Source organism: Serratia marcescens, assembly GCF_029846115.1.
Classification (GTDB): Bacteria; Pseudomonadota; Gammaproteobacteria; order Enterobacterales; family Enterobacteriaceae; genus Serratia; species Serratia marcescens_L.
In genome coordinates this window covers 1838296-1895602 of record NZ_JARVZZ010000001.1, presented here as the reverse complement: position 1 = coordinate 1895602, position 57307 = coordinate 1838296, and the positions used below count along the sequence as shown (strand labels likewise).

The window sequence follows — 57307 nt, the reverse complement described above, 5'->3', positions numbered from 1 at the left end:
GGCGAGTCAACGCTATGGTTGCGTGGCGACAATAAAGAACTACTTGCCAGCGCGACATTTTCTGCCGTATCCGAGAGGGCCGAATGGCATTTCGTCATTGGTGGCCTGCAAGGTCCTGGACGACATGTCCCTCACGAGACCATCAAAGAAGCTACGCGCGCTCTGTCGGGTATTTTCCCCAAACGTGTTTTGATAGAGTTTATTAGCCGCCTCGCGGAACTCACCGCGGTACGCGCTATTTATGGCGTCAGCGATAATGGACACGTTTTTCGCTCACTGCGGTATCGAATGAGTAAAGGCCGACATTTACATGCAAGTTACGACGATTTCTGGTCGTTAATAGGTGGGGTAAAACAGAATTCGTGGCGCTGGCAGTTGCCCTTGACGTTTGAAAGAAAATCCTTGGAACATATCCCCAGTAAAAAACGGGCGGAGTATCGCCGACGTTTTCAGATCATAGACGATATAGCAGAGCAAGTTCGCACGCTTAATACGACTAACCTCTGCGCGAAAATCGCATAATAAAACTATCATGATCATTATTGGGACAGTTTTTTGAGTCAAATACCCCGTACATTGCCCCCCAATCGCAGGGAAAACCAGTTGCCATCCTTCTGTCGGCCAGCGCTACAGCACATCGACGCGTCGTCACACGATAAGACGCTTTGCCCGCAGTGCGACATGCTGGTGGCGCTGCCGCCGCTGGCCTATGGCAGCAAAGCGGTATGCCCGCGCTGCAAAACCACGCTCAGCGCCCGCTGGGACGAGCCGCGCAAGCGGCCGATCGGTTACGCGCTCAGCGCCTTGTTCATGCTGGTGCTGGCCAACATTTTCCCGTTTATCAACATGCGCGTCGCCGGCCTCGGCAACGAAATCAGGCTGATCCAAATCCCGGAAGTCATGGTGGCGGAAGACTATGCCAGCATGGCCACCTTGTTTATGGTGTTCGTGCAGCTGATCCCGGCGTTTTGCATGGTGGCGATCATTCTGCTGTGCGCCAAAGTGCGTTTGCCGCTGGGACTGAAAGAGTGGATGGCCCGGGTGCTGTTTCAGTTCAAGACCTGGTGCATGGTGGAGATTTTCCTCGCCGGGGTGTTGGTCAGCTTCGTCAAGCTGATGGCCTATGGCGATATCGGCATCGGCAGCAGCTTCGTGCCTTACTGTCTGTTCTGCCTGCTGCAGGTGCGCGCTTTCCAGTGCGTGGATAGGCGCTGGCTGTGGCAGGACATCGAACCGGCGCCGCGTCTTGATCGCCCGCTGACGGTGGGGCGCACCGGCATGCGGCAGGGCGTGCGCTCCTGCGCCTGCTGCACGGCGATCCTGCCGGCCAATCAGGTGCGCTGTCCGCGCTGCCACACCAACGGCTACGTGCGTCGCCGCCACAGCCTGCAATGGACGCTGGCGCTGCTGGTGACCTCCATCATGCTGTATATCCCGGCCAACCTGATGCCCATCATGGTGACCGAGGCGCTGGGCAACAAGATGAACTCCACCATCATGGCGGGGGTGATCCTGCTGTGGGGGGACGGCTCTTATCCGGTGGCGATGGTGATTTTCATCGCCAGTATCATGGTGCCATCGCTGAAAATGCTGGCGATCGGCTGGCTGTGCTGGGATGCCAACGGCAGGAAGAAGCCGCGTGCCGACAGCGAGCGCATGCACCTGATTTATGAAGTGGTCGAATTCGTTGGCCGATGGTCAATGATCGACGTGTTTGTGATCGCCGTATTGTCGGCGCTGGTGCGAATGGGGCAGTTGATGAGCATTTACCCCGCGACGGGCGCCGTGCTGTTCGCGCTGGTGGTGATCCTCACCATGTTCGCCGCCATGACATTTGATCCCCGGCTGACCTGGGATCGCGCAAGTGAAACAATCAACAAGGAGCCGCAAGGTGACGGAAAATAATCATAGCGTCGCGGACGTCGAGAAGATCAAACGCTGGTCGCCGGTGTGGATCATTCCCATCGTAACCGCACTGATCGGCGCCTGGATCCTGTTTTACCACTTCAGCCATCAGGGGCCGGTAGTGACGCTGGTGACCTCGACGGCGGAAGGGCTGGAAGCGGGTAAAACCAAAATCAAAAGCCGCAGCGTGGACGTCGGCGTGGTGGAAACCGTCACGCTGAGCGATGATTTGAGCAAGGTGATGGTACAGGCGCGCCTCAATTCCGGCATGGAAAAATTGCTGCGCCAGGATTCCGCCTTCTGGGTAGTGAAGCCGCAGATCGGCCGTGAAGGCGTCTCCGGGCTGGGGACGCTGCTCTCCGGCGCCTATATCGAACTGCAGCCGGGCAACAAGGGCAAAGACGGCAAAGACAACTATCAGCTGCTCGACGCGCCGCCGCTGGCCTCTCCGGACGCCAAAGGGCTGCGTATCGTACTGGACAGCGAGAAATCGGGCCAGCTCAACGCCGGCGATCCGGTGCTGTTCCGCGGTTATCGCGTTGGGTCGGTAGAGACCAGCTATTTCGATCCTAAAGCGCGCGCCATGCGCTATCAGCTGTTCATTACCGCGCCTTACGATCAGTTGGTCACCACCAACGTGCGCTTCTGGAAAGACAGCGGCGTGGCGTTTGACATGTCGGCACAGGGCATGCGGGTGGAGATGGGGTCGCTGACTACCCTGTTCAGCGGCGGCGTCAGCTTCGACGTGCCGGACGGCTGGGATCGCGGCGAACTGGCGAAAGAGAAGGCGGAGTACCAGCTGTTCGACAACCAGCGCAGCACGCAGGATTCGCTGTATACCGTGCATAAGGACTACCTGCTGTTCTTCTCCGATTCGGTACGCGGCCTGCAGCCGGGCGCGCCGGTCGAATTCCGCGGCATCCGCCTGGGCACGGTGGCGCAGGTGCCGTTCTATAAAGAAGGCATGGCGCAGCGCCTGGATAACGATTACCGCATTCCGGTGCTGATCCGCATTGAGCCGGATCGGCTTCATAAACAGCTGGGGGACAATGTCGATATTGAAGGGCATCTGAAAGACGCGGAATCTCGTGGTTTACGCGCCTCGATGAAGTCCGCCAACCTGCTGACCGGTTCGCTGTATATCGATCTCGACTTCTATCCGCAGGAGAAACCGTGGAAAGGGCCGCGCGAGCTGTTCGGTTATCCGCTGATGCCGACCACCAGCGGCGGTCTGGCACAGATCCAGCAGAAACTGATGCAGACGCTGGACAAGATCAACGCGATGCCGATCAATCCGATGATCAACGAGGCGACCAAGACGCTGGCGGAAAGTCAGAAAACCATGAAGTCGACGCAGCAGACCATGAAGTCGTTGAACGACATCATCGCCAGCAAAGAGATGCAGGCGCTGCCGCAGGACATGCAGAAAACGCTGCTGGAGCTGAACCGCAGCATGAAAGGGTTCCAGCCTGGTTCACCGGCTTACAACAAGATGGTGGGCGATATGCAGCGCCTCGACCAGGTGTTGCGTGAGCTGCAACCGGTGCTGCGCACCCTGAATGAGAAGAGCAACGCGCTGGTGTTTGAAGCCGCCGGCAGCACTGACCCTCAGCCGAAGAAGGCCACGAAATGATGAAATGGATCCCGGTAGCCCTGGCGCTGTTGCTCAGCGCCTGCAGCAGTTCGCCACAGAAGACCTACTATCAGTTGCCGGCGCTGGGTGCGCCGGCTGCGGTCAGCAGCGGCGGCGCCTCCACGCGCCAGCTGTGGCTGGAGCACGTGAGCGTGGCGGATTATCTGGCGCAGAGCGGCGTGGTGTATCAGACCAACGACGTGCAGTATGTGATAGCGCAGAACAACCTGTGGGCCAGCCCGCTCGACCAGCAGCTGCAGCAAACGCTGGTCACCAACCTGAGCAGCGCGCTGCCGGGTTGGGTGGTCTCTTCGCAGCCGATGAGCAGCGATCAGGATGTGCTGAACGTCACCATCAGCGGTTTCCATGGCCGCTTTGACGGCAAGGCGATCGTTCGCGGCGAGTGGGTGCTGAACCGCCAGGGACGCTTGATCAAACGGCCTTTCAGCCTGGAATTAAAGCAGGGTGAAGACGGCTATGATGCCCTGGTGCGCACGCTGGCGCAGGGCTGGCAGCAGGAAGCCCAGGCTATCGCCAAGGTGTTGTCCCCCTGAAATGGCAATCAACAGCCATAATGCACCGGTGACGGCTTATGGTGATGGGATCAGATTCGGGATTAAGCCTGTTGACGACGCACCAGAATAAAAGAAAAAGTAAAAAAAAAGTTCCCATCTTACTTGGGAACTTTTTGATAAAAAATAACAGCATGACGACAGTCATTACCGCCTGCGCTCACAGCGTTGTCCATGCAAAAAAAAGCTTTATGGCAGCCAAGAGCATCCGAGCATTATCAGAACTGATATAGATATAAGATTTTAGATATTATTCTCATCTGATATGCGCAACCCCATGCATATCAGCCTCTGAAGCGTTAGCGTTTATTGCATTGTGACGAGTTCAACGACGCCATTTATAACAAACTGAACCCCCATACAGACCAGCAGGAATCCCATCACCCTGGAAATAGCATCGATTCCCGATGTTCCTACAAGCTTCATAACACCCAGTGACGCCCGCAGAGACACCCATAAAATCAGAGAAATGGCTATCGCAATCAGGGGGGGCGCGGTATAGGCGACCCACAAATCCAGATGCGATGTTTCAGCGCTGAATGTCGACGCGGCACTGATCAACATAGCAATGGTACCTGGGCCTGCCGTACTGGGCATTGCCAAGGGGATAAATGCTATATTTTTGGTTTTCCCCTTCTCGCCGCTTTGAGGCTTGTTCACATCCTGCGGAAACAGCATGTTAAACCCAATAAAGGCAACGATCATTCCACCTGCAATTCGTAATCCCGGAATGGATATGCCAAAGGTATTAATAACAGCCTTACCGGCATACCATGCAACCATCATAATCACAAAGACATAGAAAGCCGCCATAGCTGACTGCTTCTTTTTTTCTTGTTCAGACATGTCGCCTGAAAGCCCAAGAAAAAGAGCGACAGTGGTCAATGGGTTTACCAGCGGCAGTAATAAAACCAACCCTAGCCCAATAAGTTTAAATAACTCAAACATCTTTCCACCTCCTTTTAAAGCGTCCCCCCGGAGCTATCTCCGGGGGTAAGTTCTATCGAGACTTCTCCCATTGCAGAACAGCGCTGATGGCAGCCGGCAATACCGTCAGGGTAAATAGGGTGGCAACGAATAGCCCACCAATAATGGCATAGGCCATAGGCCCCCAAAATACCTGATGCGCGATAGGTATCATCCCTAATATTGCTGCACAAGCCGTCAAGAGTATCGGTCTGGAACGATGCAGTGACGCCTCGACGATCGCCTCAGTATTATCTGCACCTTGCGCCCTGTTTATTTCCACTTCTTCAATAAGGATCACGGCATTGCGGATAATCATCCCCGCCAACGCAATCACGCCAAGAATCGCGACAAACCCCATTGGCGTTCCGGTGGGTAACATAGCGGCGACAACGCCAATCAAACCGAAGGGGGCAATCAACAGCGCCAGCATCATGCGTGAGAAACTACGCAACTGCACCATCAGCAAGATCAGCATCACCAATAAGGTCACTGGCAGAACCGCGAATACGGAACGGTTGCCTTTCATGGCTTCAATGACGCTTCCCCCCTCGGTAATGTGATATCCCGGAGGCAGACTTTTGCGTAATTCATCGACAACAGGCGCCAAACTCTTGGATACGCCGGACGCATTCAGCCCTGGCGCAATATCCGTTTGCACCGTAATGAAAGGCTCTCGTTGCCGCCGCCACTGAATAGGTTCGGCCAACGTATAGCCTATCGTTGCGATCTGCTTTAATGGCACAACGCGCCCATCTGCCGTCGTTAATTGCAAATCCGCGACGGTTTCAATGTCTCTCCGCGTATTTTCCGAAGCCCGCAATACCACGTTAACCTGGCGGTTTCTGTCCCTGATCGTCGTTACAGCGGACCCCGAATACATTTCAGCAAGAGCGCTGGCGACATCCTGAGAGCTTAATCCCAAGGCCCTCGCTTCCGTCTGATTAAGCGTTATATAGAGTTCTCGTTGCGGTTCTCCCGCAGTAAGGTTGACCTCTCTTGTCTGCGGGTTGTCACCCAATTTCCCCGCCAACTCCATGGATATCTCACGGATTTTGGTCAGATCCGGGCCGGAAACGCGATATTTCAACGGCCAACCTACCGGGGGCCCCAGCTCCAACGGCGAAGCACGCGTAACAAGATGGCCGAAATCTTTTTGCAGAATTTTTTCAAGCCTGGACTTCACGGCATCGCGCTCTTCAAGTCCCTTGGTGACCACAACCAATTGAGCGATATTTTCGTTATCAAGCAACAGGTCCATCGGCAAATAAAACCGCACGGCACCCGAGCCAACGTACGTCGTAAAATGATCAATATCGGGATCCTTCTTGAGGATTTCCTCCAAGCGAATGGCTTCCCTCGCCGTATCTTCCTGCACGGCATTTCTCGGCAGAGTCAGACTGACGAGCAACTCCGGCCTGTCAGAAGCGGGAAAGAACTCCTCTTCCATGTGCGAGGATCCGATAAAAGCAATAGCCAGCAACAGAACCGCCACGATGCCGGTCATCCCTCGGCGCTTAAGGATATATCGCAATGTACTTTCGTACTTTTGCATGACTTTACCTTTACCGTGGGCGTGTTCCTTCATCACCTTAGGTAAAAGCCACACGCCTATCAGCGGTGAAAAAAGTACGGCAACAATCCAGGAGTTGATGAGTGAAATCAGCACCACCATGAACAGAGAATAACAGTACTCCCCCGCACTCGACGTTGCGAAACCAACCGGGATAAAACCGGCGATCATGACCAATGTACCGGTCAGCATCGGGAAAGCCGTCGTCGTCCAGGCTTTTGTCGCCGCCTTTTTGACAGGGTCTCCTTTCTCCAGACGCGACATCATGATCTCTACTGTGATCATGGCATCATCGACCAGCAACCCCAGCGCAATAATTAATGCACCAAGGGAGATGCGCTGTATGCCTATGCCGGCAATTTCCATGCCGATAAACGTCATGGCCAGCACCAGCGGAATGGATGCTGCAACCACTAACCCGGCACGAGTGCCTAATGACAAGAAAGACACAGCCAGCACAATGACGACCGCCTCAAGGAGCACTTTCATAAAGCTCCCCACCGCGTCATGCACCACCGTCGACTGATCGGCCACTTTCAGCACGTTGATACCCGCAGGCAAGCGGCTGGAGATATCATCCATCTTTTCGTTAAGCGCTTTGCCGAAATCCAGCATATTGCCTGTCGGGGCCATGGAGATGGCCAGGCCAATCGCCGACTCCCCGTTAACTCTGAAGGCCGGCGTCGGCGGATCGACCGCCTCGCGAGAGATAGTCGCAATATCCGTCAGAGGAACGAATTTATCCTGAATATGCAGTGTCAGCTGTTTGAGGCTTTCTTCCGATGCGAAAGCGCCGCTGACTCTCAACATGACTTTATCTTTGTCGGTTCTGATTTCTCCCGCCGGAGTCACGGCGTTTTGCGCGCTGATGGCGTTCTTGATTTGGTCGAGCGTCAGCCCCATACCCGCAATTTTCTGCGGTGAGAATGATAAGATGACCTGCTCTTCTTTTACGCCCAGCAGGTTCACTTTCCCAACATCCGGCAGCGTTAAGACGTCCGTGCGAACCTTGTCAACCAGATCGCGCAGTTCGCGCTCGCTGAATCCTTCACGCGTAAAGCCATAGATGGTGCCGTAGGTATCATCAAATTCATCGTTGACGGCAGGTGAACTGACGCCGGCAGGAAGCTGAGGGGAAACGTCCTTTATTTTTTTCCTGACCGTATACCACAGTTCCTTCACTTTCTCCGGCGGCGTATTATCACGCAGATAGATAAAAATAACCGACTCGCCGGGCCGGCTGTAACTCTCCAAATAATCAAGATAAGGAACTTCCTGAAGTTTCTTCTCCAACGGGTCGGTCACGAAATTGACGGTATCCTCCACAGAGGCCCCAGGCCAACTCGCGGAAACCACCGCCGTTTTAATGGTAAACGCCGGATCCTCGTTGCGCGGCAAGTTGTAATAGCTCATCACCCCGGCAATGGTGATAACCAACATAAAAAAGGCAACCAGTTGCTGATTGGCAAGCGCCCAGGCAGACAGGTTAAACTTCTCGGGTTCAGAGGCATTCATCAGAATTTATCCTCCAAACTCACTTTCTCCCCAGGCCGTAACTTGCTCACGCCGGCGATCACCACCTTGTCGCCAGGTTTGAGGCCATCAGCAATAAACACGTCCTCGGAGCTATAGCGAATAACGTTAACTTTGCGCAACGCCAAGGTTGATGTATCCGATTGAACGATTAAAACGGCAGGATCCGCGCCATCACGGGTCGTCGCAGACGCCGGCAGAACAAACGCTGCCTGCCCCGGGATCACGATACTTCCCTGCACCGTCGCGCCCAAAGCCATTTTCTCTGGAGGGTTCGACAGCGAGACTCTGACTCGCCAGGTCCGCGTCTGCTTATCCGCCTGTGGATTCACATCTCGGATCACGCCCTCAGTCACGACGGAAGGATCGGAAAGCAGCGCAATCTTGACTTTATCATCGGACAAATTGCTGTACAAAATTGCTTCTGGAACGTCAAATACGGCATCCACTCCCTGATTGAGTGAGAGCGTGATAACCCCTTGCCCTGCGCTGACAGTTTGTCCAGGATTCAGATTTACCGAAGTCACTACGCCATCTGAAGGCGCAACCAGACGGGTGAAACCCAATTGCTCCTGAGCGATTTTCAAATTCGATTGAGCAGAGACGCGTTTTGCCGCTGCGACTTCAAGATTGACCTTCGCTTCATCAACCTGAGCCTGCGCGATAGCACCGGTTTTGATCAATGATTGCAGCCTCCTGAAATTGAGAGCAGCCAGGCGCTCTGAAGAAACGGCACCGGCCAGTTCGGCCTGTGCACTGCGCACCTGATTCTCGTTATTCCTGGGCTCCAAAGTCGCGATCGTTTGCCCCGCCTTTAGCTTGTCCCCCACATCGACTGGCCGGCTGAGGAGCCGGCCGTCAATGCGAAACGAGAGCTGAGATTCCTCGTGGGGGCGAATTTCTCCGGTATGCTTTATCAAAACTCCGCCAACCGGATTATCGACGACAAGCGTTCGTACGGAACGTGTAGGCACCTCCTGTGTCTTTGCTTTATCATCACATCCCGCCAAAAAAACGCACAGGGGAATAATAAACAGTTTCCAATATTGAAATAGAAACACGCTCTTGACCGTACTTATTAACCTGAACAAACCTACTGACATAAGACATTCTCCTGATAGTCTGTCGAAGAATTAAACCTTTTTTATGTGCAGATTTAGTCCATGTTTTTTCAAGGAATCATCAAGACTCTATTTTCATTGGAAGAATTAGTTGAAATAGCATCCCACCGTCAGGATGATTCTGAGCACTGAGACTGCCGCCGTGCTCGCGGCTTATCGCTATGGCGATAGAAAGACCGAGTCCACTTCCCCCCAGATTTCTCGACCGCGAGCTCTCCTCCCGGGAAAAACGTTCGAACATCAAGGGTAAAAATGCTTCACTGACACCCGGCCCATAATCGCGAAAACCGACGACAACTCCATCATTAGAATGATTAACGGTGACGGTCAGTTTCTTTCCGGAATGTGCGTAGCGCATTGCATTTTTTATGATAATCGTAAAAACTTGTCCAATTCGGAACGGATCGACATAGACGAAGACAGGAGTCGTATATTCAAATTCAATCGTGAAACTTTCCTGAAAAGCTTCCGCCTTTTGCCATTGCAAACGTTCCTGAATCAAATCGCACAGATTCACATTGTATTTTTCTAATGATAACGCCCCGGCTTGCGACAACGACAGCATTTGAAGATCATCAATAAGGCGATTTAGGCTGGTCAATGGCTGCATGACCAGATTTAACTGATGCTTATCCGGCTCAAACACGCCATCCATAATGCCCTGAAGGCGTGCGATTGAAGCCGTTAACGGTGAACGTAATTCATGCGCCATGGCAATATGAGAAGCACGTAACTCCCCTTCATAATAAGTCAGCTTTTTAGTCATCTCATTGAAATCGTGAGTTAGAGTAAGAAGTTCTTCCGGCGCTTTCTCTTCTAGTTTTGCTTGCACAGAGAAATCTCCCTCCGCGACTTTTTTCGCGGCAGTGACCAGGTAGGAAAATTGCTTCGCCAACGGCCGCGACATATAAAGCCCCAGTAAGACCATGAGAGGAATGGCGACAACAACCAAAATAGCCAGCATAATCCAATCCCCCGACGTGATCGACGGATTAGCAAAATCAATGCCATACCAATAGTGAAAAAGGCTATAAAATCTGTATAAATCTTCATTGGGATTATCAAGCAACCGCAGGAACTCTTTTCGGACATCTGCCGGCATTTCATGATATAAAACCCAAGCGCTATAAATGGCATAGCGCAACCACATACAGAGTGCAATAATAACAATCACCCCGACAGATTGGGAAATTACCCTCACACAAATCCACTTCCAAAGCGAAACTCTTTTGTTTTTTTTATTCATTTATTCCAATACCTGTAGCCCATCGCTCTAACGGTCAGCAGTACATCATCCACCCCTACCGAGTTGAGTTTTTTGCGCAAGTTATAAATATGCGTATCGACAACCCGCTCAAATGCATCACTGTCCGGCAAACACATATTTAACAATGTTTGGCGGGAAAACGCTCTTTTTGGCGCACGCATTAGCACAGATAACAGTAAAAATTCAGTCGGCGTGAGATCCACTGCAATTTTAATGTTTTCGGCAGGGCAGACGTGAACCAGCATCGCCTCTTCATCAAGTTGTACCGGGCCACAAATAATAAGCTCAGATTTTATATTTAAAGCAGTCGCTCTTCTCAGCACAGCATGAACCCGAGCAACGACCTCTCCCGGGTTATAGGGTTTCACGATGTAATCATCAACACCGTGCCTCAACGAGGAGATCTTATCCTGAATCTCCCCGATTGCCGTCACCATGATGACCGGCACATCGCTTTTTCTACGCACACGTGCCAATATTTCATTTCCATTTATTCCTGGCAGCATGACGTCTAATAAAACCAAGTCAGGTTGCCAAGAAAAAACCATCTCGAGCCCTTTAACGCCATCGCCTACTTTGGCAACAGCAAAGCACTCTCTTTTTAGATAAGCTTCCAGGACTTCTGCAGCATGCATATCGTCCTCAATGATTAAAATTCTTTTTTCTTCCATATATTAACCTGCTCTTCAGTCACGCTAACCAAGTAAAAACAATATAATAAAGCTTAGCACTTTTTTATTTAAAGAATAAACAAAAAACGAAGATAGTACATATCAGGCGATTAAAAATAAAGTCATCGCCACTTCATTCAAAATCAGCCCGGCAAAGAATACGATGCAATAACATTAAAATTCAAATAGTTATCAATGGGAAGGCATTAACCACAAAATAAAAGAACAGAAATTGATAACATCTTGACAAAGTTAAGCAATAATCGAGATTTCAATAGCGCCAACAGGTGAAGATATAGGGAGAAGATGCAATGGAAATGAGCAAAGTTGAACAGTCAAGAATATTTATTAATAGCGTTATCAATCTGTTAGAAATGTATCTTAGGCAACCGGTAAACATCATCAACCTGATTGATAAAACTGGATATTCCAGATGGTATGTCCAACGTAAGTTCTGCGCTTTGGCCGGCATATCGATGAAATCTTATATCAGATCTAGGAAAATGACAGAGGCGGCGAAAATGATTTTATCTACAGACAGGAAGATCATAGATATTGCACTTGAATATGGTTATCTGGAACAGCAGGCTTTCTGTCGCATCTTTAAAAGCCACTATGGCGTTTCCCCTACGATGTTTCGCAAAATGAATACGCCGCGTGAAGATATTTGGATATCGGCGAAAACGATACTTGTAAAATTCACAAACGATGAGAAATAAAATCGAGGACGCAACGAAGTTACAGCACGTTGTCAGCGATGAATAAAATTAGAACATGATTAATCAACCCATGTTTATGATAAAAGACCGAAAAACACATTATTTTTATTTAGGATACCTTTTTTCCGAACAATCAGTTCAGTAGACTGGCTATATCTAGAGCCAATGAATAACTTTCCTTAATGATACAATCAACTACATTTTTCTGTCGCCAGCCAAACGCGATCTTATTCTCTTAGTCCCAACCCGGTGGTTTTCTCAAATATATCGTGGTGTGACTGTATTTTAGGATTCTTTTGCTTTCTCGAATGTCTGGAATATGGAGATGGTGCCGATAATAGGAGTCGAACCTACGACCTTCGCATTACGAATGCGCTGCTCTACCAACTGAGCTATATCGGCATTGAGCCGGGCCTGCGGGGCAAGCCGGAAGTGCGTTGAACAAGGTAGACCTGTGCACGAAATGAGTCAATAGCCGCCGGGGCGTTTGGTTGTTTTGCAAGCAGCCACACTGCCCCACGTTGACCCTTCCAAAAAAATCAGGGCACAGCACGCTGCGCCCTGACGTCTTTACTACCGCAATGCGGCCTTAGCTGCGCACCAGATCGTCGCCGTAGCCGATCCACTTGTAGGTGGTCAGCGCGTCCAGGCCCATCGGGCCGCGGGCGTGCAGTTTCTGGGTGCTTACCGCCACTTCCGCGCCCAGGCCGAACTGGCCGCCGTCGGTGAAGCGGGTGCTGGCGTTGACGTACACCGCCGAGGAGTCCACCGCGCGCACGAAGTGCTCGGCGCTGCTCAGCGAACGGGTGAGGATCGCGTCGGAGTGATTGGTGCCGTGGGTGCGGATGTGGTCGATGGCCTGATCGATATCGTCCACCAGCAACACGTTCAGATCCAGCGACAGCCATTCGTCGTCGTAATCTTCCGCGTTCACCGGCACCACCGTCGCCGGGCCGCCCTGCAGCAGCAGCAGCGCGTTTTCCGCCGCGTGCAACGTCACGCCCACCGCCGCCATTTTGGCGCTCAGCGCCGGCAGGAACTCGGCGGCGATGCTGCGGTTCACCAGCAGCGTCTCCAGCGAGTTACAGGCGCTCGGGCGCTGGATTTTGGCGTTTTCAATCACCGTCAGCGCCTTGTCGAAGTCGACGTCGGCATCCACGTAGGTGTGGCACACGCCGATGCCGCCGGTGATCACCGGGATGGTCGATTGCTCGCGGCACAGCTTGTGCAGGCCGGCGCCGCCGCGCGGGATCAGCATGTCGACATAGCGATCCAGGCGCAGCAGTTCGTTCACCAGCGCGCGATCCGGGCTGTCGATCGCCTGCACCGCCGCCGCCGGCAGGCCGCACTGTTCCAGCGCCTGCTGGATCACTTTCACCGTCGCCTGGTTGGTATTATGCGTCTCTTTACCGCCGCGCAGGATCACCGCGTTGCCGGTTTTCAGGCACAGGCTGGCGACGTCGATGGTGACGTTCGGCCGCGCCTCGTAAATCACGCCAATCACGCCGAGCGGCACCCGGCGGCGCTCCAGCTTCAGCCCGCTGTCCAGCAGGTTGCCGTCCAGCACGTGGCCGACCGGATCGTTCAGGCGGCATACCTGGCGCACGTCGTTGGCGATCGCCGCCAGCCGCGCCGGGGTCAACAGCAGGCGATCGAGCAGCGCTTCGCTCATGCCGGTGGCGCGCGCCTGCGCCATGTCTTGTTCGTTCGCCAGCAGGATCGCTTCGCTGTTGGCTTCCAGCCTGTCGGCCATCACCGACAGCACCTGATTCTTCTTCGCCGTGCTCAGCACCGCCAGCTGCCAGGAGGCCTGCTTGGCGGCCTTCCCCATCTGCTCCAGCATGCTCACTCCTTAACTGACAATCATATCGTCGCGGTGCACTGCCACCGGACCGTATTCATAACCGAGGATCTCGCTGATTTCCTGCGAGTGGTGCCCGGCGATCATGCGCATCGCGTCGCTGTTGTAGCGGCTGACGCCGTGCGCCAGATCGCGCCCCGCCAGGTTGCGGATGCGGATCACTTCGCCGCGCGAGAAGTCGCCCTTCACTTCGCGGATGCCCTTCGGCAACAGCGAGCTGCCGCGCGCCATCATCGCTTCTACCGCGCCGTCGTCGACGGTGATCTCGCCGGCCGGCGGTGCGCCGAAGATCCAGCGCTTGCGATTTTCCAGCGGAGTTTCCAGCGCGTGGAAACGGGTGCCCACCGGTTTGCCTTCGATCACGTCCGCCACCACGCCCGGCTTGCTGCCCGCGGCGATCACCACGTCGATGCCGGCGCGGCAGGCCACGTCGGCCGCCTGCAGCTTGGTGCCCATGCCGCCGGTGCCCAGGCCGGAGACGCTGTCGCCGGCGATGGCGCGCAGCGCGTCGTCGATGCCGTGCACTTCACGGATCAGTTCGGCCTGCGGGTTGTTGCGCGGATCGGCGGTGTAGAGGCCCTGCTGATCGGTCAGCAGCAGCAGTTTGTCGGCCCCGGCCAGAATGGCCGCCAGCGCCGACAGGTTATCGTTGTCGCCCACCTTGATTTCGGCGGTGGCGACGGCGTCGTTCTCATTGATTACCGGCACGATGCGGTTGTCCAGCAGCGCCGTCATGGTGTCGCGCGCATTGAGGAAGCGCTCGCGGTCTTCCAGATCGGCGCGCGTCAGCAGCATCTGCCCGACGTGGATGCCGTAAATGGAGAACAGCTGTTCCCACAGCTGGATCAGCCGGCTCTGCCCTACCGCCGCCAGCAGCTGCTTGGAAGCGATGGTGGCGGGCAGCTCGGGGTAGCCCAGGTGTTCGCGCCCGGCGGCGATGGCGCCGGAGGTGACGATGACGATGCGGTGGCCCGCGGCGTGTTGCTGCGCGCACTGGCGCACCAATTCGACGATGTGGGCGCGGTTCAGACGCAGCGATCCGCCGGTCAACACGCTGGTGCCCAATTTCACAACCAATGTCTGGCTGCCGTTCATAGTATTTCTGCCGTGTAATATACCCGTCATCTTTCAAGCCGCAGCGTTGTTGGCTGCACGCACTCCCCCCAGTCACTTACCTCAGTAAGCTCCTGGGAATTCCTGCGCTTGCCGCCTAGCCGCAACTCGAAAGCTATAGGGTATGATGAGAATAAGGGTGCAAAGGTCTTTGTAACAGGAGAGACGCGTTATGCCAACAGGCACAACGCGAAATCAGCACAATACGTGGTCAAACGGGGTCAGGCGGAGAGTTTGATCAGTTTTTCTTTGAAATCGTCAGCGGGTTCCAGCCCCAGTTCCATGGTCGCCAGCAGCTCACCCAGGCGGCGATGGAAGTCGCGCAGGGTGTCTTCCAGCTTGGCGTTCACTTCATCATCCTTAATGTTTTGCGCCGTCCAGTCGCCTTCCTTGTCGAACAGGCCGAATTGGTACGAATAGGTGAAGCGCGCCTCTTCCGCCTGCAGCTCCATCCACCAGCCCCAGAACTCACGCTTCTCCGGAGCGGGCTTTACATTGACGCAGACGGCCAAACAATCAAAGAAAAAACGGTCGTTTTCACATTGCCCTTCACGCAGGTACGGCCCCAAGCTGGCAAAACGTTTCATTAGTCGGCTTTTAGGGTGACCACTCGGTAACGTCATTCTCTAACCTCCTCAATGTAGACCACTCTTTTTAACAAACTGTTAAAATTTAGCAACTAATTAACGCATTTTATCCTTCAGCCAGCCGGACATCTGCAGCAACGCCCGGTGGAAGCTGTCATAAACCGGGGTGCGCGGGATGGCGACCAGCTTGCCGCTCACCGAGGAGGTGACGATCAGCTGCGACTCCTCTTTCGGGCTGAGCGTATCGCGCTCCCAGTAGCCGGAGATCATCGGCGTCGGGCAACGGCGCCCCAGCAGCCCCTGCATTTTCAGCGAGTAGCTGTTCAGCTCCACCTTCAGCACGTTGTCCGAGGCGTTAGCCATGCCCATGCGGCTGGCCAGCACGTCCATATACATGTCCGGCACGTTCAGCTGGGTGCTGCTGTCGCACAGCAGGCGATGCACCACCGGCCCCAGGCAGGCTACGCCGCGCAGCCGCTGCGGCTCCAGGTAGGCCAGCCGCACTGCCACGTTGGCGCCGAAACGGAAGCCGAAGGCGCTCACCCGCTGATGATCTACCCACGGCACCGAGGCCAGCTGGATCAGCACCTGCTGGTGCAGGTAGCTGGAGTCCTGCGTCAGCTTCCATTTGCAGGAGGAACCGATCGACGGCATATCGAGCGTCAGCATGGCGATGCCGTGCGGCGCCAGGTAGTCACGGAACAGGCGGTGGTAGTCGGTCTGCAGCGTGTCGAGGCTGCCGCACATCAGCACCGTCGGGAACGGCGCCTCGCCCTTCTCCGGCATGTGCAGGAAGCCGGTGACGCTGGCGCCGCCTTCGATGCGAAACTCCAGCTCTTTCAGCTGATACGGCAGCAGCATCGCCGCCTCTTCGTAAGCGCGGTTGGCGAGCATCTCCGCCTGTTCGGCCAGCTCGTCGCCCTTCAGGTGCGGGTAACCGGCGATGCTGTACAGGCTCGCGGCCTTCAGCCAGTATTCGCCGCCGAGCAGCGGATCCTGCTGTTCCGTCGCCCGCTGCTGCCACTGCATACCCTGATGGATCCACTCGTAGATCCAGTTGCCGTTGCGGTAGCCCACCACGGTATCCAGCCGCTGCGGATTGCTGCGCTCGGCGTCGGAGGCGGCGATGCGCGCCAGCACTTCGTGGATTTCGATCGGGCTGACGCCGCGCCAGGCCCACAGCAGCGGATTCAGCATGCGGTACCAGTTGCCGGTAGTGTCGCCTTCCAATGCGGAATGCATGGCGGCGCTCACTTTGTTGCGCGCGCGCAGCACCAGCGTCGAGGTTTCAGGGTGTTTGAATTTGGGCTTGAAAAGAATTTCAGAAAGGTTGGCCTGTGCCATGGTAACAACAGCCTCCGTAAATCTGGCGATAGGCCGCAAAAGGCCTACTTAACTGGAGGTAGTGTACCTAACTCTGGCGGGATAAACCAAGATAACGCAAACGCCCGGCATAACCGGGCGTTGACTTGGAGCTGGCTGGGCTTAACGGCCGCCGATCGGCGGAACAAAGCTGACGCCCATGTCCCACGGCTGTTCGATCCAGGTATCCTGCGGGATGTCGACCACGTAGTCGTCCACCAGCGGACGGCCCGCCGGTTTGGCGAAGATGGTGACGAAATGCGCTTTCGGGTACATATCTCGGATCGCTTTCGCGGTGCCGCCGGTATCCACCAGATCGTCCACGACGATGAAGCCTTCACCGTCGCCTTCGGCGCGCTTGAGCACTTTCATTTCGCGCTGGTTGTCATGGTCGTAGCTGGAAATGCAGACGGTATCCACATGACGGATGCCCAATTCGCGCGCCAGCAGAGCCGCCGGCACCAGGCCGCCGCGGCTTACGGCAATGATGCCCGTCCATTTGTCGGCAGGCAGCAGGCGGTGCGCCAGCTTGCGTGCGTGCATCTGCAGCATATCCCAGGTAACAACGTATTTTTCGCTCATAGAATCGTGTCCCAGCCGGCTGGTGAAGCGGCTTACTTTATAGTTCAGGGGAAAAAAGGTTGCGCGAGATTATAGAGACTGACCGCGTTGAATTCCAGTTGTACCGAGGAAAACCTCGCGATTTCCGCCATGCGGCTTTTCGGTGATTGATGCTGAAAAAGCGAACATTCCCGCAGCGAAGCCGTGTGCTCAAGCGCTTAAACCGCACAATACGGTGCGCGCACCGCCGGAAATAAAGTGATATTCTCTGGTGATCGTGCCACGACGCACAGATACCCGCTCACCTCAACCGCGCGGCACGCCCGTCCTGTCGGAGCCTGCCGTCACAGGAGACTTATAGTGTCTGAATTGTCTCAGCTTTCGCCACAGCCGCTGTGGGATATTTTCGCCAAGATCTGTTCTATCCCGCATCCTTCTTATCATGAAGAAGCGCTGGCGCAGCACATCCTCACCTGGGCCAAAGAAAAGAACCTGCACGCCGAGCGCGATCAGGTCGGCAATATCCTGCTGCGCAAGCCGGCCACCAAAGGCATGGAAAACCGCAAGCCGGTCGCGCTGCAGGCGCACCTGGACATGGTGCCGCAAAAGAATAACGACACCGTACACGACTTCGCCAAGGATCCGATCCAGCCTTATATCGCCGGCGAGTGGGTGAAAGCGCGCGGCACCACGCTGGGCGCCGACAACGGCATCGGCATGGCCTCCGCCCTGGCGGTGCTGGCCGACGACAGCGTTGAGCACGGCCCGCTGGAAGTGCTGCTGACCATGACCGAAGAAGCAGGCATGGACGGCGCCTTCGGGCTGCAGCCGAACTGGCTGCAGGCGGACATCCTGATCAATACCGACTCCGAAGAAGAAGGCGAAATCTACATGGGTTGCGCCGGTGGTATCGACTTCATCACTACCCTGCCGCTGCAGCGCGAAGCGGTGCCGGCCGGTTACCAAACCCTGAAGCTGACCCTCAAGGGCCTGAAAGGCGGCCACTCCGGCGCCGAGATCCACGTCGGGCTGGGCAATGCCAACAAGCTGCTGGCACGCTTCCTGTTCGCCCATGCGGCGGCGCTGAACCTGCGCGTGCTGGATCTGAACGGCGGCACCCTGCGCAACGCCATCCCGCGTGAAGCCTCCGCGGTGGTTGCGGTGCCGACAGACAAGGCCGACGCGCTGAAAGCGCTGAGCCAGGAGTTTCTGACCGTGCTGCAGAACGAACTTTCCGCCAAAGAGAAGAACATCACCGTGCTGCTGGAGCCGACCACCAGCGCTTCGCAGGCGCTGAGCGCCGACAGCCAGCAGCGCTTCCTGGCGCTGCTGAACGGCACGCCGAACGGCGTGATCCGCATGAGCGACGCGGTGAAAGGCGTGGTGGAAACCTCGCTGAACGTCGGCGTGGTCACCACCAGCGAAAACGAAGCGGAAATCATCTGCCTGATCCGCTCCCTGATCGACAGCGGCAAAGACTACGTGGTCGAGATGCTGACCGCGCTGGGCCAGCTGGCCGGCGCCAAAGTGGCGCCGAAGGGCGGCTACCCGGGCTGGCAGCCGGATGCCGACTCGCCGGTGATGCACCTGGTGCGCGAGCTGTATCAGGATCTGTTCGACAAGACGCCGAACATCATGGTGATCCACGCTGGTCTGGAATGCGGTCTGTTCAAAAAGCCGTATCCAAACATGGACATGGTATCGATCGGGCCCACCATCACCGGCCCGCACTCGCCGGATGAGCAGGTGCATATCGAAAGCGTCGGTCTGTACTGGAAGCTGCTGACCTCGCTGCTGAAAGCGATCCCTGAGCGCGCGTAAGCTGCGCGCTTAACGCAAAAAGCCGGCGAGTCGCCGGCTTTTTTATTCCCAAGGCAGCGCCAACTGCCGCTCCAACTGCGGATCGAGCAGCGTCACATGCAGCCCCACCAGCCGCACGCCACGCCCTTCGCGCCGCTCGCGCCACGCCTGCCGCGCCACCTCCAGCAAATCCTGCCGATTCAACACCGGGAACACGTGCTCCTGGGTGGTTTGCTGAAAATCCTGAAACTTCAGCTTCACGCCCTGCCGGGCGATGTGCAGATCCGGTTTGACCTTGCGCAGCCGCATCTCCAGCTCGGGATAGAGTTTGTCGATAATCAGCGTTTCGCAGTCTTCCCAGTCGTGAATATCTTCCGCCAGCGTGCGCTCCACCCCCACCGATTTGCGCAGCCGCTCAGGAGAGATTTCGCGCCTATCGATGCCCTGACACCGCTCCCACAGCACCCGGCCGAACTTGCCGAAGCGCTTGAGCAACTGCGCCAAATCGTATTGCTGCACGTCGGCGCAGGTGATAAGCCCCACGTCCTCCAGCCGCTTGGCGGTCACCTTGCCGACGCCGGGGATCTTGCTGAGCGGCAGCTGTTGCAAAAACGCCGGCACCTGCGGCGGCGTGATCACGTACTGCCCGTTCGGCTTGTTCATCTCGGAGGCGATTTTGGCAAGAAACTTGATTGGCGCGATACCGGCCGACGCGGTGAGGTTCAGCTCGTCGGCGATAGCCTGGCGGATTTCCTGGGCGATCAGCGTCGCCGAACCGTTGCATTGCGGGCTGTCGGTCACGTCAAGATAGGCCTCGTCGAGCGACAGCGGCTCGATCAACGGGGTATAGCGAGCGAAGATTTCGCGGATGTGCAGCGAGGCCTCTTTGTAGGCCGCCATGCGCCCCGGCAGCAGGGTGAGATGCGGGCACAGCTTGAGCGCCATCGCCGTGGACATGGCGCTGTGCACGCCGTAGCGCCGCGCCGGGTAGTTGGCGGTGCTGATCACCCCACGCCGATCGGCGCTGCCGCCAATCGCCAGCGGGATATCGCGCAGGCTGGGATCGTCGCGCATTTCCACCGCCGCGAAGAAGCAGTCCATATCGACATGAATGATTTTACGCATCGCACCCTCCAGTAACACTGTATAAGTATACAGTCAGATACCGAAAGCTCAAGGCCGCAGGGTTTGATGAAAGCGCCGTTTCCGCCAGATATTTCCGCGTTGTTAAAAAAGCTTAATTTTTCAATAGTATGATTTCCGTATCCCGTGCGGCTCACCACAACGATAATGACAAGGTACCCTACATGATCAGATTTTCTCATTGGCTGCTGGCTTCCGCGCTATCCCTTAGCGCACTGGCGGCCAGCGCCGCCACCGGTCACGCGCCGGCGATCGTCGCCCACCGCGGCGGCACCGCCGATGCGCCGGAGAACACCCGCATCGCCATCGAAACCGCGCTGAAAAACGGCGCCGACGCCATCTGGATCACCCTGCAAGCATCCAAAGACGGCGTCATCGTGCTGTATCGCCCTTCGGATCTGAAAACATTGACCAACCGGCAGGGCCCGGTTTCTGCCTATACCGCCGCGCAGCTGGCCGAGACCGACGCCGGCTGGGCCTTCGCCAGGGGGGATGCGCATCCGTTCCGCGGCCAGGGTATCGGCATTCCCCGGCTCGACGACGTGCTTAAAGCTTTTCCTCACGTCACCTTTTATCTGGACATCAAATCCCCGGACGCCGATCCGGCGCAGTTTGGCCAGGCGCTGCTGGCGACGCTGGAAAGCACCGACAGCCTGAACCGCACCCGCGTCTACTCCACCGACGCCAAATACCTGCAGGCGCTGCCGCCGGCTATCCCACGCTTCGAAAGCCGCGACGAGACCCGCACGCTGCTGGCTAACGTCACCATGGCGCACCAGTGCGACGTCAAACCGGACAACCGGCAGCCGCGCTGGTACGGGCTGGAGTTGAAGCGCGAGGTGGAAGTGGTGGAGAAATATACCCTCGGCGAAGGGCGTTCGAAGGCATTTCTCACCTGGGATAAAGAGTCGATGGACTGCTTCCGCTCGCAGGGCCCGGCGCACATCATCCTGTTCGGCGTCAACTCGCCGCAAGAGTACCAGCAGGCGCTGGCGCTGGGCGCCGACGGCGTGATGGTCAACTCACCGGCCGAGGCGAAAAGCTTCCGCAAGGCGAAATAACAATAGAACACCGGAGAAAATCTGAGGAAATGGGGATACTCACGCTCCCCAATGAAGGGAATTTCTCCGGAATTTCACGATCAATCAATATTAATATTTTATTTTTTATCAATTAAATATATTAAAAATAAAACGTATAGCCACATAATATTCGGCGCATAAATATCCTCTTCTCATAATGCGATAAACGTCTATTTTTCGAACAAAACATCACCATTAGTGACGACAATACTCTAGGATCTGGCCATCTTTGGAAACACGCCAACAATCAGTCTTTCTTAGACTTTTCTAAATAGCACCTCCACTCATCTAAATAGCTCTACGGGTATCAACATATGTTATGGCATCGGAGGGCTAGAGAATAATGGAATGATTTAAAAGGAATTATATGTCGATAACTTTTAACAAACTTTGGGAAAAACATCCTCAAATCAATGGGGATGAGTATCCATGCCGCACTGCCCATGGTGATAAAGCCTTTGATGATCAGTGTGCTATACGCATCGGTGCAGCTTTGGTTCATTGTGGGTATAATGTCAGTAAATTGTCAGGCGTGAACTTTTGTTGATTACACAAGAAAAGTGAGGGCCATATTTTGCGTGCTGAAGAACTGGCAAATGCATTAGCACGAACACCGATACCGGGGCTAGGATGCATGGTAAAAGTCACACCCAACCAGTTTGAGCGGGTGCTGAAAGGCAAAACCGGCATTATCTTTTTTAAAGATTACTGGCAGCGAGGGAATGAAAACTTTCGCAATCGCTCGGGAGATCATATAGATCTGTGGAATGGTTCTCGTTTAACCACACTATCGAGCTATTTTCGTATTCAATGGGGGCTTTCTTGGGATGGACGTTTTAGCGATTTCTTTAAATCAAAAGAAGTCTGGTTCTGGCAGGTGATATGAAACGGATAGCAGCAATTATTGCCGGTGCGATAATAGGTATCGGCCTCATGCTCCTGGCTTTTCCCTTTCTCTCAGACTGGATTATTGGCCACGTTGAGGGCGAGGATCAGATGTCGGCTAACTTCGAGTTGCTGGCGATTGGCCTAGTGTTGTGCTGTTTCGTGGGAGGTTCACTCGGCAACCTAGCCTATTCCAAATAGCAAATAACCCCTCATAAATGAATGCGGTAACATATTTTTGAACACTGATGCCTTACATCGATACGAAAAGCTTCCGCAAGGCGAAATAAATAACCGACTAACGGCATAAGGCGGTTCGACAAACTCGCCTTATGCCTGTCTGACTTTCAACGCCCATTAGTGGACAGGAACCACCTGGATGGTGCCATTTTCATTGCGTACACTAAACCCTGCCCCAAATAGCCGGGCGGCAGGCTCAAGACCTTTACTTCGTTTATCCCGCGACAACAGCGTCACCGATACCCCGTAAGACTTCCCGTCTTCGAATTTATAGTTATCGTCGGGAATACACGTAGCCGCAGTGACCACAGGCATCTCGTTATCCGCGAAGTTCTTGCCGAAGATAGCGTTGGCGTTGCCGATTTCTTCGATAATGACACCGGCCAACCGCTCGTCCCCTTCCGGTTGAACCCGCACGCAAACGTGGTTCTCAACCACAGTGACGTTGGCCGCGTAGTTCTTTGGCCTCGGATCGTTCATGTGCATGCAGCCGGCAAGCAGCAAAGTCAGCGTTCCAGCCAAAAAAATGCGGTTCATCCTGTTACCTCTGCTTAAGAAACTGAGAAAGCGCATATTCGTATTTTCTGGCGATCGTTTTATCCGTTACGCCCTGAAAATTCGCGCCATTGTTAATCGCGCACAGCCCAACTTTCATACGCCTTTCGGCTAAGGCCCAAATAAAAAACCCGGCCAAGGCCGGGTTTTCGCTACAGCTACAGAATGCGGTGTTTGTCCAACTGCTCGCGCCGCTGTGCCGCTTTGGCTTCGCGCTTTTTGCGCGCATCGCACGGCTCTGGGCAGTCGCAGACTTTCTCCATCCCCAATGCGGTGATGCCGCCGCAGCTGCCCTGCAGGCTTTTGCGTTTGAACACGTAACCCAGCGACATCCCGCCGACGATCAGCAGGAACAACACGAAGGTGGCGGCGAATACCGTCAGCATAGCAACCTCACGAACGCTTTTTCAGGTAGGGTTTGAACGCGTCCGAATAGCGCTCCTCAAACCCGTCGGCGGTTTTCACGATCATGAACACCGGGATGCCAAGCAGATTGGCCAGCGCCAGGCCGCGCTCCGGCCCCATCACGTTCAGGCCGGTGGACAGGCCGTCGGCGGTCATACAGGTCGGGCTCAGCACGGTGATCGACACCAAACGGTGGTTGATCGGCCGGCCGGTGATCGGATCGATGGTGTGCGAATAGCGCACCCCGTCCTGCTCGAAGTAGTTGCGATAGTCACCCGAGGTGGCGATCGACATCTGCCCCGGTTGGATCACCAGCTGCGCCTGCTGCTGCGCGCCGGCGGTCGGGCGCTCGATGGCGATGCGCCACGGCTTTTGCTCGCCGTTATGCCCGCGCGTGCGCACCTCACCGCCGATATCCACCATGTAGTTTTGCACGTGTTGCGATTGCAGATACTCCGCCACCACGTCCACGCCGTATCCTTTGGCGATCGACGACAGGTCGACATACAGCTCGGGGATGCTTTTCACCAGCGCGCTGCCCTGCACCGCCAGTTTATCGGCACCGGTCCAGGCGCGACGGTGCGCCAGCTCCGCCTCGCTCGGCACTTTATCCGGCCGCCCTTCCGGGCCGAAGCCCCACAGGTTGACCAGCGGCCCGACGGTCACGTCCAGCGCGCCATCGGTCACGCGGTTGATGCGCAGCGCTTCGCGCACCACCTCGGCGGTCGCCGGCGAAACAGGGAACGGCCGGTCAATGTCGCGGCTGGCGTTGAAGCGGCTCAGCTCGGAATCCGGCCGGTAGGTGGACATCTGGTCGTTCACCTGCTCCAGCCGTTTGTCGATCTCCGCCTGCATCTCGCGCGCCGACGGCGTATCGTCGCCGGTCACGTAACGGATCGAATACGAGGTGCCCATGGTTTTACCCGTCAGGTCCACCTGCTCCGGCCCGCAGCCGGTCAGCAGCAGGGTGGCGCTCAGCGCCACGCCCGTCAGCCAGTTCTTCATCGCCAATGCGCGCATTTAGCCACCAAAGTCATCCAGCATGATGTTTTCGTCTTCGACGCCCAGATCTTTCAGCATCTTGATCACCGCAGCGTTCATCATCGGCGGCCCGCACATGTAAAACTCGCAGTCCTCCGGCGCCGGGTGATTCCTCAGGTAGTTCTCCAGCAGAACATTATGGATAAAGCCGGTGTAGCCGGTCCAGTTATCTTCCGGCTGCGGATCCGACAGCGCCACGTGCCAGGTGAAGTTGTCGTTCTCCGCCTGCAGCTGGTTGAAGTCGTCTTCATAGAACATCTCGCGCAGCGAACGCGCGCCGTACCAGAAGGTGATCTTGCGCTTCGAGTTCAGGCGCTTGAGCTGATCGAAGATGTGCGAACGCATCGGCGCCATGCCCGCGCCGCCGCCGATGAAGATCATTTCGGCGTCGGTCTCCTTGGCGAAGAACTCGCCGAACGGCCCGGAGATCGTCACCTTGTCACCCGCCTTCAGCGACCAGATATAGGAAGACATGATGCCCGGCGGCACGTCCGGGTTGTTCGGCGGCGGCGTGGCGATACGCACGTTGAGCATGATGATGCCCTTCTCTTCCGGGTAGTTGGCCATCGAGTAGGCGCGCACCGTGGTGTCGTTCACCGTCGAGCGGTAGCGGAACAGGTTGAACTTGTCCCAGTCGCCGCGATACTCCTGCGGCACGTCGAAGTCGGCGTAGCTGATGTCGTGCGCCGGGGCTTCGATCTGGATGAAGCCGCCCGCGCGGAACGGCACGTCTTCGCCATCGGGGATCTTCAGCTTCAGCTCTTTGATAAAGGTGGCTTTGTTATCGTTGGAGATAACCTCGCACTCCCATTTCTTCACGCCGAAGATCTCTTCCGGCAGCTCGATCTTCAGGTTCTGCTTCACGTTCACCTGGCACGCCAGGCGGCAACCCTCTTTCGCTTCGCGCTTGTTGATGTGCGAGAGCTCGGTCGGCAGGATATCGCCGCCGCCCTCTTTGATCACCACCCGGCACTGGCCGCAGGAACCGCCGCCGCCGCAGGCCGAGGAGACGAAAATCCCCTGGCTGGAGAGCACGTTAAGCAGCTTGTCGCCCGCCGGCGCATGGAAGCTCTTATCCAGATCGCCGTTGATCTCCACCGCGATGTCGCCGGTGTTCACCAGCTTCGATTTGGCGAACAGGATCAGCAATACCAACACCATCACGATGGTGGTGAACATTGCTACGCCTAAAATAATTTCCATAAATTCTTCCCGCCTTTACAACTGAACACCGGAGAAGGACATGAAGCCCAGCGCCATCAGTCCGGTGGTGATAAAGGTAATGCCCAGGCCGCGCAGTCCCGCCGGCACGTTGGCATACTTGAGTTTTTCGCGGATCCCCGCCATGGCGACGATCGCCAGCATCCAGCCGGTGCCGGAACCAAAGCCGTACACCACCGATTCAGCAAAGTTGTAGTCGCGCTGCACCATGAAGGACACGCCGCCGAAGATGGCGCAGTTCACGGTGATGAGCGGCAGGAAGATGCCGAGCGCGTTATACAGCGACGGGAAGAAGCGATCGAGGATCATCTCCAAAATCTGCACCAGCGCCGCGATCACGCCGATGAAGGTGATGAAGTTGAGGAAGCTCAGATCGACGCCTTCCACCAGCGCACCGTCACGCAGGATCAGGTTGTAGACCAGGTTGTTCACCGGCACCGAAATGCCGAGCACGATGGTCACCGCAATGCCCAGGCCAAAGGCGGTCGAGACCTTCTTCGAGACCGCCAGGAAGGTACACATCCCGAGGAAGAACGCCAGCGCCATGTTCTCGACGAACACCGCGCGCACAAACAGGCTGATATAGTGTTCCATCGGCCTTTACTCCTTTTCGATCTGCGCCGGCTTCAAGGTGCGCAGCACCCAGATCAGCAGGCCGATGATGAAGAACGCGCTCGGCGCCAGCAGGAACAGGCCGTTCGGCTGATACCAGCCGCCGTTCTGCACCGTTTCCAGCACCGGGACGCCGAACAGCTTGCCGGAGCCAATCAGCTCGCGCAGGAAACCGACCAGCACCAGGATCACCCCGTAGCCCAGCCCGTTGCCGATGCCGTCCATAAAGCTCTCGATCGGCGGCGACTTCATGGCGTAAGCCTCGGCGCGCCCCATCACGATACAGTTGGTGATGATAAGGCCGACGAACACCGACAGCTGCTTGGAGATCTCGAACGCATAGGCGCGCAACAGCTGATCGACCACGATCACCAGCGAGGCGATGATCGCCATCTGCACGATGATGCGCACGCTGTTGGGAATATGGTGACGGATCAGCGAGATGAAGAAGCTGGAGAACGCCGTGACCAGCGTCACCGCAATGGTCATCACCACCGCCGTCTCCAGCTTGGTGGTCACCGCCAACGCAGAACAGACGCCCAACACCTGCAGGGCGATCGGGTTATTGTCGAACAGCGGCCCCAGTAGGACCCGCTTTATCTCTTTGGAATCAGCCATTTTTCAGCGCTCCTTCACGAACTTTTTTCAGGAACGGGCCGAAGCCGTGCTCGCCCAACCAGAAATCAAACGTATGCTGCACGCCGTTGGAGGTCAGCGTGGCGCCGGACAGGCCGTCCACCCCGTGCACATCCCCCTGACGCGCGCCGCCTTTCACCACGCGGATCGCCGGCTGGCCGTTATCGTCAAACAGCTGTTTGCCGACCCACTGCTGGCGCCAGGACGGGTTCTCGACCTCACCGCCCAGCCCCGGGGTTTCCCCCTGGTCGTAGTAGGTGATGCCCTTGACCGTGTTGCCATCGTTATCCAACGCCACGAAGGCGTACATCATCGACCACAGGCCGGTGCCGTATACCGGCAGCACAATCTTGTTCACCTGGCCGCTTTCATCGCGCACCAGGTAGATTTCCGCCTGATTGCTGCGGCGCTTGATGCCGGCCGGATCGTCGCCCGCCGCCAGCGCCACGCTTTTGGCGTCGTCGCGCAGCGCGGCGCCCAGATCGAACGTCGCCGCCTTGCCGGCGACAAACTCGCCGCTGTTGAGATCCACCAGGCGCGGTTCGATGCGCTCGCTGTACAGATGCTTGACCTGCTCGCTCTCCATTTTCGGCTGCAACAGGCCGGCTACATCGAGAATATTGCGCTGCTTGTCGAGCAGCTTTTGCTCCTGCTGTTTGGACTTCAGGCCGACGGCGGAGCCCGCCACCACCACTGAACACACCAGACACAGCAGCAGCACTACCAGCAGCGTTTTACCGATGCCGTCGTTTTTCGCTTCATTCGCCACGGGCTTTTCTCCGCTTGATGTTGGCCTGCACCACCAGATAATCGAACAGCGGTGCGAACAGGTTGGCGAACAGGATCGCCAGCATCATGCCTTCCGGATAGGCGGGGTTGACCACCCGAATCAGCACGCACATCACGCCGATCAGAATGCCGTACCACCATTTCCCCTTGTTGGTGAAGGAGGCGGAAACTGGGTCGGTCGCCATAAAGATCATGCCGAAGGCGAAACCGCCCAGCACCAGATGCCAGTGCCACGGCATGGCGAACATCGGGTTGGTATCGGAACCGATGGCGTTGAACAACAGGGCGGAAGCCACCATGCCGAGCATTACGCCGGCGACGATGCGCCAGGAGGCCACGCGGCCGAACAGGATAATCGCCCCGCCGATCAGGATCATCAGCGTGGAGACTTCCCCGATGGAGCCAGGAATGTTGCCGAGGAAGGCGTCCATCCAGCTGATGGACTGGCCGGTGGCCACGTTGCTCAGGCTGTGCGCCCCGCCTGCGCTCCACTGCGCCAGCGGCGTCGCGCCGGAGAAACCGTCCGCAGAGGTCCACACCAGATCGCCGGAGATCTGCGCCGGATAGGCGAAGAACAGGAAGGCGCGGCCGGCCAACGCCGGGTTGAGGAAGTTGCGCCCGGTGCCGCCGAAGATCTCTTTGGCCACCACCACGCCGAAAGTGATGCCCAGCGCCGCCTGCCACAGCGGCAGGGTCGGCGGTACGATCAGCGCGAACAGGATAGAGGTGACGAAGAAGCCTTCGTTGACCTCATGCTTGCGGATAATGGCGAACAGCACTTCCCAGAAGCCGCCGACGACGAACACCACGGCGTAGATCGGCAGGAAGTAACAGGCGCCCAGCACCATCTTGCTGACCCAGCCGGCGTCGGCCGCCAGCGAGGCGCCGAGCCACTGCGCCAGGCGATAATGCCAGTCGCCCGCCAGCACCTGTTGCAGCTCGTCGCCGCTGTACAGATGGTGCAGCGCCGGGATCGCCTGCTGGCCGACGTTGTACATGCCCCAGAACATCGTCGGGAACACTGCCAGCCACACCAGGATCATCATGCGTTTCAAATCGATGGCGTCGCGCACGTGCGAAGCGCCGCGCGTCACCGTGCCGGGGGTATAAAACACCGTGGTGGTTGCTTCATACAGCGGGTACCACTTTTCCAGTTTGCCGCCCGGCGTGAAGTGATGCTCTATCTTCTCAAAATAATTCTTCAGGCCCATCGGTTATCCTTCCTGCTCAATCTTGGTCAGCACCTCGCGCAGCACCGGCGCGTACTCATACTTGCCGGGGCAAACGAAGGTGCACAGCGCCAGATCTTCCTCATCCAGCTCCAGACAGCCCAGCGCCTGCGCGCTGTCGCTGTCGCCCGCCAGCAGATCGCGCAGCAGCAGCGTCGGCAAAATATCCAGCGGCATCACCCGCTCGTAGTTGCCGATCGGCACCATGGCGCGCTCGCCGCCGTGGGTGGTGGTCGAGAAGGCGAACAGTTTGTTCTTCAGGAAGTGGCCCAGCGTGGTGCGGGTAATGGAGAACTTGTTCGGCGAAGGCACGATCCAACCGAACAGCTCTTTGTCGCGCCCTTCTTCCAGCACCGACACCTGCGAGTGGAAACGGCCGAGCCAGGCGTTCGGCCCGGCGGCGTGCATGCCGTTCAGCACCGAACCGGAGATCACCCGGTTCTCGCCGTCTTTCAGGCGGCCGGCGGTCAGCTCATCGAGGCTGGCCCCCAGGCGGGTGCGCAGCAGCGTCGGCTGCGCCACCTGCGGCCCGGCCAGCGCCACGACCCGGCGGGTATCGAGCTTGCCGGTGGTGAACAGCGTGCCGATGGCGATGACGTCCTGGTAGCCGATGTGCCAAACGGTTTTCTTCAGGCTGACCGGTTCCAGGAAGTGAATGTGAGTGCCCACCAGCCCGGCGGGGTGCGGGCCGGCAAATTCGCTGTAGGCGATCTGCGGGCTGCTCTGCTGGCCAACGGAGGCGCCGGCGGCGTGACATACGTGTACCTTGCCCGCCGTCAGGCGCGCCAACACCAGCAGCCCGGCGTTGAACGCCGCCTGCTGTTCGGCGATGATCACCTGCGGATCGGCGGCCAACGGCTGGGTATCCATCGCGGTGACGAAAATGGCGCGCGCTTCGCTGCCGGGGCTCGGCGTTTTGCTGAACGGACGGGTGCGCAGCGCGGTCCACAGGCCGCTGGCGATCAGTTCGCTCTCGACCTGTTCGCGCGGCAACTGGGCCAGTTCACCCAGCGGGTAGTGCGCAAACTCGAGCTGATCGTCGCCGCCGTTTTCTAGCGCAATCACCACCGATTGCAATACGCGCCGTTCGCCGCGGTTAATCGCATCGATGCGGCCGCTGGCGGGAGCCGTGAAGAAAACCCCGGGGTTTTTCTTATCTTCGAACAACGCCTGGCCTTTCTTAACGGTATCGCCTTCCTGCACCAGCATGGAGGGACGCATTCCGACATACTCTTCCCCAAGCAGGGCGACATGCTGAATGTTCGGGCCGTCTTGGATCGCCTGAACCGGAGCCCCGGCTATCGGCAGATCTAACCCTTTTCTGATCTTAATCATAGGATTTATACGATGTAGTTGGGTTTACACGTCTGCCCGGCCCCAGAGGCGGGTGCTGACGATGCCAGGATTGCCGGGCAGTGCGCATGGCGGCACGCCCAACATGAACTTTCTCGCAGTGAAAAATTGGGGTAACGCGCATTCCCTTGATTCCCCCCTTTCCGTTGTTTGCTCGACAGTCGATGTGTTAACGGCCTGTAGCCAAATAACCATAAAAACGGCCGGGTTATATGCCATAACCCCTGCCGTTTCAATCGCCACAGCGCGTTAAATTGAAGAGGGAATATTAACATTGTTCGCAACATTGTTCTGCGTTCCGTCGTGACTTGGGTCAAGCAAACGCAATTAAATTTCGCCTGTTTTTCACTACTTATCGTTAAAATCTGCCGGTCATTTCACTTTTATCGAGCTTTGTCGTTTTTTTATACATATCACGTATTGCTAAAAATAAACGCGCTGGTAATCTGGCGGTGTTTTGCAGCAGTAAAAACAATAATCAGTGGCATGCTGGCCAACCTCAATTGCGCCGGCAGATAAATATAAGCAGGAATAATAATGAGCAAAATCGCGCTGTTGTTTGCGATGCTTGTTTCTATGCCGATGATCACGGCCTGCAGCGCCAGCGAGCAGGTACCCGAAGCGCCGGTAGTTAAACAGCAATTATTGGGTTCGCCGGTCTATATTCAGATCTTCAAAGAGGAACGCAAGCTGGAATTGTATGCCAAAATGGGCAATGAATTCCGCCTGGTCAACACGTTCCCGATCTGTAATTTCTCCGGCGGGCTGGGCCCTAAACGTCGTGAAGGCGATTTTAAAAGTCCGGAAGGCTTTTATAGCGTTGACGCACGCCATCTGAAACCCGACAGCAAGTATTATCGGGCGATCAATATCGGTTTCCCTAATGATTACGACAAGTCGCAGGGCTATTCCGGCGCTTATCTGATGATCCACGGCGAATGTAAATCGATCGGCTGTTACGCGATGACCAACACCTATATGGATGAGATCTATCGCTACGTCGAAGCCGCCTTCGCCTATGGACAAAGCCGCGTCGACATCAGCATCTACCCGTTCCGCATGACCGAGCAAAACCTCAAGCGCCATGCGTCATCCAGCTATATCGCCTTCTGGCGCCAGCTGAAGCCGGGCTACGATTACTTCGCGAAGAACCACCAGCCGCCGACAATGGGCGTGCTCAATGGCCAGTACGTCTTGGGTCAACCGTTGATGAGCAGCGGCGGCATGATGACGCAGTACGCGTCAGCCAGCCCGACGCCCAACACCAACCCCTTCGCTCAGAACAAGCCGCTCACCGAAGTGAAATAACGCGAACTCGCCTGGCTCAATCTTGTGCCAGGTTTCGTTAGCGGTCAGCGGTTGGGTGGCGATCACCGTGACCACATCGTTCGGTGTGGTCTGCTGCTGAAAATCGATTTCCACATCCTGATCGAGCAGCGTCGCCTTGCCGAACGGCGCGCGGCGCGTGATCCAATACAGGTTGGTGGAGCAATAGGCCATCACGAAGCGCCCGTCCGACAACAGCATGTTGAACACCCCTTTCTTGCGCAGCTGGCTCGCCAACAGGCCGATGTAGCGGAAAACCGCCGGCCACTGGCTCGGAGTGCGCGGGTATTTCAGCGCCAGCTGATGCAGCAGCCAGCAGAACGCGTATTCGCTGTCGGTCTGGCCGACCGGGCGAAACGTGCCGGTATCCAGCTGACGATAGCCTTTCAATTGGCCGTTGTGTGCGTAGGTCCAGTTGCGGCCCCACAGTTCGCGAGTGAACGGGTGGGTGTTTTCCAGCGCCACTTCGCCGCGGTTAGCCTGGCGAATATGGGACACCACCGCACAGGACTTGATCGGGTAATCCTGCACCAGGCGGGCGATCGGCGAGTTGAAGCTCGGCTGCGGATCCTTGAATGTGCGGCAGCCGTTCCCTTCATAGAAGGTAATGCCCCAGCCATCCTTATGCGGCCCGGTACGGCCGCCGCGCTGTACCAGGCCGGTAAAGCTGAAGCAGATATCGGTCGGTACGTTTGCGCTCATCCCGAGCAGTTCACACATCGCCAGCACTCCTTAACCACACTGACACAGGCTGTGCGGGCCATGCAACGCCCGCAGTCTTATTCATGGGGAGCCGCAGCTCCCCGCAGGCTATCAAGCCTTAACCATCTCTTTTTCGATCAGCTGAATCAAGATGTGAATCGCTTTGATGTGGATTTCCTGAATGCGGTCGGCGTAGCCGAAGTGCGGCACGCGAATTTCCACATCGGCGGAACCCGCCATCTTGCCGCCGTCCTTGCCGGTCAGGGTGATCACTTTCATCCCCTTGGCGCGCGCCGCATCGATGGCTTTGATGATGTTGCCGGAGTTGCCGGAGGTGGAAATGCCCAGCAGCACGTCGCCTTCGCGGCCTACCGCTTCTACATAGCGAGAGAATACGTACTCATAGCCGAAGTCGTTGCTGACGCAGGACAGGTGGCTCACGTCCGAGATGGCAATCGCCGGGTAGCCCGGACGGTTTTCACGGTAGCGGCCGGTCAGCTCTTCGGCGAAGTGCATCGCGTCGCAATGGGAACCGCCGTTGCCGCAGGAAATCACTTTACCGCCGGCTTTGAAGGAATCCGCCAGCAGCACCGCCGCACGTTGGATGGCGTCGATGTTGGCGTCGTCATTGATAAATTTCGCCAGGGTATCAGCCGCTTCGTTCAGTTCACTGCGAATAAGGTCGTGGTACATGAGGAACCTCTTGTTATCGTCAAATCTTCCGCTTCGCAGTGTACCGGATCGCGGAAACAGCGAGAAGCATTCTCAGCCAAACAGCGCGCCGGTTAAGGAAACGGAGAGGTTTTTGATGATTGGTGCTGTCAGTTTGTGACCTGAGTTGTAATTAAACTGTAAACGCATTGATAAAAATTCTGCCTTGTACTAAAACCTATTACATACACACAACAGGTCAGACCTCTTACTACTTCGGAGCTTCTTATGATGGTTCTTAGTATCGTCGTTTTCCTGGCTCTCCTCGGCGTGGTGTTCTACCACCGAGTGAACCTTACCCTCAGCAGCCTGATCCTGGTGGCGTACACCGCCGCCATGGGCGCTATCGGCCTGTGGAGCTTCTGGCTGTTGCTGCCGCTGGCGATCGTGCTGCTGCCGCTGAACCTTTCCTCTGTGCGCCGTTCCCTGCTCTCCGCGCCGGCGCTGCGCGCCTTCCGCAAGGTGATGCCGCCGATGTCCACCACCGAGAAGGAAGCGATCGACGCCGGCACCACCTGGTGGGAAGGCGATCTGTTCCGCGGCGCGCCGGACTGGAACAAGCTGCATAGCTACCCGAAACCGCGCCTGACGGAAGAAGAGCAGGCGTTTATCGATGGCCCGGTGGAAGAAGCCTGCCGCATGGCCAACGACTTCCAGATCACCCACGAACTGGCCGATCTGCCGCCTGAACTCTGGGCGTACCTGAAAGAACACCGTTTCTTCGCGATGATCATCAAGAAAGAGTATGGCGGTCTGGAATTCTCCCCTTACGCTCAGGCGATGGTGCTGCAAAAACTGGCAGGTGTTTCCGGCATCCTGGCGATCACCGTCGGCGTGCCGAACTCCCTCGGCCCGGGCGAACTGCTGCAGCACTACGGTACCGAAGAACAGAAAAACCACTACCTGCCGGGCCTGGCGCGCGGCGACGAGATCCCTTGCTTCGCGCTGACCAGCCCGGAAGCGGGTTCCGATGCCGGCGCCATTCCGGACGTCGGCACCGTGTGCATGGGCGAATGGCAAGGCAAACAGGTGCTGGGCATGCGCCTGACCTGGAACAAACGCTACATCACGCTGGCGCCGGTCGCCACCGTACTGGGCCTGGCGTTCAAACTGCATGACCCAAACCGCCTGCTGAGCGATAACGAATCCCCGGGCATCACCTGTGCGCTGATCCCGACCAGCACGCCGGGCGTGGAAATCGGCAACCGCCACTTCCCGCTGAACGTGCCGTTCCAGAACGGCCCGACCCGCGGCACCGACGTGTTCGTCCCGATCGATTACATTATCGGCGGGCCGAAAATGGCCGGCCAGGGCTGGCGCATGCTGGTTGAGTGTCTGTCGGTCGGTCGCGGCATCACCCTGCCGTCCAACTCTACCGGCAGCCTGAAATCCATCGCCCTGGCGACCGGCGCCTACGCGCACATTCGCCGTCAGTTCAAGATCTCCATCGGCAAGATGGAAGGGATTGAAGAACCGTTGGCGCGCATCGCCGGCAACACCTATGTGATGGACGCCGCCGCTTCGCTGATCACCTATGCGCTGGTGCAGGGCGAGAAGCCGGCCGTGCTGTCAGCCATCGTCAAATACCACTGTACGCACCGCGGCCAGCAGTCGATCGTTGACGCCATGGACATCGCCGGCGGTAAAGGCATCATGCTCGGCGAATCCAACTTCCTGGCTCGCGCCTATCAAGGCGCACCGATCGCCATCACGGTGGAAGGCGCGAACATCCTGACCCGCACCATGATGATCTTCGGTCAAGGCGCGATCCGCTGCCATCCTTATGTGCTGGATGAAATGGCGGCGGCGCAAAGCAACGATCTGAACGCCTTCGATAAATCGCTGTTCGGCCACTTGGGCCACGTCGGCAGCAACAAGGTACGCAGCTTCTGGCTGGGCCTGACCAACGGCCGCACCAGCGCCACACCGACCAAGGACGCGACCCGTCGTTACTATCAGCAGTTGAACCGCCTGAGCGCCAACCTGGCGTTGCTATCGGACGTTTCCATGGGCGTGCTGGGCGGCAGCCTGAAGCGCCGCGAGCGCATCTCCGCTCGCCTGGGGGACATCCTCAGCCAGATGTATTTGGCTTCCGCCGTGCTGAAACGCTTTGACGACGAAGGCCGTCAGAAAGAAGATCTGCCGCTGGTGCATTGGGGCGTGCAAGACAGCCTGCATAAAGCCGAACAGGCGCTGGATGACCTGCTGCGCAACTTCCCGAACCGCTTTATCGCCGGCGCGATGCGCTTCGTGGTCTTCCCGCTCGGCCGCGTGCATACCGCACCGTCCGATCGTCTGGATCACCAGTTGGCCAAGATCCTGCAGGTGCCTTCCGCCACCCGCAGCCGTCTGGGGCGCGGCCAGTACCTGACGCCGAGCGAACATAACCCAATCGGCCTGCTGGAAGCGGCGCTGGCCGACGTGATGGCCGCCGAGCCGATTCATGAACGTCTGTGCAAGGCGGTCGGTAAAAACCTGCCGTTCACCCGTCTGGATCGTTTGGCGGAACGCGCGCTGGAAGAAGGCAAGATCAGCGCCGACGAGGCGAAAATCCTGGTGAAAGCCGAAGAGAGCCGTCTGCGCTCCATCAACGTGGACGACTTTGCGCCGGATGCGCTGGCGGCTGCCAAGCCGGAAAAGCCGGCGGCGCAGTCTAAGCGCCAACAGCAGACCGAAGCGGCTTAACGCCAATTCCCACTCCACACATCCAAGGGGCGATCATCATCGCCCCTTTTTCTTTTCTTGCATCACGAACTTCGCACCGCGCCGCAGGTTGGCGCAACGGCGGATTTCACGGGGAGGAAGTTCGAGTAGACTGCGCGGCGGGTGCTCTGGATCTTTCTGTCCGGAGCCTTGGCAAAGGAGAGAAAGAGAAAGGCCCCGAGTCGATATTATCAACCCGAGGCCACTCTGATGCCCAACAACATCAGGTTAGCCTCTTACCCGCCGCAAGGCAAGGATAGGGAGGTCAAAAATGCAGCAAAAACGGGTCGTACTTAAACTGGTGATCGTCTGTATGACGCTGATCCCGTTCATCTGGCTAACCCGCGGTTCGCTGTGCGAACTGCGCATCAGGCTGGGAGACTCGGAGGTTGCGGCCACTTTGGCTTACGAATCCGAACGGTAAGGCAACCCAACGGCGGGGTTCGCCCCGCCCGTTGGCTGATGGTGTCAGGCAGGATCCACGAGCACCCGCCTTTTCAACCTTGCTGACGAATGCGCGCCAACAGCGCGTCGATATGCTCGATCTGTGGCGCATTGACGATCAGCGTGCGCCCCAGTCCCAGCGCATGACGCTGGCAGTCTAGGCGCATATCGGCGTCGGCGATGCTGTCCAGATCGGCGACGTGCGCCAGGCCGATGGTGCGCCGAATCAGTTCGGTGCCGCAATACCCTACTGCGTCAGTCCAGACCTGCTGCAGGAACTGCTCAGCGTAACCCGGCGTCGCCAACGCCGCATCCCGGCTTTGCTGATGGCACAGCGCCAGGAAGCGATCGGCGAAGATCAGCCACAGCTCGCGCACATCCTGCAGGCGCTGCTCGCGCCCAGCGGCGGCGTCGCGCGGCCCGAACAGCCCCGGCAGGCCGCAATAGTTGAGCAGCAAGTTGCCTAACGCAGTACCGATATCGAAACCGATCGGGCCGTAGAAACCGAATTCAGCGTCGATCGCTTTCAACCGCCCTTCCGCCACGAAGATCGAACCGCTGTGAATATCGCCGTGCAACAGCGCCTCCGCCTTGCTGAGGAAGCGATGTTTCAGGCCGGCGACCGCCAGCTTCAGCGGCGCATCCTCACGCAGCGCCTGCACCTGCGGCAACAGCGCCGCCTCGAACTGATTGCGCTCATGATCGACATAGGGATCGGTAAAGAACAGATCTTCGGTGATCTGGCACAGCTCGGGGTTGGTGAAACGGCTGACTTCCGCCTTCTTCTGCTGTGCCGACTGATAAAAATCGGAGGTGTGGAACAGCGTTTGCGCCAGGTATTCCGCCAGCTGTCCGGCCGCCAGCGGGTGATAGTTGCCCTGCACCAGCTCACTGCGCCAGATGCGATGGTCGGAAAGATCTTCCTGCACCATCACCGCCAATTCGGGATCGTGATGCAAGACTTTTACCGTATGGCGTGGGCAGAAGCCGCCGTGGACCAGCAACGTTTCAGCTTCGATGCGCGCCCGATCCAGCGTCAGCGGCCAGGATTCGCCCACGCAGCGCACGTAGGGCAGCGCCTGTTTGACGATCACCCGGCTCACGCCTTCGCGATCGCGGATCTTGAACACCAGGTTCAGGTTGCCGTCACCGATCTCGTCGGCGCTGACCAGCGCCTGCGGTTCGGCCACCTGCCCGTACTGGCGGGCGTATTCAACGGCGTCGGCAGCCGTAAACGTACGATAAAGCGACATTCCCCAACCCCTCTGTTCTCTCTCGCTGACCTAGCAATCCTGTTTATTTAGACGTAAAAGCATTTGGACGTCTATACATCTGGAAGTCATGTTGGCAGAATAGCGTTTCAGATGCAATAACCACGCAACAAGGAATTAACCGCCGATGCAAGCGCTTAACACCACCAGTTTGACCCTGCAGGACAACCGCCTTTGGATCCTCGATCAGCAAGCCCTGCCGCAGGAAAAGCGGTGGCGCGCCTGCGACAGCGTGGAAGAGTTGGTCGGGCACATTCACAGCCTGCGGGTGCGCGGCGCGCCGCTGATCGGGCTGTCCGCCAGCCTGCTGCTGGCGCTGCTCGCGGAACGCGGTCTATCGCGTGCCGAGTTGGAACAGGCGCTGCACACGCTGCGCGCCGCCCGCCCGACGGCGGTCAACCTGATGAATAATCTGGATCGCATGAAGCTGGCGCTGGCCGAGCCTGATTGGGCACCGGCGATGGCGAACGAAGCGCTGCGGTTGGTGGAAGAAGATCGCCTGCTGTGCGATCGCATCGCCGATCACGGCGCTGGGCTGGTCAAACCCGGCAGCCGCCTGCTGACCCACTGCAATACCGGCGGATTGGCCACCGCCGGCGTCGGCACCGCCCTCGGGGTGCTGCGGCGCGCCCACCGGCAGGGCAAGGTGCAACAGGTGTGGGTCGATGAAACCCGGCCGCTGCTGCAGGGCGGCCGCCTGACCGCCTGGGAACTGGGCGAGCTGGGCATTCCCTATCGCCTGATCTGCGATTCGATGGCCGCCAGCCTGATGGCGCAGGGCCAGGTCGATGCAGTGTGGGTCGGCGCGGATCGCATCGCCACCAACGGCGACGTCGCCAACAAAATCGGCACTTACAGCCTGGCGGTGCTGGCGCACTATCACGGCATCCCCTTCTACGTGGCCGCCCCGCATACCACCCACGATCCACACTGCCCGGACGGCGCCGCCATCCCGATCGAGCAGCGCGCGGCGGCCGAAGTCACCGGCGTTTCAGGCAGCTTCGGCGCCTGCCAGTGGGCGCCTGCCGATGCGCCGGTCTACAATCCGGCGTTCGACGTCACGCCGGCGAAGCTTATCAGCGGATGGGTATTCGACAGCGGCGTGATTACACCGCAGCAGGTTGAAGCGGGGATCTTCCGGCGGGCGTTGGGTTAACGCCCGCCGATTGGCGATCAGTCCAGACGCGGGTAATCATCGGCGATCTTGTCGCCGGTGAAATGCGCCACCCAGCCTTCCGGGTTGTCGAACACCCGGATCGCGGTGAAATGCGGGGCCGAGCCCATATCGAACCAGTGCCGGGTGTTGGCCGGCACCGAGATCAGATCGTTCTTTTCGCACAGGATCTGGAAGATCTTGCCGTCCAGATGCAGGCAAAACAGCCCTGCGCCTTCGACGAAAAAGCGCACTTCATCTTCGCCGTGCGTATGTTCGGACAGGAATTTTTCGCGCAGCGCCTGGCGCTGTTCGTGGTCCGGCCGCATGCTGATCACGTCCCAGCTCTGGTAGCCCTTTTCCGCCACCAGCCGGTCTATCTCATGCTGATAGGCGGCGATCACCGCCTCCGGCTGCGGATTGTCGCCCAGCTCGCGATCTGCCTGCCAGCGCTCAAAGCGCACGCCGATTTGCGCCAACTGCCGCTGGATCTCCTGCGCATCGCGGCTCTGCCACAGCGGCTGCTGCGGCGCTGTATCGCTGAAAATGGTCAATCCACTCATGAGACGAACTCCCCTAAATCGATACGATCAAAACGGTTAACCTGCGGATGCTGGCTCTGGTCGTCCGCGTCATCGCGGATCAGCTGGCAGGTATGCCAGCCGGCGGTCTGCGCCGCATCCAGCTCCTGGTGGATGTCGGACAAAAACAGCAGCTCGTCGGGCGCGATGCCGATAGCCTGCGCGATGTTGCGATACGACGCGGTTTCACGCTTGGCGCCGACGTGCGTATCGAAATAGCCGCTGAACAGCGGCTGCAGATCGCCCGCGTCGCTGTGGCCGAACAGCAGCTTCTGCGCCTCCACCGAACCGGAGGAATAGACGTAAAGCTTCACTCCCTGCCGCTGCCAGGCGGCCAACTGTCCCGCGACTTCCGGATACAGATGCCCACGGAAGTCCCCTTCGCGGTAACCGCTGCGCCAGATAATGCCCTGCAACGCCTTGAGCGCGGTGGATTTGCGATCTTCATCCATAAAGCGGTACAGGGCGGCGATCAGCGTGTCGAGATCAGCCTGCGGCTGGTCAATTTCAGCGCGCAGCGCCGCCAGCGGTGCGGCGACTTCGCTCTCAGCGGCATGGCGGCGCACAAAATCTGCCAGCCGTTCGCGGGCGTAAGGAAACAGTACCTGATGCACGAAGCGAATATCGCTGGTGGTACCTTCAATATCGGTCACGATAGCGCGGATCATTTCGCCTCCAGTAAGCGGCGTTGCAGTTCACACTGGAACAAGAATTCCAGCCCTTCGAGATGACGGCGAGCTTCCGCCACCTGACTCCCCCAGCAATACAGACCGTGGCCGCGCACCAGAAAGCCGTATTGCAACGGCGTGGCCTCGGCATAGGCCGCCACGCGCGCAGCCAGCTGGGGAATGTCCTGATCGTTGTCGAAAATGGGGATCGCCACGCTGTCCAGGTGGCTGCGCTGGCCGGCCAGCGACTTCTGCATTTCGTACCCCTGCAACACCAGCGCATCGCCGCGTTCCACCCGCGACAAGACGGTAGCGTTGACGGAATGGGTATGCAGCACCGCGCCGATGTGCGCAGACAGGCGGTAGAGCAGCGTATGCAGCCCAGTCTCCGCCGATGGCGTGCGGCCGCTCGGCACATGATTGTCGGCGATATCCACCTGCAGAAAATCGGCGGCGCTCAGGCTACCCTTGTCTTTGCCGGACTCGGTGACCAGGCACTGACGTTCGTCCAGGCGCAGCGACATGTTGCCGCCGGTCGCCGGGCACCAGCCTTTGTCGCCAATCCAGTGGCAGGCCGCCAGCAATGCGGTAAGTTGCGGATTATCCGTCATTATTATCGTTTCCCGTTCGGTAAGGCGGCCGGCAGAAGAAGCTTTGCCTGCCGCGTGGCGGGCTAAGCACTTTTTCGAATTTAGCCATCTAAGCGTCTTGATTGCCAAATACTAGCATCGTGTTATATTGACGGCAATATAAGCGCCTGGAGTATTCACCTGCTATGAGCACTTCCGCATTGGTTCCCGAAAGCAAACTGCCCTCACTGGGCACCACCATCTTTACCCAGATGAGCGCGCTGGCGCAGCAGCACCAGGCGATCAACCTGTCTCAGGGCTTCCCCGATTTCGACGGCCCAGACTACCTGAAAGAACGTCTGGCCTGGCACGTCGCCCAGGGCGCCAACCAATATGCGCCGATGACCGGCGTGGCGCCGCTGCGGGAAGCCATCGCCGACAAAACCGCCGAGCTGTATGGCTGGCAGCCGGACGCCGCCGCCGAAGTGACCGTCACCGCCGGCGCCACCGAAGCGCTGTTTGCCGCCATCAGTGCGCTGGTGCGCCCCGGCGACGAGGTGATCTGTTTCGATCCCAGCTACGACAGCTATGCACCGGCGGTGACGCTGGCCGGCGGCATACTCAAACGCATCGCCCTGCAGCCGCCCGCGTTTGCCGTGGATTGGCCAAAGTTCGCCGCCGCGCTGTCACCGCGCACCCGCCTGGTGATCGTCAACACGCCGCACAACCCGTCCGCTACCGCCTGGCAGGCGGAAGACATGCAGCAGCTGTGGCACGCTATCGCCGAACGCGAAATCTACGTGCTCAGCGACGAGGTTTACGAACACATCTGCTTCGCCAAAGGCGGGCACGCCAGCGTGCTGGCCCACCCGCAGCTGCGCCAGCGCGCGATCGCGGTGTCCTCCTTCGGTAAAACCTTCCACATGACCGGCTGGAAAGTGGGTTACTGCGTGGCGCCCGCCGCGCTGAGTGCCGAGGTGCGCAAAGTGCATCAATACCTGACCTTTTCGGTCAATACCCCGGCGCAGCTGGCGCTGGCGGATAGCCTGCGCGCCGAGCCGGAGCACTGGCGACAGCTTCCGGCGTTCTATCGCGCCAAACGCGACCGCTTTGTGCAAGCGCTGGCGAGCAGCCGACTGGAAATTTTACCCTGCGCGGGTACATACTTCTTGCTGGCAGACTACAGCGCCATCTCCGATCTGGACGATGTGGCATTCTGCCATTGGTTAACCGAGCACGTGGGCGTGGCGGCCATTCCGCTGTCGGTCTTCTGTGCCGATCCTTTCCCTCATAAATTGATCCGGCTGTGCTTCGCTAAACAGGACGCCACGCTGGATGCAGCTGCGGAGCGGTTATGTCGACTTTAAAAATTACCCTGTTGCAGCAACCGCTGGTCTGGCGCGACGGCCCCGCCAACCTGGCGGCTTTCGATGCGTTGCTGGCGCCGATCGTTGGCCGAGATCTCATCGTCTTGCCGGAGATGTTCACCACCGGTTTCGCCATGGATGCCGGCGAGAGCGCGCTGCCCGAACAGCAGGTGATCGAATGGCTGCACGGTTGGGCGGTGAAAAGCCACGCGTTAATCGGCGGCAGCGTGGCGCTGAAAACCGACGAGGGCGCGGTCAACCGCTTCCTGTTGGTGGAGCCGGGCGGCCAGGTGCACGCCTATGACAAACGCCACCTGTTCCGCATGGCCGGCGAACACCTGCACTACCAGGCCGGCAACCGGCGTGAAATCTTCGAGTGGCGCGGCTGGCGCATCCTGCCGCAGATCTGCTACGACCTGCGTTTCCCGGTTTGGGCGCGCTATCAGCAGGATTACGATCTGGCGCTGTACGTCGCCAACTGGCCGGCGCCGCGCAGCAGCCATTGGCAAACGCTGCTGGCGGCGCGGGCGATTGAAAATCAGGTGTATGTGGCGGGCTGCAACCGGGTAGGCGAAGATCCCAACGGCCTGAACTACAGCGGAGACAGCTTGATCATCAGCCCTCAGGGCGAGATCCTGGCGGATGCGGAGCCCGGCGCGGCCACGCGGTTGGACGCCGAGCTGTCGCTGGAAACCCTGCAGAGTTACCGCAGCGCCTTCCCGGCCTGGCGCGATGCCGACAGCTTTCTGCGTTTAGACTGATTCCCCCTTCTCCCAGCCGGCGATCATCAGGCAATAGGCCCGGATCGCCAGCGCTACGTCCGCCGGCCGCACCGCTTCGTCAGGATGATGACTGACGCCGCCGGCGCAACGCACGAACAGCATGCCGACCGGCCAGTGCGCCGCCACGGCGATGGCATCGTGACCGGCGCCGCTCGGCAGCGCCAGGCCGCGCCCCTGTACCTGCTCGACGGCCGCCTGCCAACGGTGCTGCAGCTCCGCGTCGCAGGCGGTGGCGTCAATGCGGTAAAACTCTTCACTGGCGAAGCGTACTCCGCGGCGTACGCAGATCGCCTGCGCCTGCGCCAGCAACGCCGACAATAGCGCCGCCAGTTGCGCATCCTGCGGGCCGCGGACGTCGAGCGTCAATCGCACTTCACCGGGGATCACATTGACCGCGCCCGGCAGGCATTCAATACACCCCACGGTGGCCACCAAATGCGGATCGGCGGCGCGGGTCAGCGTTTCGACCGCCATCATCCATTCCGCCGCGGCCGCCAACGCGTCTTTGCGCTGCCCCATCGGCACCGTGCCGGCGTGGCCCGCCTCACCGTTGAAAGTGCAGGTAAGCCGGCGCGCGCCATTGATCGCCGTCACCACGCCCAGCGCCAAATCGGCTGCCTCCAGACACGGGCCCTGTTCGATATGCAATTCGAGATAGGCGCGAATTTCGTTTGGCGCGCGACGCGCCTGCGCAATCGCCGCCGGATCCAGCCCAAAGTCGCGCATGGCCTGTGCCACGCTGATGCCGTCGGCGTCGGTGCACGCCAGCCACTCTGCGGGCCACTGGCCGGTCAGGCCGCGGCTGCCGAGCAGCGTGACGCCAAAGCGCGCGCCCTCTTCGTCGGCAAAGCCGATCACCTCCAGCGCCAGCGGCAATCGACGCCCCTGGCGGTGATAGTGCGCCACCGTTTCCAGCGCCGTGAGCACGCCGAGCATGCCGTCATAGCGCCCGGCGTTGCGCACCGTGTCCAGATGCGAACCGAGCAGCAGCGCGGGGGCAGCGGGCGTGAGCCCTTCATAACGGCCGCAGATATTACCGACGCTGTCCTGCCAAACCTGCATCCCGCTCTCGCGCATCCACTCTCCGACCAGACGATTGGCGCGCCGATGTTCAGCAGAGAGATAAAGACGCGTCAGCCGATCGGGCTCTGCGCTGATCGCCGCCAGCTCGTCACAGCGCGCCATCACCCGTGCGGCAGCCTGCTGCGCCTCCACCGGCGTCATCCACGTTTGCCTGCGTCATAAACGTTCCAGGCGGCCTGCAACGCCTCGCCCTGCTTGCTGGCGAAGCCGAGACGATTCAACACCGCCTCCAGCGCCGCCAGGGTTTGCAGCACGCAATCCTTGCGCGCGTTGTAGCCCATGGTGCCGATGCGCCAGATCTTGCCCTGCAGCGGGCCGAACGAGGTGCCGATTTCGATGGCGAAGTCGTTCAGCATCATCTGCCGCACCTGTTCGCCGTGCACCTGCGGCGGGATCATCACGCCGAGCACGTTGTTCATGCGGTGATCGAGATCGCCGAACACCGCCAGCCCCATGCCCCGGATGCCCGCCAGCATTGCCGCGCCGTGCAGCCGGTGGCGAGCGATGGCGTGATCCAGCCCTTCTTCGAGGATCACTCGCGCGCATTCTCGCGCCGCGAACAGCATGCTGGTGGCTTCGGTATGGTGATTGAGACGCTCCGGCCCCCAATAATCCATGATCATGCCGAGGTCGAAATAGTTGGAGTAGATCATCTCGTCGTCGCCGTCGGCATGCTCGGCGGTGCGGATCCCCTCCTCCACGCATTTACGGCGGCGCACAATCTCTTCAAACTGCGGGCTGAGAGTGACCGGCGAACTGCCGGAGGGCCCGCCCAGGCACTTCTGCAGCCCGGCGGAGACCGCATCCAGCCCCCAGGCATCGGTCTCCAACGGGTTGCCGCCAAAGGAAGCCGTTGCGTCGGTATAGAACAGCACGCCGTGGCGGCGGCAGATATCGCCCAGCTCATGCAGCGGCTGCAGCATGGTGGTGGAGGTGTCGCCCTGCACCGTCAGCAGCAGGCGCGGACGCACTCGCTTAATCGCGTCTTCGATGCGATCGGCGCTGAACACCTCGCCCCACGGTACCTCGATCGTGTGTACCTCGGCACGGCAGCGGCGGGCAATCTCGCACAGCAGATGCCCGAAACGGCCGAAGACCGGCACCAACACCTTATCGCCCGGCCGAATAGCGGAAACCAGCATCGCTTCGATGCCGGCGCGCGAGGTGCCGTCCACCAGCATCGTCCAGCGGTTTTCGGTGCGGAACAGCGCGCGGTACAGCGCCATGACCTGATTCATATAGCCGGTCATCGCCGGATCGTACTGGCCGATCAGCTGGCTCGACATGGCGCGCAGTACGCGCGGATCGGCGTTGATCGGCCCCGGCCCCATCAGCAGGCGCGCCGGCGGGTTAATCTGATCGAATTGCGAGATATCCAACATGTTCATTCCCTGTCAGCTTAGTAAGTTATTGAGTTATGCCTTCAGCGTCGACATGACGTTTGTTTGCTGCCCAATAGCCTACTCCCGATAGGAATTCAGTTGAAACAAAAGATTCTTATAACCAATAAATGAAACCAAAGTAACAAAATGAGGTGACCGATCCGCCTTAAACGGCGGTAGGTGAAGGAAGGGAAATGACCTGCCGCGCTTAACGCAGCTCCAGTTCGTCCAGCGCCTGGAACAGTTCGGCGACGTGATGAATACGCTGCCGCCCCTGAGCCAGCCGCTCATGCAGCAACGCATTGCTGAGCAGGCTGGCCAGGCTCATGGCAGCGGCATAGCTGTCGAACGCCGACACGCTGTCGAGCGGCACGGTCAAGTGCCAGTTGGCCAACGGAAACAGCGCCTGCGCCTGCGGCTCGCAGATCAGCAGCGTCGGTACTCCGCGACTTTGCAACAGCGTCAGCACCGCCTTTATCTGACGCGGCCGGCGACGGAACGCCACCACCACCGCCATGTCCTGCGGCGTCAGCCCCGCCAGATCTTCCGCCAGCGTCTGCCCCGGCTGCGGCGCCAGCAGAACCTGTTCACGCACCTGCATCAGCTGCTGGCGCAGGTGCATCGCCACCGGATAGCTGTTGCGCAGCCCCAGCAGCAGTACGCCTCGCGCCTGCGTCAGTGCGGCGATCGCCGCGCTGAACTGTACCGCATCGATCTGCTTTACCCAGCGGGTGAGGTTGGCCATTTCCTGCTTACAGTGCCGCGCCAACAGCGTATCGCCCTGCACCGCATCGCGGCTGTCGGTCAGCGGCATGCCGCTCTGGCGCAGGGTGCGAAGCTCATCGCGCATGGCGCGGTAGTTGGGGTAGCCCAGCCGTTTGAACAAGCGGCTGACCGTGGCTTTGGAAACGCCGCTCAGGCGCGCCAGCTCGGCGCTGTTGTAACCGATCAAATCGTCATAGTGATCGAAGATGAAGTCGGCCACCCGCTGCTCCTGCGGCGTCAGCTGTGGGTAGTCGCGGCGCAGGCGTTCGTCGAACCGTTGCATTATCGTTCTCGCTGTAACCTTCGTTTCAGCGGAACATAACACGGTCGAACTACCCGCTGGCAAGCGATTATTCGTGGGTGGGAAATGGCAGCGGCATGCCCTTCTCCAGCGTCAATGCCGGAAAAGGGCCGCGCGTTCAGCACCAATAGGCCATGAAGTTGACGGTAGCGCGATCCAAATCGCGTTCGCCGATCAGATAACGCCGCAGCGTTTTCACCGTGGAAGACTCGGCCGCCACCCAGGCATAAAAAGCGTTACCGCCGGCCGCCCGCTCCCACAACACCTCATCGCTCAGGCTGCTTTCCGCCAGGGACTGCGCCTGCGCGCACGCCGACGCGGGAATGTCGACCCGCTGGCGCACCGCCTCCACCAGCAGCGTGCCGTGTGCCAGTTGGTGCCCTACGTCGCGCGGCAGCCAGTAAACCTCAGCGAACGGGAAACGGGCCAAATCCAGGCAATCCCCCGCCACCGGCACCTCGAAGAATGCCTGCACCCGCGGCGGATTGGCCTGCTGCGCCAGCTGCTCCAGAATACCCATCGCCGCCGGCACCGCCGTCTCATCGGCGATCAACAGCGCCTGCTGCAACTGCGCCGGCGGCGCCCATTCGTAGCCGCCGCTGTCGCCGCCGAACTCGCCGTTGGGCGCGACCGTCTGAATGGCATCACCCGGCTCGGCGTGGGTCGCCCAGGCGGAAGCCGGACCGTTCACGCCATGCAGCACGAATTCGACGTCCATCTGATTCTGCTCACGGCGCAACGCACGCAGCGTATAGGTGCGCATCACCGGACGCTGTTCTTTGGGGATCGCCATGTAATCGCCGTACCAGTCCGGGCTGTTGACCAACTGCGGGATCTTGCCGTCCGCCGCCGGGAACAACAGTTTGATGCGCTGATCTGGCGCTTCAAGCTTCATCCGATGAATATCCGCACCTTCAAACACGCAGCGCACCAGCGAAGGTGAAATCAGCGTTTTACTTTTCAAGGTGATATCAAAAATTCTGTAGCTGGCGGACATGTTCTCGATTCTCCGGCAACGCTGTCGCTTGTGCGTATGGCCGATCGGCTGCCGTGTTGACGGCGTGGGGTGCTCGATCGTGCAGCGGGTAAAATGTTAATAAAACCAATTAATTACGTTAATGTATCGCAAAAAATCATATCATGATTTTATTGATAACAAGAAACGTTATTGATAAAAGAATCATTCTCAAAAATAGAGTAATAACAATATCACCTGGGAAATAACGATGAAACGCAAACACCTTTGGGTATTGAACCCTTGTCTGCTGGCAATGCTTGCGCCGGCGGCTTGGGCAGAAGATCAGAAAGCCGGCAACGAAGAGCAGTTGGTGGTCTCCGCCAGCCGTTCGCACCGCAGCGTGGCGGAAATGGCGCAGACCACTTGGGTCATCGAAAGCCAGGAGATTGAACAGCAGGTTCAGGGCGGTAAAGAGATCAAAGACATGTTGGCGCAGCTGATCCCCGGCATGGACGTCAGCGGCCAGGGCCGCACCAACTATGGTATGAATATGCGCGGCCGTTCGATGATGGTGATGATCGACGGCGTACGCCTGAATTCATCGCGCAGCGACAGCCGCCAGTTGGATTCGATCGATCCGTTCAATATCGATCATATTGAGGTGATTTCCGGCGCGACTTCGCTGTACGGCGGTGGCAGCACCGGCGGCCTGATCAACATCGTCACCAAAAAGGGGCAACGGGAACAGCAGGTCGAGTTGCAGATCGGCGGTAAAACCGGCTTTGGCGGCCATAACGATCACGACGAGAACGTGGCGGCGGCGGTCAGCGGCGGCAACGACAACGCCTCGGGGCGCCTGTCCGTTTCTTACCAGCGCTATGGCGGCTGGTACGACGGCAAAGGCAATGAGGTACTGATCGACAATACCCAAACCGGCCTGCAGTATTCCGATCGCCTTGACGTGATGGGCACCGGCACCCTCAACATCGACGATCATCAACAGCTGCAGCTGACCACCCAATACTACAAAAGCCAATCCGACGGCGACCACGGCCTGTTCCTGGGGGAAAACTTCGCGGCGGTGACGGGCGGCGCCAAGGCATACAACAGCGGCAACTTAAATTCCGACCGCATCCCCGGCACCGAACGCCATCTGATCAACCTGCAGTATTCCAACACCGATTTCCTTGGCCAGGATTTGGTGGCGCAGGTCTACTACCGCGACGAAACCTTGACCTTCTACCCATTCCCGACGCTGGCGGGCAAAGCGCCGGACTATTACGTCAGCAGCATTGGCGCTTCGCAGCAAAAAACCGATTTCTACGGCGGCAAGCTGACGTTAAACAGCAAGCCTGTCGATGCGCTGACGCTGACTTACGGCATCGACGCCGAGCATGAGAGCTTCAACGCCAACCAACAGTTTTTCAACCTGGCGAAGGCCCAACAGTCCGGCGGCATGACGCTGGAGAACGCTTACAGCACCGGCCGCTATCCGAGCTATACCACCAGCAACCTGGCGTCGTTCCTGCAGGCCAGCTACGATATCAACCCGATCTTCACCCTGAGCGGCGGCGTGCGTTACCAATACACCGAAAACAAGATTGACGACTTCGTCGGCTATAACCAACAGCAGGCGATCGCCACCGGCGCCGCGACTTCTGCCGACGCGATACCGGGAGGGAAAACCGACTACAACAACGCGCTGTTTAATGCCGGCCTGTTGGCGCACCTGACCGATCGCCAGCAAACCTGGTTCAACTTCTCTCAGGGCTTCGAGATCCCGGATCCGGGCAAATATTACGGCAACGGCACCTACGCGTTGAACGGCGGCCATTACCAGTTGCTGAAGAGCGTCAACGTCGGCGATTCCAAGCTGGAAGGCATCAAGGTCAATGCCTACGAGTTGGGCTGGCGCTATACCGGCGATAACCTCCGCACGCAAATCGCCGCCTACTACTCGCTGTCCGACAAGAGCATCGCCATCAACAAAACCGACATGACCATCAACGTCAATGCGGACAAGCGCCGCATCTACGGGGTGGAAGGCGCGGTGGATTATTTCTTTGAAGACAGCGACTGGAGCGCCGGCACCAACTTCAACGTTATCCGTTCCGAAACCAAGGTCAACGGCGAATGGAAGAAGTTGGTGGTGGATACCGCCAGCCCATCGAAAGTCACCGCTTATGTCGGCTGGGCGCCGGGCGACTGGAATCTGCGCTTACAGTCGCAGCAAACCTTCGACGTGTCGGACGACGGCGATTACACCAAGGCCAACTCCACTCAGGGCCGCAAGATCGATGGCTACAACACCCTCGATTTTCTCGGCAGCTATAGCCTGCCGGTGGGGAAAATCAGCTTCAGCGTGGAAAACCTGCTGGACAAGCAGTACACCACCGTTTGGGGCCAACGCGCGCCGATCCTGTACAGCCCGACCTACGGCTCGCCTGAGCTGTACAGCTATAAAGGCCGCGGACGCACCTTCGGTTTGAACTACTCGGTGTTGTTCTGAGGAATAAGGGGCCGGTCCGCCGGTCCCTTTTATTGGGCCGCACCGTTTTTCAGAGAGCAGAAACGACAAAGCCCCGAGTTATCGCTAACTCAGGACTTCTGAATAGTGGCGGAACGGACGGGGCTCGAACCCGCGACCCCCTGCGTGACAGGCAGGTATTCTAACCAACTGAACTACCGCTCCGCGCCATTCCCTCTTGCGGGGGAACGAGGCGCATATTACGGACGCCTCTCGGTTCCGTCAACGCCTTTTTCTCACCAAATGAACCGTTTGCACAGTTTTTCAACGAAGCTTCATCCGGTGCGTTTTTTTCGTGCAAAAATGCCGTTACTCCTACTCCGCCGGCGCACCGCGCCACAGGCAACTGCCGCCCTTTTTCGCCACCAGATCCAGACGCGCCTCGTGCGCCTTCACTTCTTCGTCGCTGGCGTAGACCACTTTCATCGCCGTCGCCGGGCGGACGATGCGCTGAATTTCTTGCGCGGCGTCGTTTTGCTGGGTATCACCCTCCATCTGGAACGCTATCGAGGTCTGACCGCCGGTCATCGCCAGATAAACTTCCGCCAAGATCTCGGCATCGAGCAATGCGCCGTGTAGCGTACGCTTGCTGTTGTCTATCTCATAACGGCTGCACAAGGCATCGAGGTTGTTGCGCTTGCCCGGGAACAGGCGACGCGCCATCAGCAGGCTGTCGGTGATGGTGCAGAAGGTCTCGGTCTTCGGGATGCCCTGCTGCAACATGCGGAATTCGTGATCCATAAAGCCGATATCGAACGCCGCGTTATGGATCACCAGCTCGCCGCCGCGGATGAAGTCGAGGAATTCCTCGGCAACCTGATCGAAGGTCGGCTTGTCGACCAGGAAATCGTCGCTGATGCCGTGTACGCCGTAGGCTTCCGGATCCACCAGCCGATCCGGCTTGATGTAAACGTGGAAATTGCGCCCGGTCAGGCGGCGGTTAATCACCTCCACCGCACCGATTTCGATGATGCGGTGCCCTTCGTAGTGCACCCCAAGCTTGTTCATACCGGTGGTTTCGGTATCGAGGACAATCTGTCTGGTGGTTGTAGAGATCATATTGCAGTGCTCGCAGCGCTCGTTTATGTCAGACTTGGCTTTTAAAAACTGATAGGAAGAGTCTACCAGAGATGCTCAAACAGGTAGAAATTTTCACCGACGGCTCCTGCCTTGGCAACCCCGGCCCCGGTGGCTACGGTGCGATATTACGCTATAAGCAGACGGAAAAAACCTTCAGCGAGGGTTTTCGTCTGACCACCAATAACCGCATGGAAATGATGGCGGCGATCGTGGCGCTGGAAGCGCTGACCGTGCCCTGCGCCGTGACGCTCAGTACCGACAGCCAGTATGTGCGTCAGGGCATCACCAGTTGGATCCATAACTGGAAGAAGCGCGGCTGGAAAACCGCCGACAAAAAGCCGGTCAAGAATGTCGATCTGTGGCAGCGGTTGGATCAGGCCATTCAGCGCCACGAGGTGAGATGGGAATGGGTCAAGGGCCACGCCGGCCACCCGGAAAACGAACGTTGTGACGTATTGGCGCGCGAAGCGGCCGGTAAGCCGACACAGGAAGACGTCGGTTACCAACCGGAAGCCTAAGGCAGTTTGCGATAGCTCTTGGTCGCGCCCACCGCGCGGCTGAGAGACGGTTTTCTCGCCCCCAGTTTCATCGGCGTGGGCGTCAGCGGCAAAGTGCGTTTACGCGCCACAATCACGCTCATGCAGCCCAGCGCCGGCAAATGGGTGCATAAAAACTTGCCGCCCTGGCGATGCCACGGCAGCACGTGAAAACGCGCCTGGTGCAGCACCTCATAATTCAGCAGGCTAAGCCAATCCAGCAACCGCATCTGGGTAAACATGCGGCTGACATAGGGCTGACGGCGACGCAATCCGGGCACCAGCTTACCCAATCCCAGCAGGCTGAACGGATTGAAGCTACTGATAACCACCCAGCCGTCGTCGATCAACACCCTGTCGACTTCACGCAGCATGCGGTGCGGATCGTCTGCATAGGACAGCGTATGCGCCAACAGGCAGGCATCCACCGACTTGGCGGCAAACGGCAGTTGATAAGCATCGGCGATCACCTGCAGCCCTTCTCCCTCCAGCCCTACGTTGACCTGATGGGAAATCGCGCATTTGTCCGTGGCCAGCTCGGCGCTGAGCATGCCCATCTTCAGCAGATGGAAACCGAACAGCTTTGGCCACCAGGGTTGCAACTGCCGCTCGAGCGCTTCACGATAATACTCCCCCCACGGCAGCTCGGCCCAGGACTGCGGGCCGGTGAGCTTTTGTAGAGTATGGGCTGGTTTCATGATTTATTATCTTCTTTCAAGCCGTTGCCAACGAGAGGTACACCATGAATCTTATCAGCATTCCCGCCTTCCAGGACAATTACATTTGGTTATTGGATGACCGACAGGGGCGCTGCATTATCGTCGATCCGGGTGAGGCGCAGCCGGTGCTCGAAGCGCTGCAGCGCCTGCAGCTGGTGCCGGCGGCGATCCTGCTGACCCACCATCATCACGATCACGTCGGCGGCGTGGCGCAGATCGTGGCCCAGTATCCCGGCATGGCTGTCTATGGGCCGCAAGAAACCGCAGACAAAGGCGCCAATCACATCGTCCGTGACGGCGACACCTTTAACATCGATGGGTGCCAGTTCAGGACTTTTGCCGTCCCCGGCCATACATTGGGCCATGTGGCATTCTATAGTGCCCCTTATCTGTTCTGCGGCGACACAATTTTCTCCGCCGGCTGCGGCAGACTGTTTGAAGGCACCGCCAAACAAATGTACGACTCATTTCAACAACTCGCGCAACTTCCCGATAACACCTTAATTTGCTGCGCGCATGAATATACTCTTTCAAATCTTAAGTTTGCGCGGGCTATTTTGCCAGAAGATCGAGAGATTGAAACATATCAACAACATGTTGAAGCGTTAAGGGCAAAAGGCCAAGCCAGTGTGCCGACCACATTGCAATTAGAGCGCAAAATTAACCTGTTTTTACGTTGCCATGACACTGATTTACAAAAGAAATTAGGCTTTAATTCACCACCAGAAAGCCTTCATTCAGTTTTTTCCGAATTACGCCTGCGGAAAGATAACTTCTAAGCTTTTAGTTGTGTTATTTGGCGAAGCAAAGTATTATTGCTCGTCTTTTAAGCAACTACATTGACACACACATGAAGGCTAAAGCGATATTTCTCGCCTCAGTCTTGCTAGTGGGTTGCCAGTCGTCCAGGCAGGACGCACCGGCGCCAGAACAGCATGCACAGAGTTTGTCTTCGGCTGGTCAAGATGGTGAAGCAGGAGAGTACACAGCAAATGGCCGAGCGAGCTCGGCGCGGTGGTTGGATAACAACAGTCCCGCCGCGCAACAGGACCTGTGGAACTTCATTAGCGACGAGCTGAAGATGGAGGTTCCGGAAAATTCCCGGATCCGTGATCAGAAAAGAAAGTACTTAAAAAGTAAGAGCTATCTCCACGATGTAACATTACGGGCAGAGCCGTACATGTACTGGATAGTCGGGCAGATTAAGAAACGTAATATGCCGATGGAACTGGTACTGCTACCCATAGTGGAGAGCGCTTTTGACCCACACGCCACGTCAAGTGCCAACGCCGCAGGGCTATGGCAAATCGTGCCGCAAACGGGTCGCAATTATGGTTTGAAAAACAATCAGTGGTATGACGGTCGACGCGATGTCGTCGCCTCGACAACCGCTGCGCTGAACATGATGCAACGCTTGAACCGCATGTTTAACGGCGACTGGTTACTGACCGTAGCCGCCTATAACAGTGGTGAAGGCCGCGTGATGCAAGCGGTGAAGGCAAACAAACGCCAGGGTAAGCCAACCAATTTCTGGGCACTGTCGCTTCCGCGTGAAACGTCAATCTATGTCCCGAAAATGCTGGCGCTGAGCGACATCATCAAGAACAGCAAGAAGTACGGCGTGAAACTCCCGAAAACGGATGAAACCCGTGCACTGGCGCGTATCGATGTCGGGCAGCAGATCCAGCTGACTCAGGCGGCTGAGATGGCGGGGCTTTCAGTCACCAAGATGAAAGCGTATAACCCTGGCTACAAAAAAGGCGTTACGGCACCCAACGGGCCCCATTACATCATGGTTCCCAAAGGACATGCCGAGCAACTGAAAGACTCGCTGGCCGATGGCCAGATCGCCGTGACTCAGCCAACGACGCAGTTGGCGAAGAACAGCGGTTTGACCGGTGGCAGCTCGTATAAAGTGCGCTCCGGCGACACCTTATCGGGCATTGCCAAGCGGCTGAACGTTAAGACCAGCGATTTGCAGAGTTGGAACAACTTACGCGCCAAGAGCGCCATAAAAGTTGGGCAAACCCTGCAAGTGGCCAGCAATACTGGCAGTAATAGCAGTATCACCTATCAGGTTCGTAAAGGGGATTCGCTTGCCAGTATCGCACGTCGTCACGGCGTCGATATTAACGACGTGATGCGTTGGAATTCAACGCTCGGTAAAGGCAACAGCCTTCAACCCGGTCTGAAGTTGACCCTGTTTGTCGGCAACAAGCTGACGCCGGACACCTAAGTTTCGGCACAAAAAAAGCACCCCTCGGGGTGCTTTTTTATTACCTGTGATTCACCAGACGGGGGAGTTTTTTTCCGGGTGGAACTCCACCAACAGCGGGTTGTGATCCGACGCACTGGTCACCAGTACCGACGCCTCTACAACCCCAAGATTACGGTAAAACACGAAGTCCAACGGACGGCCAAAGGCCTTACGGCGGTGATCGTCGGCGAAACTCACTTCGCGCAGCGCCATCTCGCCGGCGAAGTCATACAAGGCATTGATACGTTTGCGGCTCCAGGCGTTAAAGTCCCCGGCCATGATCACCGGCCCCCGGTGGCTGGCGATCTGCTCGCCGATCGGCCCCAGCTGTTTGCTGTAGACGTCGACTCCCAGGCTAAAGTTCACCGCATGGATGTTCACCACCATCAACAACTCGCCGTTGTACAGCGGATAAACGGTGATCAGGGCCGACTTGGACAGCCGCAGCAGCGGCTCTCGCTCGCGCAGCGGGCAGCAGTAAACCGGATGAGCGGCCGCCAGCGTCATCACGCCGGAAGGGTGCTGCGGCAGCACAAAGGCCGGCACCTGATCGGCCGCCAAATAGTTGGCGGTCGCGTAGCTCACCAGCTCCGGCGTGGTTTGCGCCTCTTGCAACAGCACCAGCTGCGCATCTTTGCCATGATTTTTCAGCACCGAAAGCCAGTCGGCTCGCTGCTGTTTGAAAATATTCCACACCATAACGCGCAAGGCGCCGGTCGTCGGCAGCGCCGCCCCTGGCGGCAACGGCTGGTTAACGGCGCCAGGAAAGATTCGCTCAACTGGCTGGCCTGCAACATACCTCATTGCATAAGTTCGTTTCGGCACGCGATTCGCCTATTACCCATTAGCATGAAACTGGCGATGAAGACTTCGCCAACGGTGAATTGATTATACGCCTGCCCCGCACAGAGGGCATGGCTTTTACAGGCATAACCTTTTCAGTTATAGGGGCCGTCTGCGGCGATTTCAATCTTCTGAGGGTATAGCTGTGTAAAGGTGGTGCAGCAGAGGTGAAAAATGCGAAAGGGCCAGCAAAATGCAAACGGGGAAACAGGAATATGCGCAATCACGGTCATGTGGGTGACGAGGATGCTCCGACGTGCTTAAATGACTAAATCGCTAAAAACTTAGAATAGAGCTTGCCTGTGGAGCAAAAATGAAAGCGAATTCGGACGAGCTTATCACCTTCGTTACCGTAGTGGAAAGCGGCAGCTTCAGCCGGGCGGCGGAGCGCCTGCAGCAGGCCAACTCCGTGGTCAGTCGGACGGTAAAAAAGCTGGAGAGCAAGCTGGGGGTAACCCTGCTCAACCGCACGACACGCCAAATCAGCCTGACCCAAGAAGGCGAAAACTACTTTCGGCAGGTGCAGAAAGTATTGAGCGATATGGCCGCAGCGGAAAATGCGTTGATGGAAAGCCGTCAACGCCCGCAGGGGCTGCTGCGCGTCGATGCCGCAACGCCGGTCGTCTTGCATCTGTTGACGCCGCTGGTCGCCGAGTTTCGTGAACGCTATCCGGAAATGTCGCTATCGCTGGTCTCTTCGGAAAACTTCATCAATTTGATCGAACGAAAAGTGGATATCGCAATACGCGTCGGCGAACTGACGGACTCTACGCTGAAAGCGCGCAAGCTGATGGCCAGCTATCGGCGCATCCTGGCCTCCCCCGCCTACCTGGCGCAGTATGGCGCACCAAAGACGGTAGCCGATCTGGAGCACCATTGCTGCATCGGCTTCAACGATCTGCCCAACCTGAACCGCTGGCCGCTGACCTGTGCCGATGGTCGACAACTGGAGATCGTTCCAGGTCTGACTACCAACAGCGGCGAAACCCAGCGCCACCTGTGCCTGCACGGCAACGGCATCGCCTGCCTGTCGGACTTTATGAGTGATGAAGACGTCAAACGCGGAGACCTGGTCCCCCTTCTACTGGAAGACACGTTGCCACTCGAAATGCCGATCAACGCGGTGTACTACAGCGATAGCGCCGTCAGTAACCGCCTGCGCAGTTTTATCGATTTTATCAGCGATCGGCTAAAGCGATAAAAAAGGCGCCCTCTTGGGCGCCTGGCGTCGTGATGTCCAGAGATTAATCCCAGTTGGGTGCCAGACCTTCAGGGCTGACCAATCGGCCGTTGCTTTCAAGCGCCGCAATCTGCGCCATATCGTCGTCACTCAGCATCAGCTGCTGTGCCAACAGGTTGCTTTCCAGGTTTTCACGCTTGGTCGAGGAAGGGATCACCGCATAGCCCAGCTTCAACGCCCAGGCCAGAACCACCTGTGCCGGCGTCGCATTGTGACGTGCGGCAATGCTTTTGATCGTCTCATCCTGCAACGCTTTGCCATACGCCAGCGTCATATAAGAGGTGATGGCAATACCATGCTGCCGTGCGAACGCCACCACTTTTTCATTCTGCAAGAACGGTGACAGTTCTATCTGATTAGTCGCTATCTGATCGGCGCCGACCGCGTCAATCGCCTGCTGCATCAGATCGACCGTGAAATTGGATACCCCTATTTGACGGGTCAGCCCCAAGCGCTTGGCTTCCAGCAGTTCAGCCATAAACTCCGCGACAGGCACCTCATCATTTGGCGATGGCCAGTGAATCAGCGTCAGATCGACATATGAGGTCTGCAGCTTGACCAGGCTGTCTCGCAGGCTGGGAATTAATGCACCCTTTGCCAGATTCGCGATCCAAATTTTGGTCGTGATGAACAACTCGTCACGCGGCACACCGCTGGCGGCGATAGCCTGGCCGACGGCCGCTTCGTTTTCATAGATCTGTGCGGTATCGATAGCCCGATAGCCCAGTTCCAGCGCCGTGCTTACCGAGTCGATAACGACCTGATCCTGAAGGCGGAAAGTACCTAAACCAAATGCAGGAATGCTCACAATGTTTACTCTCTCATTAGTGGATAAATAGCGATGCAAGAGAGTATGGCAATATTTTTAGTGAGCAAAAACGCCAGGTTCGGCATAATACTTTTG

52 protein-coding genes, 2 tRNA genes and 1 pseudogene (1 of these 55 cut by a window edge) are annotated in these 57307 nt (G+C 57.9%); 19 read left to right on the top strand and 36 right to left on the bottom strand.

Annotation, left to right across the window (positions count from 1 at the left end; genetic code table 11):
- The 4 genes from QDT79_RS08745 to pqiC all read left to right on the top strand — a co-directional run.
- Positions 1-522, top strand: the 3' portion of a protein-coding gene (locus QDT79_RS08745; protein WP_308316403.1) for a VirK/YbjX family protein. Its footprint begins 420 nt before the window's first position; the window shows 522 of its 942 coding nt (coding positions 421-942); its start codon lies beyond the left edge, outside the window; it ends in the stop codon at positions 520-522.
- 81 nt (positions 523-603) lie between these two features.
- Positions 604-1905, top strand: coding sequence for a membrane integrity-associated transporter subunit PqiA (gene pqiA, locus QDT79_RS08740; protein ID WP_308316402.1), 1302 nt, complete (start codon positions 604-606; stop codon positions 1903-1905).
- Positions 1892-3538 (top strand): intermembrane transport protein PqiB, encoded by a 1647-nt coding sequence (pqiB, locus tag QDT79_RS08735; protein ID WP_308316401.1) that lies wholly within the window; start codon positions 1892-1894, stop codon positions 3536-3538. Before pqiA ends, pqiB begins: the two co-directional genes overlap by 14 nt.
- On the top strand, positions 3535-4092 hold the full coding sequence (gene pqiC / locus QDT79_RS08730; RefSeq protein WP_308316400.1) for a membrane integrity-associated transporter subunit PqiC: 558 nt from the start codon (positions 3535-3537) through the stop codon (positions 4090-4092). The genes pqiB and pqiC overlap by 4 nt, the downstream gene beginning before the upstream one ends.
- Positions 4093-4416: 324 nt before the next feature.
- On the opposite strand, the gene QDT79_RS08725 is transcribed toward pqiC, so the two are convergent.
- The 5 genes from QDT79_RS08725 to QDT79_RS08705 all read right to left on the bottom strand — a co-directional run bounded on the left by QDT79_RS08725 (position 4417) and on the right by QDT79_RS08705 (position 11241).
- On the bottom strand, positions 4417-5058 hold the full coding sequence (locus QDT79_RS08725; RefSeq protein WP_048322281.1) for a MarC family NAAT transporter: 642 nt from the start codon (positions 5056-5058) through the stop codon (positions 4417-4419).
- Positions 5059-5110: 52 nt separating this feature from the next.
- On the bottom strand, positions 5111-8164 hold the full coding sequence (locus QDT79_RS08720) for an efflux RND transporter permease subunit (protein ID WP_308316399.1): 3054 nt from the start codon (positions 8162-8164) through the stop codon (positions 5111-5113).
- A complete protein-coding gene (locus QDT79_RS08715; protein ID WP_308316398.1) occupies positions 8164-9285 on the bottom strand; it encodes an efflux RND transporter periplasmic adaptor subunit in 1122 nt (373 codons plus the stop codon). Before QDT79_RS08715 ends, QDT79_RS08720 begins: the two co-directional genes overlap by 1 nt.
- A gap of 79 nt (positions 9286-9364) precedes the next feature.
- On the bottom strand, positions 9365-10549 hold the full coding sequence (locus QDT79_RS08710; protein ID WP_308316397.1) for an ATP-binding protein: 1185 nt from the start codon (positions 10547-10549) through the stop codon (positions 9365-9367).
- Positions 10546-11241, bottom strand: coding sequence for a response regulator (locus tag QDT79_RS08705; RefSeq protein WP_308316396.1), 696 nt, complete (start codon positions 11239-11241; stop codon positions 10546-10548). The genes QDT79_RS08710 and QDT79_RS08705 overlap by 4 nt, the downstream gene beginning before the upstream one ends.
- Positions 11242-11552: 311 nt before the next feature.
- Between QDT79_RS08705 and QDT79_RS08700 the strand changes: the two genes are divergently transcribed.
- Positions 11553-11960: a helix-turn-helix domain-containing protein gene (locus QDT79_RS08700; RefSeq protein WP_308316395.1), complete on the top strand. Its 408-nt coding sequence runs from the start codon at positions 11553-11555 to the stop codon at positions 11958-11960.
- A 326-nt stretch (positions 11961-12286) separates the two neighbouring features.
- Here the strand turns inward: QDT79_RS08700 and QDT79_RS08695 are convergent.
- The 6 genes from QDT79_RS08695 to gpt all read right to left on the bottom strand — a co-directional run bounded on the left by QDT79_RS08695 (position 12287) and on the right by gpt (position 17465).
- Positions 12287-12362 (bottom strand) — tRNA-Thr (locus QDT79_RS08695).
- 187 nt (positions 12363-12549) lie between these two features.
- Entirely contained in the window at positions 12550-13803 is a 1254-nt protein-coding gene (gene proA, locus QDT79_RS08690) for a glutamate-5-semialdehyde dehydrogenase (RefSeq protein ID WP_165384403.1), read from the bottom strand.
- A 9-nt stretch (positions 13804-13812) separates the two neighbouring features.
- On the bottom strand, positions 13813-14916 hold the full coding sequence (proB, locus tag QDT79_RS08685; RefSeq protein ID WP_015376738.1) for a glutamate 5-kinase: 1104 nt from the start codon (positions 14914-14916) through the stop codon (positions 13813-13815).
- Positions 14917-15155: 239 nt separating this feature from the next.
- Positions 15156-15557, bottom strand: a complete 402-nt coding sequence (gene crl, locus QDT79_RS08680; protein ID WP_004930258.1) for a sigma factor-binding protein Crl — start codon at positions 15555-15557, stop codon at positions 15156-15158.
- 60 nt (positions 15558-15617) lie between these two features.
- Positions 15618-16865, bottom strand: a complete 1248-nt coding sequence (gene frsA, locus QDT79_RS08675) for an esterase FrsA (RefSeq protein WP_063990839.1) — start codon at positions 16863-16865, stop codon at positions 15618-15620.
- Between the two features lie 141 nt (positions 16866-17006).
- A complete protein-coding gene (gene gpt, locus QDT79_RS08670) occupies positions 17007-17465 on the bottom strand; it encodes a xanthine phosphoribosyltransferase (protein WP_033637215.1) in 459 nt (152 codons plus the stop codon).
- Positions 17466-17804: 339 nt separating this feature from the next.
- Between gpt and pepD the strand changes: the two genes are divergently transcribed.
- On the top strand, positions 17805-19265 hold the full coding sequence (gene pepD / locus QDT79_RS08665; RefSeq protein ID WP_308316394.1) for a beta-Ala-His dipeptidase: 1461 nt from the start codon (positions 17805-17807) through the stop codon (positions 19263-19265).
- A gap of 42 nt (positions 19266-19307) precedes the next feature.
- On the opposite strand, the gene dinB is transcribed toward pepD, so the two are convergent.
- Positions 19308-20369: a DNA polymerase IV gene (gene dinB / locus QDT79_RS08660; RefSeq protein WP_308316393.1), complete on the bottom strand. Its 1062-nt coding sequence runs from the start codon at positions 20367-20369 to the stop codon at positions 19308-19310.
- Between the two features lie 182 nt (positions 20370-20551).
- Between dinB and QDT79_RS08655 the strand changes: the two genes are divergently transcribed.
- Both QDT79_RS08655 and QDT79_RS08650 read left to right on the top strand, forming a co-directional pair.
- Positions 20552-21448 carry a glycerophosphodiester phosphodiesterase family protein gene (locus QDT79_RS08655; RefSeq protein ID WP_063990836.1) on the top strand — a complete coding sequence of 299 codons (897 nt, stop codon included), beginning with the start codon at positions 20552-20554 and terminating at the stop codon, positions 21446-21448.
- A 583-nt stretch (positions 21449-22031) separates the two neighbouring features.
- A pseudogene (locus QDT79_RS08650) lies at positions 22032-22355 on the top strand (T6SS effector amidase Tae4 family protein); the annotation flags it as partial.
- 356 nt (positions 22356-22711) lie between these two features.
- Here the strand turns inward: QDT79_RS08650 and QDT79_RS08645 are convergent.
- The 9 genes from QDT79_RS08645 to QDT79_RS08605 all read right to left on the bottom strand — a co-directional run bounded on the left by QDT79_RS08645 (position 22712) and on the right by QDT79_RS08605 (position 30417).
- Complete coding sequence (locus QDT79_RS08645) at positions 22712-23131, bottom strand: putative T6SS immunity periplasmic lipoprotein (protein ID WP_149559423.1); 420 nt, start codon at positions 23129-23131, stop codon at positions 22712-22714.
- Positions 23132-23307: 176 nt separating this feature from the next.
- Positions 23308-23535 carry a (Na+)-NQR maturation NqrM gene (gene nqrM / locus QDT79_RS08640; protein WP_004930244.1) on the bottom strand — a complete coding sequence of 76 codons (228 nt, stop codon included), beginning with the start codon at positions 23533-23535 and terminating at the stop codon, positions 23308-23310.
- A 7-nt stretch (positions 23536-23542) separates the two neighbouring features.
- Positions 23543-24574 carry an FAD:protein FMN transferase gene (locus QDT79_RS08635; protein WP_063990834.1) on the bottom strand — a complete coding sequence of 344 codons (1032 nt, stop codon included), beginning with the start codon at positions 24572-24574 and terminating at the stop codon, positions 23543-23545.
- Complete coding sequence (gene nqrF, locus QDT79_RS08630; protein WP_033637209.1) at positions 24575-25798, bottom strand: NADH:ubiquinone reductase (Na(+)-transporting) subunit F; 1224 nt, start codon at positions 25796-25798, stop codon at positions 24575-24577.
- Between the two features lie 15 nt (positions 25799-25813).
- On the bottom strand, positions 25814-26410 hold the full coding sequence (nqrE, locus tag QDT79_RS08625) for an NADH:ubiquinone reductase (Na(+)-transporting) subunit E (RefSeq protein ID WP_004930235.1): 597 nt from the start codon (positions 26408-26410) through the stop codon (positions 25814-25816).
- Positions 26411-26416: 6 nt separating this feature from the next.
- Positions 26417-27046: an NADH:ubiquinone reductase (Na(+)-transporting) subunit D gene (locus QDT79_RS08620; protein ID WP_004930232.1), complete on the bottom strand. Its 630-nt coding sequence runs from the start codon at positions 27044-27046 to the stop codon at positions 26417-26419.
- Positions 27039-27833 (bottom strand): Na(+)-translocating NADH-quinone reductase subunit C, encoded by a 795-nt coding sequence (locus tag QDT79_RS08615; RefSeq protein ID WP_130018568.1) that lies wholly within the window; start codon positions 27831-27833, stop codon positions 27039-27041. The genes QDT79_RS08620 and QDT79_RS08615 overlap by 8 nt, the downstream gene beginning before the upstream one ends.
- Positions 27823-29064 carry an NADH:ubiquinone reductase (Na(+)-transporting) subunit B gene (locus QDT79_RS08610; RefSeq protein ID WP_063990831.1) on the bottom strand — a complete coding sequence of 414 codons (1242 nt, stop codon included), beginning with the start codon at positions 29062-29064 and terminating at the stop codon, positions 27823-27825. The genes QDT79_RS08615 and QDT79_RS08610 overlap by 11 nt, the downstream gene beginning before the upstream one ends.
- A gap of 3 nt (positions 29065-29067) precedes the next feature.
- Positions 29068-30417 (bottom strand): Na(+)-translocating NADH-quinone reductase subunit A, encoded by a 1350-nt coding sequence (locus QDT79_RS08605; RefSeq protein WP_130018569.1) that lies wholly within the window; start codon positions 30415-30417, stop codon positions 29068-29070.
- Between the two features lie 555 nt (positions 30418-30972).
- On the opposite strand from QDT79_RS08605, the gene dpaA reads away from it, so the two are divergent.
- The gene (gene dpaA / locus QDT79_RS08600; protein ID WP_063990829.1) at positions 30973-31743 is read left to right on the top strand and encodes a peptidoglycan meso-diaminopimelic acid protein amidase; all 771 of its coding nucleotides are present in this window, start codon (positions 30973-30975) and stop codon (positions 31741-31743) included.
- Here the strand turns inward: dpaA and QDT79_RS08595 are convergent.
- Together QDT79_RS08595 and lpcA are read right to left on the bottom strand one after the other, a co-directional pair.
- Complete coding sequence (locus QDT79_RS08595) at positions 31678-32481, bottom strand: class II glutamine amidotransferase (RefSeq protein ID WP_004930222.1); 804 nt, start codon at positions 32479-32481, stop codon at positions 31678-31680. The genes dpaA and QDT79_RS08595 overlap by 66 nt on opposite strands.
- Positions 32482-32574: 93 nt before the next feature.
- Positions 32575-33156 carry a D-sedoheptulose 7-phosphate isomerase gene (gene lpcA / locus QDT79_RS08590; RefSeq protein ID WP_004930220.1) on the bottom strand — a complete coding sequence of 194 codons (582 nt, stop codon included), beginning with the start codon at positions 33154-33156 and terminating at the stop codon, positions 32575-32577.
- Positions 33157-33402: 246 nt separating this feature from the next.
- Between lpcA and fadE the strand changes: the two genes are divergently transcribed.
- Complete coding sequence (gene fadE, locus QDT79_RS08585) at positions 33403-35859, top strand: acyl-CoA dehydrogenase FadE (RefSeq protein ID WP_063990828.1); 2457 nt, start codon at positions 33403-33405, stop codon at positions 35857-35859.
- A gap of 289 nt (positions 35860-36148) precedes the next feature.
- Positions 36149-36301 carry a Hok/Gef family protein gene (locus QDT79_RS08580; RefSeq protein ID WP_063990827.1) on the top strand — a complete coding sequence of 51 codons (153 nt, stop codon included), beginning with the start codon at positions 36149-36151 and terminating at the stop codon, positions 36299-36301.
- A gap of 73 nt (positions 36302-36374) precedes the next feature.
- Here the strand turns inward: QDT79_RS08580 and mtnK are convergent, their stop codons facing one another.
- Complete coding sequence (gene mtnK, locus QDT79_RS08575; RefSeq protein WP_063990826.1) at positions 36375-37574, bottom strand: S-methyl-5-thioribose kinase; 1200 nt, start codon at positions 37572-37574, stop codon at positions 36375-36377.
- 145 nt (positions 37575-37719) lie between these two features.
- On the opposite strand from mtnK, the gene mtnA reads away from it, so the two are divergent.
- Positions 37720-38748 (top strand): S-methyl-5-thioribose-1-phosphate isomerase, encoded by a 1029-nt coding sequence (mtnA, locus tag QDT79_RS08570; protein WP_308316392.1) that lies wholly within the window; start codon positions 37720-37722, stop codon positions 38746-38748.
- A 17-nt stretch (positions 38749-38765) separates the two neighbouring features.
- On the opposite strand, the gene QDT79_RS08565 is transcribed toward mtnA, so the two are convergent.
- Genes QDT79_RS08565 through QDT79_RS08555 form a run of 3 tightly spaced genes read right to left on the bottom strand, consistent with a single transcriptional unit; the run spans position 38766 to position 40605 of the window.
- Complete coding sequence (locus QDT79_RS08565) at positions 38766-39308, bottom strand: 1,2-dihydroxy-3-keto-5-methylthiopentene dioxygenase (protein WP_063990824.1); 543 nt, start codon at positions 39306-39308, stop codon at positions 38766-38768.
- On the bottom strand, positions 39305-39994 hold the full coding sequence (gene mtnC / locus QDT79_RS08560) for an acireductone synthase (protein WP_063990823.1): 690 nt from the start codon (positions 39992-39994) through the stop codon (positions 39305-39307). The genes QDT79_RS08565 and mtnC overlap by 4 nt, the downstream gene beginning before the upstream one ends.
- On the bottom strand, positions 39991-40605 hold the full coding sequence (locus tag QDT79_RS08555; RefSeq protein WP_063990822.1) for a methylthioribulose 1-phosphate dehydratase: 615 nt from the start codon (positions 40603-40605) through the stop codon (positions 39991-39993). The genes mtnC and QDT79_RS08555 overlap by 4 nt, the downstream gene beginning before the upstream one ends.
- A 164-nt stretch (positions 40606-40769) precedes the next feature.
- On the opposite strand from QDT79_RS08555, the gene QDT79_RS08550 reads away from it, so the two are divergent.
- Both QDT79_RS08550 and QDT79_RS08545 read left to right on the top strand, forming a co-directional pair.
- Complete coding sequence (locus QDT79_RS08550) at positions 40770-41930, top strand: pyridoxal phosphate-dependent aminotransferase (protein ID WP_107228060.1); 1161 nt, start codon at positions 40770-40772, stop codon at positions 41928-41930.
- Positions 41918-42691: an amidohydrolase gene (locus QDT79_RS08545; protein WP_308316391.1), complete on the top strand. Its 774-nt coding sequence runs from the start codon at positions 41918-41920 to the stop codon at positions 42689-42691. The genes QDT79_RS08550 and QDT79_RS08545 overlap by 13 nt, the downstream gene beginning before the upstream one ends.
- On the opposite strand, the gene hpxK is transcribed toward QDT79_RS08545, so the two are convergent.
- The 4 genes from hpxK to QDT79_RS08525 all read right to left on the bottom strand — a co-directional run bounded on the left by hpxK (position 42683) and on the right by QDT79_RS08525 (position 47240).
- Complete coding sequence (gene hpxK, locus QDT79_RS08540; protein WP_308316390.1) at positions 42683-43936, bottom strand: allantoate amidohydrolase; 1254 nt, start codon at positions 43934-43936, stop codon at positions 42683-42685. The genes QDT79_RS08545 and hpxK overlap by 9 nt on opposite strands.
- Positions 43933-45177: a pyridoxal-phosphate-dependent aminotransferase family protein gene (locus tag QDT79_RS08535; protein ID WP_308316389.1), complete on the bottom strand. Its 1245-nt coding sequence runs from the start codon at positions 45175-45177 to the stop codon at positions 43933-43935. Before QDT79_RS08535 ends, hpxK begins: the two co-directional genes overlap by 4 nt.
- A gap of 208 nt (positions 45178-45385) precedes the next feature.
- Positions 45386-46225 carry a MurR/RpiR family transcriptional regulator gene (locus QDT79_RS08530; RefSeq protein ID WP_308316388.1) on the bottom strand — a complete coding sequence of 280 codons (840 nt, stop codon included), beginning with the start codon at positions 46223-46225 and terminating at the stop codon, positions 45386-45388.
- A gap of 136 nt (positions 46226-46361) precedes the next feature.
- A complete protein-coding gene (locus QDT79_RS08525) occupies positions 46362-47240 on the bottom strand; it encodes a siderophore-interacting protein (RefSeq protein ID WP_063990817.1) in 879 nt (292 codons plus the stop codon).
- A 229-nt stretch (positions 47241-47469) separates the two neighbouring features.
- Here QDT79_RS08525 and QDT79_RS08520 point away from each other — a divergent pair, with 229 nt between their 5' ends.
- The gene (locus tag QDT79_RS08520; RefSeq protein WP_130018576.1) at positions 47470-49710 is read left to right on the top strand and encodes a TonB-dependent siderophore receptor; all 2241 of its coding nucleotides are present in this window, start codon (positions 47470-47472) and stop codon (positions 49708-49710) included.
- A 106-nt stretch (positions 49711-49816) separates the two neighbouring features.
- Here QDT79_RS08520 and QDT79_RS08515 read toward each other — a convergent pair.
- Together QDT79_RS08515 and dnaQ are read right to left on the bottom strand one after the other, a co-directional pair.
- Positions 49817-49893: transfer RNA gene (locus QDT79_RS08515), tRNA-Asp, on the bottom strand.
- 150 nt (positions 49894-50043) lie between these two features.
- Positions 50044-50787, bottom strand: a complete 744-nt coding sequence (gene dnaQ, locus QDT79_RS08510; RefSeq protein WP_063990815.1) for a DNA polymerase III subunit epsilon — start codon at positions 50785-50787, stop codon at positions 50044-50046.
- 71 nt (positions 50788-50858) lie between these two features.
- Here dnaQ and rnhA point away from each other — a divergent pair, with 71 nt between their 5' ends.
- Positions 50859-51326, top strand: coding sequence for a ribonuclease HI (gene rnhA, locus QDT79_RS08505; protein ID WP_063990814.1), 468 nt, complete (start codon positions 50859-50861; stop codon positions 51324-51326).
- On the opposite strand, the gene QDT79_RS08500 is transcribed toward rnhA, so the two are convergent.
- Positions 51323-52042 carry a class I SAM-dependent methyltransferase gene (locus QDT79_RS08500; protein WP_063990813.1) on the bottom strand — a complete coding sequence of 240 codons (720 nt, stop codon included), beginning with the start codon at positions 52040-52042 and terminating at the stop codon, positions 51323-51325. The genes rnhA and QDT79_RS08500 overlap by 4 nt on opposite strands.
- A gap of 44 nt (positions 52043-52086) precedes the next feature.
- Here QDT79_RS08500 and gloB point away from each other — a divergent pair, with 44 nt between their 5' ends.
- Positions 52087-52842, top strand: a complete 756-nt coding sequence (gloB, locus tag QDT79_RS08495) for a hydroxyacylglutathione hydrolase (protein WP_308316387.1) — start codon at positions 52087-52089, stop codon at positions 52840-52842.
- A 71-nt stretch (positions 52843-52913) separates the two neighbouring features.
- Positions 52914-54299 carry a murein transglycosylase D gene (gene mltD / locus QDT79_RS08490; protein ID WP_107228082.1) on the top strand — a complete coding sequence of 462 codons (1386 nt, stop codon included), beginning with the start codon at positions 52914-52916 and terminating at the stop codon, positions 54297-54299.
- Between the two features lie 51 nt (positions 54300-54350).
- On the opposite strand, the gene QDT79_RS08485 is transcribed toward mltD, so the two are convergent.
- Positions 54351-55145: an endonuclease/exonuclease/phosphatase family protein gene (locus QDT79_RS08485; RefSeq protein WP_308316386.1), complete on the bottom strand. Its 795-nt coding sequence runs from the start codon at positions 55143-55145 to the stop codon at positions 54351-54353.
- A 331-nt stretch (positions 55146-55476) separates the two neighbouring features.
- On the opposite strand from QDT79_RS08485, the gene yafC reads away from it, so the two are divergent.
- Positions 55477-56364, top strand: a complete 888-nt coding sequence (gene yafC / locus QDT79_RS08480; protein ID WP_063990811.1) for a DNA-binding transcriptional regulator YafC — start codon at positions 55477-55479, stop codon at positions 56362-56364.
- A 43-nt stretch (positions 56365-56407) separates the two neighbouring features.
- Here yafC and dkgB read toward each other — a convergent pair whose 3' ends face one another.
- A complete protein-coding gene (gene dkgB, locus QDT79_RS08475; RefSeq protein ID WP_197817028.1) occupies positions 56408-57211 on the bottom strand; it encodes a 2,5-didehydrogluconate reductase DkgB in 804 nt (267 codons plus the stop codon).
- Positions 57212-57307 lie beyond the last annotated feature (96 nt).

Excerpts from the sequence above, each read along its gene's own strand:
- mtnC (WP_063990823.1), bottom strand. The coding sequence starts at position 39,994 with ATGATCCGCGCTATCGTGACCGATATTGAAGGTACCACCAGCGATATT.
- QDT79_RS08550 (WP_107228060.1), top strand. The coding sequence starts at position 40,770 with ATGAGCACTTCCGCATTGGTTCCCGAAAGCAAACTGCCCTCACTGGGC.
- QDT79_RS08715 (WP_308316398.1), bottom strand. The coding sequence starts at position 9,285 with ATGTCAGTAGGTTTGTTCAGGTTAATAAGTACGGTCAAGAGCGTGTTT.
- QDT79_RS08705 (WP_308316396.1), bottom strand. The coding sequence starts at position 11,241 with ATGGAAGAAAAAAGAATTTTAATCATTGAGGACGATATGCATGCTGCA.
- QDT79_RS08535 (WP_308316389.1), bottom strand. The coding sequence starts at position 45,177 with ATGTTGGATATCTCGCAATTCGATCAGATTAACCCGCCGGCGCGCCTG.
- QDT79_RS08645 (WP_149559423.1), bottom strand. The coding sequence starts at position 23,131 with ATGAACCGCATTTTTTTGGCTGGAACGCTGACTTTGCTGCTTGCCGGC.
- QDT79_RS08710 (WP_308316397.1), bottom strand. The coding sequence starts at position 10,549 with ATGAATAAAAAAAACAAAAGAGTTTCGCTTTGGAAGTGGATTTGTGTG.
- QDT79_RS08605 (WP_130018569.1), bottom strand. The coding sequence starts at position 30,417 with ATGATTAAGATCAGAAAAGGGTTAGATCTGCCGATAGCCGGGGCTCCG.
- rnhA (WP_063990814.1), top strand. The coding sequence starts at position 50,859 with ATGCTCAAACAGGTAGAAATTTTCACCGACGGCTCCTGCCTTGGCAAC.
- hpxK (WP_308316390.1), bottom strand. The coding sequence starts at position 43,936 with ATGACGCCGGTGGAGGCGCAGCAGGCTGCCGCACGGGTGATGGCGCGC.
- QDT79_RS08580 (WP_063990827.1), top strand. The coding sequence starts at position 36,149 with ATGCAGCAAAAACGGGTCGTACTTAAACTGGTGATCGTCTGTATGACG.
- mtnK (WP_063990826.1), bottom strand. The coding sequence starts at position 37,574 with ATGTCGCTTTATCGTACGTTTACGGCTGCCGACGCCGTTGAATACGCC.
- proB (WP_015376738.1), bottom strand. The coding sequence starts at position 14,916 with ATGAACGGCAGCCAGACATTGGTTGTGAAATTGGGCACCAGCGTGTTG.
- dnaQ (WP_063990815.1), bottom strand. The coding sequence starts at position 50,787 with ATGATCTCTACAACCACCAGACAGATTGTCCTCGATACCGAAACCACC.
- nqrM (WP_004930244.1), bottom strand. The coding sequence starts at position 23,535 with ATGCTGACGGTATTCGCCGCCACCTTCGTGTTGTTCCTGCTGATCGTC.
- gpt (WP_033637215.1), bottom strand. The coding sequence starts at position 17,465 with ATGAGCGAAAAATACGTTGTTACCTGGGATATGCTGCAGATGCACGCA.
- QDT79_RS08725 (WP_048322281.1), bottom strand. The coding sequence starts at position 5,058 with ATGTTTGAGTTATTTAAACTTATTGGGCTAGGGTTGGTTTTATTACTG.
- QDT79_RS08720 (WP_308316399.1), bottom strand. The coding sequence starts at position 8,164 with ATGAATGCCTCTGAACCCGAGAAGTTTAACCTGTCTGCCTGGGCGCTT.
- dpaA (WP_063990829.1), top strand. The coding sequence starts at position 30,973 with ATGAGCAAAATCGCGCTGTTGTTTGCGATGCTTGTTTCTATGCCGATG.
- crl (WP_004930258.1), bottom strand. The coding sequence starts at position 15,557 with ATGACGTTACCGAGTGGTCACCCTAAAAGCCGACTAATGAAACGTTTT.
- QDT79_RS08620 (WP_004930232.1), bottom strand. The coding sequence starts at position 27,046 with ATGGCTGATTCCAAAGAGATAAAGCGGGTCCTACTGGGGCCGCTGTTC.
- mltD (WP_107228082.1), top strand. The coding sequence starts at position 52,914 with ATGAAGGCTAAAGCGATATTTCTCGCCTCAGTCTTGCTAGTGGGTTGC.
- QDT79_RS08555 (WP_063990822.1), bottom strand. The coding sequence starts at position 40,605 with ATGACGGATAATCCGCAACTTACCGCATTGCTGGCGGCCTGCCACTGG.
- QDT79_RS08565 (WP_063990824.1), bottom strand. The coding sequence starts at position 39,308 with ATGAGTGGATTGACCATTTTCAGCGATACAGCGCCGCAGCAGCCGCTG.
- mtnA (WP_308316392.1), top strand. The coding sequence starts at position 37,720 with ATGCAAGCGCTTAACACCACCAGTTTGACCCTGCAGGACAACCGCCTT.
- gloB (WP_308316387.1), top strand. The coding sequence starts at position 52,087 with ATGAATCTTATCAGCATTCCCGCCTTCCAGGACAATTACATTTGGTTA.
- QDT79_RS08530 (WP_308316388.1), bottom strand. The coding sequence starts at position 46,225 with ATGCAACGGTTCGACGAACGCCTGCGCCGCGACTACCCACAGCTGACG.
- QDT79_RS08520 (WP_130018576.1), top strand. The coding sequence starts at position 47,470 with ATGAAACGCAAACACCTTTGGGTATTGAACCCTTGTCTGCTGGCAATG.
- QDT79_RS08635 (WP_063990834.1), bottom strand. The coding sequence starts at position 24,574 with ATGCGCGCATTGGCGATGAAGAACTGGCTGACGGGCGTGGCGCTGAGC.
- QDT79_RS08500 (WP_063990813.1), bottom strand. The coding sequence starts at position 52,042 with ATGAAACCAGCCCATACTCTACAAAAGCTCACCGGCCCGCAGTCCTGG.
- yafC (WP_063990811.1), top strand. The coding sequence starts at position 55,477 with ATGAAAGCGAATTCGGACGAGCTTATCACCTTCGTTACCGTAGTGGAA.
- QDT79_RS08525 (WP_063990817.1), bottom strand. The coding sequence starts at position 47,240 with ATGTCCGCCAGCTACAGAATTTTTGATATCACCTTGAAAAGTAAAACG.
- QDT79_RS08655 (WP_063990836.1), top strand. The coding sequence starts at position 20,552 with ATGATCAGATTTTCTCATTGGCTGCTGGCTTCCGCGCTATCCCTTAGC.
- pqiC (WP_308316400.1), top strand. The coding sequence starts at position 3,535 with ATGATGAAATGGATCCCGGTAGCCCTGGCGCTGTTGCTCAGCGCCTGC.
- nqrF (WP_033637209.1), bottom strand. The coding sequence starts at position 25,798 with ATGGAAATTATTTTAGGCGTAGCAATGTTCACCACCATCGTGATGGTG.
- nqrE (WP_004930235.1), bottom strand. The coding sequence starts at position 26,410 with ATGGAACACTATATCAGCCTGTTTGTGCGCGCGGTGTTCGTCGAGAAC.
- fadE (WP_063990828.1), top strand. The coding sequence starts at position 33,403 with ATGATGGTTCTTAGTATCGTCGTTTTCCTGGCTCTCCTCGGCGTGGTG.
- proA (WP_165384403.1), bottom strand. The coding sequence starts at position 13,803 with ATGCTGGAGCAGATGGGGAAGGCCGCCAAGCAGGCCTCCTGGCAGCTG.
- QDT79_RS08595 (WP_004930222.1), bottom strand. The coding sequence starts at position 32,481 with ATGTGTGAACTGCTCGGGATGAGCGCAAACGTACCGACCGATATCTGC.
- lpcA (WP_004930220.1), bottom strand. The coding sequence starts at position 33,156 with ATGTACCACGACCTTATTCGCAGTGAACTGAACGAAGCGGCTGATACC.
- QDT79_RS08700 (WP_308316395.1), top strand. The coding sequence starts at position 11,553 with ATGGAAATGAGCAAAGTTGAACAGTCAAGAATATTTATTAATAGCGTT.
- QDT79_RS08545 (WP_308316391.1), top strand. The coding sequence starts at position 41,918 with ATGTCGACTTTAAAAATTACCCTGTTGCAGCAACCGCTGGTCTGGCGC.
- QDT79_RS08610 (WP_063990831.1), bottom strand. The coding sequence starts at position 29,064 with ATGGGCCTGAAGAATTATTTTGAGAAGATAGAGCATCACTTCACGCCG.
- dinB (WP_308316393.1), bottom strand. The coding sequence starts at position 20,369 with ATGCGTAAAATCATTCATGTCGATATGGACTGCTTCTTCGCGGCGGTG.
- frsA (WP_063990839.1), bottom strand. The coding sequence starts at position 16,865 with ATGGCACAGGCCAACCTTTCTGAAATTCTTTTCAAGCCCAAATTCAAA.